Annotated in this window: 47 protein-coding genes and 1 pseudogene (1 of these 48 running past the window's edge); 31 read left to right on the top strand and 17 right to left on the bottom strand. The window is 38.9% G+C overall.

Annotated features, from left to right (window positions below):
- Nucleotides 1–378 (top strand): transposase (locus F3D3_RS17220; RefSeq protein ID WP_069875698.1); only part of this gene is annotated, 378 nt, incomplete at its 5' end.
- An 11-nt stretch (nucleotides 379–389) separates the two neighbouring features.
- On the opposite strand, the gene F3D3_RS17225 is transcribed toward F3D3_RS17220, so the two are convergent.
- Complete coding sequence (locus F3D3_RS17225) at nucleotides 390–1,142, bottom strand: IS4 family transposase (RefSeq protein ID WP_069875699.1); 753 nt, start codon at nucleotides 1,140–1,142, stop codon at nucleotides 390–392.
- Nucleotides 1,143–1,316: 174 nt separating this feature from the next.
- On the opposite strand from F3D3_RS17225, the gene F3D3_RS25250 reads away from it, so the two are divergent.
- The 3 genes from F3D3_RS25250 (at nucleotide 1,317) to F3D3_RS17235 (ending at nucleotide 2,696) form a co-directional block, all read left to right on the top strand.
- Nucleotides 1,317–1,625, top strand: a complete 309-nt coding sequence (locus F3D3_RS25250) for a transposase (RefSeq protein ID WP_374700087.1) — start codon at nucleotides 1,317–1,319, stop codon at nucleotides 1,623–1,625.
- A gap of 41 nt (nucleotides 1,626–1,666) precedes the next feature.
- Complete coding sequence (locus F3D3_RS25255) at nucleotides 1,667–2,152, top strand: IS630 family transposase (RefSeq protein ID WP_069870038.1); 486 nt, start codon at nucleotides 1,667–1,669, stop codon at nucleotides 2,150–2,152.
- 211 nt (nucleotides 2,153–2,363) lie between these two features.
- Nucleotides 2,364–2,696: a DUF1292 domain-containing protein gene (locus F3D3_RS17235; protein ID WP_069875700.1), complete on the top strand. Its 333-nt coding sequence runs from the start codon at nucleotides 2,364–2,366 to the stop codon at nucleotides 2,694–2,696.
- A 292-nt stretch (nucleotides 2,697–2,988) separates the two neighbouring features.
- Here F3D3_RS17235 and F3D3_RS17240 read toward each other — a convergent pair whose 3' ends face one another.
- The 7 genes and pseudogenes from F3D3_RS17240 to F3D3_RS17265 all read right to left on the bottom strand — a co-directional run bounded on the left by F3D3_RS17240 (nucleotide 2,989) and on the right by F3D3_RS17265 (nucleotide 9,149).
- Nucleotides 2,989–3,666, bottom strand: coding sequence for a hypothetical protein (locus F3D3_RS17240; RefSeq protein ID WP_175438415.1), 678 nt, complete (start codon nucleotides 3,664–3,666; stop codon nucleotides 2,989–2,991).
- Nucleotides 3,667–3,694: 28 nt separating this feature from the next.
- Nucleotides 3,695–4,306, bottom strand: a complete 612-nt coding sequence (locus F3D3_RS17245; protein ID WP_069875702.1) for a hypothetical protein — start codon at nucleotides 4,304–4,306, stop codon at nucleotides 3,695–3,697.
- Nucleotides 4,307–4,744: 438 nt separating this feature from the next.
- A pseudogene (locus F3D3_RS24935) lies at nucleotides 4,745–4,825 on the bottom strand (hypothetical protein); the annotation flags it as partial.
- A gap of 215 nt (nucleotides 4,826–5,040) precedes the next feature.
- Nucleotides 5,041–5,934: an HD-GYP domain-containing protein gene (locus F3D3_RS17250; RefSeq protein ID WP_069875703.1), complete on the bottom strand. Its 894-nt coding sequence runs from the start codon at nucleotides 5,932–5,934 to the stop codon at nucleotides 5,041–5,043.
- A 106-nt stretch (nucleotides 5,935–6,040) separates the two neighbouring features.
- Nucleotides 6,041–6,709, bottom strand: coding sequence for a YkgJ family cysteine cluster protein (locus tag F3D3_RS17255; protein ID WP_069875704.1), 669 nt, complete (start codon nucleotides 6,707–6,709; stop codon nucleotides 6,041–6,043).
- Nucleotides 6,710–6,820: 111 nt separating this feature from the next.
- Entirely contained in the window at nucleotides 6,821–7,948 is a 1,128-nt protein-coding gene (gene nspC / locus F3D3_RS17260; RefSeq protein ID WP_069875705.1) for a carboxynorspermidine decarboxylase, read from the bottom strand.
- A gap of 1 nt (nucleotide 7,949) precedes the next feature.
- Nucleotides 7,950–9,149: a saccharopine dehydrogenase family protein gene (locus tag F3D3_RS17265; RefSeq protein WP_069875706.1), complete on the bottom strand. Its 1,200-nt coding sequence runs from the start codon at nucleotides 9,147–9,149 to the stop codon at nucleotides 7,950–7,952.
- Between the two features lie 715 nt (nucleotides 9,150–9,864).
- Here F3D3_RS17265 and dcm point away from each other — a divergent pair.
- Together dcm and F3D3_RS17275 are read left to right on the top strand one after the other, a co-directional pair.
- On the top strand, nucleotides 9,865–10,995 hold the full coding sequence (gene dcm, locus F3D3_RS17270) for a DNA (cytosine-5-)-methyltransferase (RefSeq protein ID WP_069875707.1): 1,131 nt from the start codon (nucleotides 9,865–9,867) through the stop codon (nucleotides 10,993–10,995).
- Nucleotides 10,967–12,136, top strand: coding sequence for a type II restriction endonuclease (locus F3D3_RS17275; RefSeq protein WP_207645397.1), 1,170 nt, complete (start codon nucleotides 10,967–10,969; stop codon nucleotides 12,134–12,136). The genes dcm and F3D3_RS17275 overlap by 29 nt, the downstream gene beginning before the upstream one ends.
- Nucleotides 12,137–12,429: 293 nt before the next feature.
- Here F3D3_RS17275 and F3D3_RS17280 read toward each other — a convergent pair whose 3' ends face one another.
- Nucleotides 12,430–13,119, bottom strand: coding sequence for a Crp/Fnr family transcriptional regulator (locus tag F3D3_RS17280; RefSeq protein WP_139132138.1), 690 nt, complete (start codon nucleotides 13,117–13,119; stop codon nucleotides 12,430–12,432).
- A 154-nt stretch (nucleotides 13,120–13,273) separates the two neighbouring features.
- Between F3D3_RS17280 and F3D3_RS17285 the strand changes: the two genes are divergently transcribed.
- From F3D3_RS17285 to F3D3_RS17310, 6 genes are all read left to right on the top strand, one after another.
- Complete coding sequence (locus F3D3_RS17285) at nucleotides 13,274–14,872, top strand: ABC transporter substrate-binding protein (protein WP_069875710.1); 1,599 nt, start codon at nucleotides 13,274–13,276, stop codon at nucleotides 14,870–14,872.
- Nucleotides 14,873–14,963: 91 nt separating this feature from the next.
- Nucleotides 14,964–15,893 (top strand): nickel ABC transporter permease, encoded by a 930-nt coding sequence (nikB, locus tag F3D3_RS17290; RefSeq protein ID WP_069875711.1) that lies wholly within the window; start codon nucleotides 14,964–14,966, stop codon nucleotides 15,891–15,893.
- Between the two features lie 11 nt (nucleotides 15,894–15,904).
- Complete coding sequence (gene nikC, locus F3D3_RS17295) at nucleotides 15,905–16,777, top strand: nickel transporter permease (protein ID WP_069875712.1); 873 nt, start codon at nucleotides 15,905–15,907, stop codon at nucleotides 16,775–16,777.
- A 13-nt stretch (nucleotides 16,778–16,790) separates the two neighbouring features.
- On the top strand, nucleotides 16,791–17,771 hold the full coding sequence (locus tag F3D3_RS17300; protein WP_069875713.1) for an ABC transporter ATP-binding protein: 981 nt from the start codon (nucleotides 16,791–16,793) through the stop codon (nucleotides 17,769–17,771).
- Nucleotides 17,768–18,733, top strand: a complete 966-nt coding sequence (locus F3D3_RS17305; protein WP_069875714.1) for an ABC transporter ATP-binding protein — start codon at nucleotides 17,768–17,770, stop codon at nucleotides 18,731–18,733. The genes F3D3_RS17300 and F3D3_RS17305 overlap by 4 nt, the downstream gene beginning before the upstream one ends.
- 79 nt (nucleotides 18,734–18,812) lie before the next feature.
- Complete coding sequence (locus F3D3_RS17310; protein ID WP_069875715.1) at nucleotides 18,813–19,850, top strand: M42 family metallopeptidase; 1,038 nt, start codon at nucleotides 18,813–18,815, stop codon at nucleotides 19,848–19,850.
- 86 nt (nucleotides 19,851–19,936) lie between these two features.
- On the opposite strand, the gene F3D3_RS17315 is transcribed toward F3D3_RS17310, so the two are convergent.
- Nucleotides 19,937–22,603: a UPF0182 family protein gene (locus F3D3_RS17315; RefSeq protein ID WP_069875716.1), complete on the bottom strand. Its 2,667-nt coding sequence runs from the start codon at nucleotides 22,601–22,603 to the stop codon at nucleotides 19,937–19,939.
- 187 nt (nucleotides 22,604–22,790) lie between these two features.
- On the opposite strand from F3D3_RS17315, the gene F3D3_RS17320 reads away from it, so the two are divergent.
- The 13 genes from F3D3_RS17320 (at nucleotide 22,791) to F3D3_RS17380 (ending at nucleotide 40,175) form a co-directional block, all read left to right on the top strand.
- A complete protein-coding gene (locus tag F3D3_RS17320) occupies nucleotides 22,791–26,387 on the top strand; it encodes a response regulator (protein WP_255364404.1) in 3,597 nt (1,198 codons plus the stop codon).
- Nucleotides 26,384–27,253 carry a protein-glutamate O-methyltransferase CheR gene (locus F3D3_RS17325; protein ID WP_207645398.1) on the top strand — a complete coding sequence of 290 codons (870 nt, stop codon included), beginning with the start codon at nucleotides 26,384–26,386 and terminating at the stop codon, nucleotides 27,251–27,253. Before F3D3_RS17320 ends, F3D3_RS17325 begins: the two co-directional genes overlap by 4 nt.
- Nucleotides 27,247–28,221 (top strand): diguanylate cyclase, encoded by a 975-nt coding sequence (locus tag F3D3_RS17330; protein WP_069875718.1) that lies wholly within the window; start codon nucleotides 27,247–27,249, stop codon nucleotides 28,219–28,221. The genes F3D3_RS17325 and F3D3_RS17330 overlap by 7 nt, the downstream gene beginning before the upstream one ends.
- 118 nt (nucleotides 28,222–28,339) lie before the next feature.
- A complete protein-coding gene (locus F3D3_RS17335) occupies nucleotides 28,340–30,379 on the top strand; it encodes a sigma-54-dependent Fis family transcriptional regulator (protein WP_069875719.1) in 2,040 nt (679 codons plus the stop codon).
- Nucleotides 30,380–30,598: 219 nt separating this feature from the next.
- Nucleotides 30,599–31,333 carry a gamma-glutamyl-gamma-aminobutyrate hydrolase family protein gene (locus tag F3D3_RS17340; RefSeq protein ID WP_069875720.1) on the top strand — a complete coding sequence of 245 codons (735 nt, stop codon included), beginning with the start codon at nucleotides 30,599–30,601 and terminating at the stop codon, nucleotides 31,331–31,333.
- A gap of 39 nt (nucleotides 31,334–31,372) precedes the next feature.
- Nucleotides 31,373–33,094 (top strand): ABC transporter substrate-binding protein, encoded by a 1,722-nt coding sequence (locus F3D3_RS17345; RefSeq protein WP_069875721.1) that lies wholly within the window; start codon nucleotides 31,373–31,375, stop codon nucleotides 33,092–33,094.
- Between the two features lie 38 nt (nucleotides 33,095–33,132).
- A complete protein-coding gene (locus F3D3_RS17350) occupies nucleotides 33,133–34,095 on the top strand; it encodes an ABC transporter permease (protein ID WP_069875722.1) in 963 nt (320 codons plus the stop codon).
- 34 nt (nucleotides 34,096–34,129) lie between these two features.
- Nucleotides 34,130–35,002 (top strand): oligopeptide ABC transporter permease, encoded by an 873-nt coding sequence (opp4C, locus tag F3D3_RS17355; RefSeq protein ID WP_069875723.1) that lies wholly within the window; start codon nucleotides 34,130–34,132, stop codon nucleotides 35,000–35,002.
- A gap of 10 nt (nucleotides 35,003–35,012) precedes the next feature.
- A complete protein-coding gene (locus tag F3D3_RS17360; protein ID WP_069875724.1) occupies nucleotides 35,013–36,008 on the top strand; it encodes an ABC transporter ATP-binding protein in 996 nt (331 codons plus the stop codon).
- Nucleotides 35,993–36,994 (top strand): ABC transporter ATP-binding protein, encoded by a 1,002-nt coding sequence (locus F3D3_RS17365; RefSeq protein WP_069875725.1) that lies wholly within the window; start codon nucleotides 35,993–35,995, stop codon nucleotides 36,992–36,994. The genes F3D3_RS17360 and F3D3_RS17365 overlap by 16 nt, the downstream gene beginning before the upstream one ends.
- Nucleotides 36,991–38,706 (top strand): ABC transporter substrate-binding protein, encoded by a 1,716-nt coding sequence (locus F3D3_RS17370; protein WP_069875726.1) that lies wholly within the window; start codon nucleotides 36,991–36,993, stop codon nucleotides 38,704–38,706. Before F3D3_RS17365 ends, F3D3_RS17370 begins: the two co-directional genes overlap by 4 nt.
- A gap of 58 nt (nucleotides 38,707–38,764) precedes the next feature.
- Nucleotides 38,765–39,925: an amidohydrolase gene (locus F3D3_RS17375; protein WP_069875727.1), complete on the top strand. Its 1,161-nt coding sequence runs from the start codon at nucleotides 38,765–38,767 to the stop codon at nucleotides 39,923–39,925.
- A 1-nt stretch (nucleotide 39,926) separates the two neighbouring features.
- A complete protein-coding gene (locus F3D3_RS17380; protein ID WP_069875728.1) occupies nucleotides 39,927–40,175 on the top strand; it encodes a TIGR03905 family TSCPD domain-containing protein in 249 nt (82 codons plus the stop codon).
- A gap of 78 nt (nucleotides 40,176–40,253) precedes the next feature.
- Here the strand turns inward: F3D3_RS17380 and F3D3_RS17385 are convergent, their stop codons facing one another.
- The 6 genes from F3D3_RS17385 to F3D3_RS17405 all read right to left on the bottom strand — a co-directional run bounded on the left by F3D3_RS17385 (nucleotide 40,254) and on the right by F3D3_RS17405 (nucleotide 47,872).
- Nucleotides 40,254–41,921 carry an aminotransferase class V-fold PLP-dependent enzyme gene (locus F3D3_RS17385; RefSeq protein WP_069875729.1) on the bottom strand — a complete coding sequence of 556 codons (1,668 nt, stop codon included), beginning with the start codon at nucleotides 41,919–41,921 and terminating at the stop codon, nucleotides 40,254–40,256.
- Between the two features lie 98 nt (nucleotides 41,922–42,019).
- Nucleotides 42,020–42,523, bottom strand: coding sequence for an L-2-amino-thiazoline-4-carboxylic acid hydrolase (locus F3D3_RS17390; RefSeq protein ID WP_069875730.1), 504 nt, complete (start codon nucleotides 42,521–42,523; stop codon nucleotides 42,020–42,022).
- Between the two features lie 21 nt (nucleotides 42,524–42,544).
- Nucleotides 42,545–43,873, bottom strand: coding sequence for a hypothetical protein (locus F3D3_RS17395; protein WP_242877163.1), 1,329 nt, complete (start codon nucleotides 43,871–43,873; stop codon nucleotides 42,545–42,547).
- A gap of 22 nt (nucleotides 43,874–43,895) precedes the next feature.
- Nucleotides 43,896–44,036, bottom strand: a complete 141-nt coding sequence (locus F3D3_RS24270) for a hypothetical protein (protein ID WP_175438417.1) — start codon at nucleotides 44,034–44,036, stop codon at nucleotides 43,896–43,898.
- Between the two features lie 200 nt (nucleotides 44,037–44,236).
- Nucleotides 44,237–46,000 carry a sigma 54-interacting transcriptional regulator gene (locus F3D3_RS17400; protein WP_069875731.1) on the bottom strand — a complete coding sequence of 588 codons (1,764 nt, stop codon included), beginning with the start codon at nucleotides 45,998–46,000 and terminating at the stop codon, nucleotides 44,237–44,239.
- A 27-nt stretch (nucleotides 46,001–46,027) separates the two neighbouring features.
- The gene (locus tag F3D3_RS17405; RefSeq protein WP_069875732.1) at nucleotides 46,028–47,872 is read right to left on the bottom strand and encodes a helix-turn-helix domain-containing protein; all 1,845 of its coding nucleotides are present in this window, start codon (nucleotides 47,870–47,872) and stop codon (nucleotides 46,028–46,030) included.
- A gap of 136 nt (nucleotides 47,873–48,008) precedes the next feature.
- Between F3D3_RS17405 and F3D3_RS17410 the strand changes: the two genes are divergently transcribed.
- The 5 genes from F3D3_RS17410 to serS all read left to right on the top strand — a co-directional run bounded on the left by F3D3_RS17410 (nucleotide 48,009) and on the right by serS (nucleotide 54,871).
- Nucleotides 48,009–49,199, top strand: a complete 1,191-nt coding sequence (locus tag F3D3_RS17410) for a hypothetical protein (protein WP_069875733.1) — start codon at nucleotides 48,009–48,011, stop codon at nucleotides 49,197–49,199.
- Nucleotides 49,200–49,510: 311 nt separating this feature from the next.
- A complete protein-coding gene (locus F3D3_RS17415) occupies nucleotides 49,511–50,743 on the top strand; it encodes a Zn-dependent hydrolase (protein ID WP_069875734.1) in 1,233 nt (410 codons plus the stop codon).
- A gap of 4 nt (nucleotides 50,744–50,747) precedes the next feature.
- Nucleotides 50,748–51,911, top strand: coding sequence for a M20 family metallopeptidase (locus tag F3D3_RS17420; protein ID WP_069875735.1), 1,164 nt, complete (start codon nucleotides 50,748–50,750; stop codon nucleotides 51,909–51,911).
- A 10-nt stretch (nucleotides 51,912–51,921) separates the two neighbouring features.
- Nucleotides 51,922–53,091, top strand: a complete 1,170-nt coding sequence (locus tag F3D3_RS17425) for an amidohydrolase (RefSeq protein WP_242877164.1) — start codon at nucleotides 51,922–51,924, stop codon at nucleotides 53,089–53,091.
- Nucleotides 53,092–53,590: 499 nt separating this feature from the next.
- Nucleotides 53,591–54,871 (top strand): serine--tRNA ligase, encoded by a 1,281-nt coding sequence (serS, locus tag F3D3_RS17430; protein ID WP_069875736.1) that lies wholly within the window; start codon nucleotides 53,591–53,593, stop codon nucleotides 54,869–54,871.
- 459 nt (nucleotides 54,872–55,330) lie between these two features.
- Here serS and F3D3_RS17435 read toward each other — a convergent pair whose 3' ends face one another.
- Nucleotides 55,331–56,383 carry a transposase family protein gene (locus F3D3_RS17435; protein ID WP_069875737.1) on the bottom strand — a complete coding sequence of 351 codons (1,053 nt, stop codon included), beginning with the start codon at nucleotides 56,381–56,383 and terminating at the stop codon, nucleotides 55,331–55,333.
- Between the two features lie 288 nt (nucleotides 56,384–56,671).
- Between F3D3_RS17435 and F3D3_RS17440 the strand changes: the two genes are divergently transcribed.
- Nucleotides 56,672–57,671, top strand: the 5' portion of a protein-coding gene (locus F3D3_RS17440) for an ISAs1 family transposase (protein WP_069872581.1). It continues 131 nt past the right edge of the window; 1,000 of the gene's 1,131 nt are visible here — the first part of the coding sequence; the start codon lies at nucleotides 56,672–56,674; its stop codon lies beyond the right edge, outside the window.

Below are 57,671 nucleotides of genomic sequence, written 5' to 3' on the forward strand. Positions count from 1 at the left end.
GATTATGAGAGTGGAGATATCTATTGTGAAGAGCACGAAACATACGATGCACAAACATTTCTTGGTTTTCTGAACAATGTACTTGAACGGTATTCTGGTAAAATTGTTATGGTTCTTGATAATGCAAGGATACACCACGCCAAGTTACTTCAGCCTTTTCTTTTAGAAAATTCCCATCGACTTGAGTTAATGTATCTACCTCCGTATAGTCCAAATCTAAACTTGATAGAAGGTCTCTGGGGTTGGCTTAAAGAAAAAGTCATCAACAATGTTTTTTATAACAAGACATATGAGATTAGAAAGAATGTCTCTGCTTTTCTAACAGAAATTGCAAAACATCCACATATTATTATAGATCGGTTATGTGTCCAATTGTAAATTATTAAAATTTAATTCAACTTATATAGATTACCCAAAAGCACTTTTTCATCACTGATAACGACACTATTTTCCTCTGTTTTAAATGTTTGTACTTTTTCAATGATTGAATTTGATTTTAACCGTGTTACAAAGTAAATCTTTTGTTCACAGTAAATATCAAATTTCTTATAATCCACATAAGCGCGGTCCATTACATTGATAGCACCTTCTTCGGATATCACCAAATTGTCCATTTGCTTTTTATCTGCTGGACGTGCATTCGTTATGATCGCTTTATCTGGCAAACTAATATCATCGCAAAATTTCAATCGCAAATGGAGCTTGATCCCACTTTTTGTTTTTCGAAAATCTGCCCATGGATACTGAGTTATACACATACTTATCGTTGATGAATCAATCATATACAAATTACCTAAAGAGGATTTAACTGCATTTGGCTTCAAATAGATATGTGCATCTTTGACGACTTGATTAAACATCTGCTTCATATGATTTGGATTGAGACTGTTCAATTTTCTAGAAATTTGTGAATGACTTGCGGACTCAAGACCTATCGCATTTTGTAAGTCAACTGAACTATTCAAGTGTTTTGATAGTGCTCTGACTGATTCAAATTCCATAATTTGAGCAAATATCATAAGCGAAATAAATCGTGAACTGGTCAATTTCTTGATATACTTATCAATTCCAAAAGATTTTAAAATTGTTAGTGACTCTTGTAATGAATTTATGATAAAATTAATTGTGGTGTTCTTGTTCATATTTTTTTATCCTTTCTTTATTCAAGATAGTTTAGAAAAATTTTGAGCAAGAACTATTTTTATACTCATTCCTAGTTTACCATATTATTCAATTCAAAAAAATACTTGACTTTCTGTTAATTTTTTTTATGCAACACTAGTGATACAAAGTATCGTAGTATAGGTCTTAGTTCAATCCCAGATGCTCCACGCAAAGGTAGACCAAGTCGGTTAACCGAAGAGCAAGAGGCTACAATAAAAGACCTCATTTTAAACAAAACCCCCGCCGATGTTGGTTTTGTAGCTAATTTCAATTGGACAGCTGGAATTGTAGCAGAATATATTTTGAGAGAATTCAAAGTTCAATACAGCATCAAAGGTATCACGTTGATATTGTCTAGACTGAATTTATCATTCACACGTCCTACGTACACGTTAGCTAAAGCTGATCCCCTAAAGCAAGAGCAATTTCGCAAGGCATTTATTGATGTTAAAAAAAATTGATAAACGGTGAAATCCAACACATACTATTCGAGGATGAATCTATGATTCGAGATTACCAAGCGATCGGAGCTACATGGTTTGAACGCGGCAAACAAAAAATCATAAAGACGTATGGAAAGCATCGTGGCGTAAAACTAGTGGGCTGTTTAGATTATGAGAGTGGAGATATCTATTGTGAAGAGCACGAAACATACGATGCACAAACATTTCTTGGTTTTCTGAACAATGTACTTGAACGGTATTCTGGTAAAATTGTTATGGTTCTTGATAATGCAAGGATACACCACGCCAAGTTACTTCAGCCTTTTCTTTTAGAAAATTCCCATCGACTTGAGTTAATGTATCTACCTCCATATAGTCCAAATCTAAACTTGATAGAAGGTCTCTGGGGTTGGCTTAAAGAAAAAGTCATCAACAACGTTTTTTATAACAAGACATATGAGATTAGAAAGAATGTCTCTGCTTTTCTAACAGAAATTGCAAAACATCCACATATTATTATAGATCGGTTATGTGTCCAATTGTAAATTATTAAAATTTAATTCAACTTATATAGGAGCATTCTTAAAAAGTATAAATCGGAAAAAACATTGAATCAAAGCGTATACTCAGTCCGCTTTGATTATGCCGTTGCATTTTCGTGGTCAAGCTATTTTCAATTTTCGCTTGCAGAAACCATATCGACATCAATGTGATTTCCGTGTATAATCAAGGAAATAACATTAAAGAGGTGACGAAATGTCTGATTTAAAAAATGATAAAAGCACTTTAGAAGATTCATGTGGCTGTGGCTGTGGTCATGCTCATGACCACGATCATGATCATGAGCATGTTCAAACCATGACCCTTGAACTTGAAAACGGCGAAAAATTAATCTGTCCGATCATTGAGATCTTTGAAGTAGAAGGCAAAGAGTACATTTCTTTATTGCATCCGGATGAAGATCTTGCATTGCTCTATGGCTTTTCAGAATATGAAGATGATTCTGTGGAACTCACTGAAATCGAAAGTGATGAAGAATATGAGAAAGTCTCTAACGCCTTTAGATTACTAGGTGGCGAAGCGGACTGAGTATACGCTTTGATAGGGCTGTTGAGAAATAAGCGTATTAATCAAAAATAGAAGCAAAAACAAAAGTACCTCAAGAGAAGTTGTTTAAAAAACTTTTCTTGAGGTTTTTTTTATATGGTTAGGGTGTCAAAAGTCAGTTTCGCATTAACCCTCTACCATATGCTGTATCGCGTACTTCTCGTAAACGACATCATATGGTAGAGGGTTGCTCAACTTTTGGATTTGACACCCTAACCTTATATATTTAATTGCACAGTTTGTTATGGATGAGTGGTTACATATTATTGTTTACTTACTCCAGTAAAAAGGGTTGATAGAGCATCATAATAACTTCTAATTCATCGGAATCCAATGATTTCTTGACTAAAGCAGATTCAAATGTGATTGATTTGATACCGCTCTCTTGAAGAAAAGAGTCATCAAGTTCAAAATGATGATGTATTTTTTTACCTGTTTCATTTGTGGTAACACTTAAATCACTGGTCAAATAATTGAATTCAGAAAAAGGAAATACGATCGTATATTCATAATCATCATCTTCTGAGATTACATAGTATTCATCAGAAGATTGCTCTCTAACCTCGCTATTAAAGGCATCAAGGGTTACAGTGCCCACATTGACAAGATCTCGTCTCATTTTCACATCAGACATTTTTTCAAGATAGTAGTCATCTAAATCATAATATTGAAGTCCAATTTTAATCCGATTAAAATGCTCAATATATGAATCAATAGTTAAAATAATTTTTTTAGCTTTGCCATCATAACGATAAGTTGAAGGTGTTAACGTATAGACCAATTCATCCTTATTAAAAAGATATACTTCATCTGTAATCGTATCAAGTTGTATGGGAATGCTGATAATTTTTTCATTTTTAAGATCATCAAAGAATAACAGTTCAATGCCTTTATTGAACTGACTTGATAATGGTTTAGAGGTACATCCTGATATTGTAAGTATAATTATCAAAAAAAATAGGCGTATTTTTAATTTATTTTTAGTTATCATATAGCCAATATTCAGTACCGTATTTATTATAACTCCCTGCATAATAATTGGTGATATTGCCTCCGTTTTGATATGGATAAATCCATTGCTTATTCATAACTTTACAAGCACTTACTAATTCTACAGACCTTTGTGGTGGTACTGTAACGGACATTGTATAAACTTTTCCCCACTCTTGGCCAACACTAGCACCCATGGAGGCTTCTGCTACGCCTTTGAATCCAAATTCAACAGAGCCACTTATCTCGTAATTTGTAAATGAAGATGTTGCCAAAGTGGCATCAAGAGAGATATCTTTTGATTTATTTGTAAAGATATCTCTATCATAACCTCTGTAAATAAATGAATTGTTATTATTGCTCCACTGGTTTACTGGATATGGATTAGAAAACAACCTCATGAATGACGAGTTTTTAAGTGTAGTATTTAAGAGCTCTAATTCCCTATCGTTGTGAATAACTGGAATGCCATCTAAATACATGATCCCACCAATGGTTTCTTCTTTGGGTTTATCAGTGAAATCTGAGTCTTCAGTTGTGGCAAAAACACTCCCCATATTTAACATAAATACGAGCAATAAAATAAATGTTATTTTTTTCATAATTTCTCCTTCGATTTAAATAAATGTAATTTTGAGTTAATTGGAAACAATGTTATTCTTTTATACCTCCTTTACAATATAATTTATCAATGGAACCATTTAATATAGAGTTAAATATTAATGGATGCCATGGCTTTATCATAACACAAATATTAAAAATTATCTATAAAATGGCCTATTTGGAACAAAATGCGTCCTAATTGGAATTTAGTTGATAAGCGGTTTATAAGCTTGCTTATAGAGCTCACAACTTTTGATCAGTTCGCTATGGGTGCCTTTTGCAATGACTCCGCCGCCAGCCATAACATAAATAATATCCATTTGATTCATTTGAACCAATCGATGTGTGATCCAGATGAGACCTCGGTCATCCAGTGAGAAAAGGTTTTTAAGTACTTTTGATTCTGTCTCGATGTCAAGCCCTGTGAAGGCTTCATCTAAAATGAGATAAGGGGATTTACGAAGTTGTGCGCGTGCAAGTCCGAGACGTTGCTTTTGGCCGCTGGATAGCGTCGTAATCCCCCGCTTCTAACTTTTGGGATAGGGTTAAAAAGGCAGGTGCGGATAAGTAATCGTTACATTTTACAAAAAAAGCAAAATACCCCCTCTGAAAATTTAGAAAGAGAGAGGGATCCGTATGGGGATAATAAAATGTAAAGAATGGTGATGTCTGATGGAATGAGGTTAGGATCATATAAGACTAAATTAAAATCAGATTGAGATTATGGGCGAGGTTATTCATTACAGAAGGCTGGTGATTGTACCAAATTTTCAAGATGGTGGATCAAATCAAGATTATAGTGAGCAGGCGCCATTATCTTGAGTTCGGATAAAGCTTCTTCGTATGTTTTTGATTTTTTATAAACGCGGTCTGTAGTCATGGCATCAAAACTATCTGCCAAAGCTAGAATACTTGCTTCTAAAGTAATGGCATCATCTTTTAAACCATGTGGATATCCCGAACCGTCAGGGCGTTCATGATGATTGAGAATGATATTTGCAACTTCCTCATCCATTTCCTTGAGGACGATTTCATAACTGTAGACAACATGTTTTTTCATAATTTCATTTTCAGCAGGCGTAAGCTTTGCATTTTTATTTAAGATAGAGTCTGGAATTTGAGTCTTGCCAATATCATGAAAAGTAGCAGCCAATAAAAGATGTCTTGTGGCAGTGGCACTTAGCTTGAGCTGTTTCGCTAGATGAGCACATATGCGTTTGACATTTTTAGAATGCTGATAAGTATAATGATCTTTATTTTGTAATGTTTCAAGTTGCTCATGGAGTTTTGTATGCATTTTTTTGGAGAGTTCATATTCGCCAGATCGTGATGCAAAAAAAAGAAGTACAGTATCTTCAACAGCTGTTAATGAGAAACTTTCTTCAAGGTTTTGTACTTCAAAATAATCACCTGGACCCAAAATTTCTGAGTTGTTTTCTAGATACCCAGTAATAATGTAATAGAATTCATACGTATCGGGTATAATGGAAGGCTTTATGAATAAAAAGCCGCTTTTTTTGATATCAAACTGTACAATTTCAACGCCATCGTTGGTACCGAGTAGAGTGATTAATCCGCGGCTAGAATTGTCTGCTTTGATTTTTTTACCAAATTTTTTAAGTTCCATAAACACCTCTTATTCTGTGAGCGTATCGATTATTAGAATAGTATTTTAAATTATTGTAACATATCTGAAGTGACCATAAAAGCCAATATTGTGGAACCCAAATGTATCAAAGGATGCCTAAGTGATCTTTTGCTTCAGGTAATCGATCGTTATAAGCTGCATAAAAAGTCTGCTGCTCATCGAGGTCCATGCGGTAGAATGTATTGAGAAGATAAGTGTTAAGTACTTTTAGTTCCTGATCATCATGTATAAATTTCACGCGAAAGGTAAGTGCTTTAATGAGTTTATACCATGAGAGAATAAAAGCTTTATTTTCATTATAGTGATCAATACCGATCCAATCCATCACTTTAACATCAGTCAAATGAGATTTCATACAGGCATCTTTCTGCAAAAAGTATTTAAAATTATCATCTTCATATACTCTCCCTAGTGGAAATAAACGACAAATATTAGGCCGATTTGCGTGAATTGTACATCGATCTTCTTGATTCAAAAAGCTACAGCGTTCAGATACTTTATGCATTTTCAAATGAGGTAAAACAAGCTTGCCATGTGGATGAAGTTCAAATTTATCTTCTAAAAGTACGTCAAAGGTGATCTTCAGATGACTTGAAATGTTGTAAGCGTCAAATGGATTTAGGGTAACCAAATCACCAACGTTGTGACAGCAAGCACTACAGCCATGACAACCGCCTGTATTTGCTTTTACCAGGTCATTTATGTCATATCTTTTGCCATCGGAAATGTCTTCTAATATTATATTTGTTTTCATATATTCACCTTTCAATAAGACGATCAGATCACTTAAAATAAATGCACAAAAGCCTTTGAGTTTTTATTTTTACTCAAGGGCTTTTATAATTAATGAATATGGGAAAGCATTCTATCCCAATCTCATCTTAAAATCTTGATAGCCAAATTGACGTACGATTTGACAGTCGCCATTTTTATCTTGGATTGCAATTGAGGGTAATGCCATACCATTAAAGGTGTTGGTCTTCACCATGGAATATATCGCCATGTCACCAAAGACCAAGCGATCACCGCTTTTTAGAGGTTGATCAAAAGTGTAATCTCCAATCACATCCCCAGTGAGACAAGTGTTGCCACCAAGGCGATACATATATGGCTTTTCACCGAGTTCACCCGATCCAAAAAGGGGTGGCCTGTAAGGCATTTCTAAAACATCGGGCATGTGACAAGCGGCTGAAGTGTCCAAAATAGCAATAGACATGCCGTTTTGTTGAATATCCAGTACGGTTGTAACCATGTAACCTGCATTGAGTGCTACGGCTTCACCGGGTTCTAAATAGACCTGTAAGCCGTACTTGTCTTGCATGTGATTAATACATTTTTCAAGCAAGGGTATATCATAGTCTTCTCTGGCGATGTGATGTCCACCACCGAAGTTAATCCATTCCAGTTGCGGTAACCAAGTGCCAAACTTTGCTTCGATCACGTTTAAAGTCGATTCCAAATCGTCAGAGTCTTGTTGGCAAAGGGTGTGGAAATGAAGGCCTGAAATGCCTTCTAGGAGCTCAGGTTTAAAGTGCTCTAAAGTCACGCCAAAACGAGAACCCACTGCACAAGGATCATAGATGGCATGACCGACTTGAGTGGAGTGTTCTGGATTAATCCTCAAGCCCACTCTTTTGCCTGCTTTTAGCACTTTATCTTTAAACTGCTCTGATTGAGAGAAAGAATTAAAGACAATGTGATCGCAGAGCTCTATAATTTCATCCATTTCTTCTTCGCGATAAGCAGGGGAGAAGACGTGATTCTCCTTCCCCATCTCTTCAAATCCAAGACGCGCCTCATATAAACCGCTTGCCGTGGCACCGTCCAAATATTCACCAATCAATGGATATAGTTTATACATGGAAAAAGCTTTTTGAGCTAAGACGATTTTACACCCAGTGCGCTCTGACACACCATTCAAAATTTTTAAATTCTTTTCAATTAAAGCTTCATCTACAATAAAGCAAGGTGTAGGTAATTCTGAAAATTTCATATTAATCTACCATTACAGGATTAAAGCTCTCTTGCCATGGAAGGCCCCATTTGCCAAGTTCCTCCATAAATGGATCTGGATCAAACTCCTCAACAGTGTAAACGCCTTTTTTATCCCATTTGCCAGTCATGAGCATCATAGCGCCGATCATTGCAGGGACGCCAGTTGTATATGAAATCGCTTGTGAGCCTAATTCTGCATAACAAGCTTCATGATCACAGACATTGTAAACATAGTAAGTTTTGTCTTTGCCCTCTTTTTTACCACGGAAGATACAACCAATATTGGTTTTACCTTTAGTACGAGGACCAAGCGATGCAGGATCTGGTAATACTGCTGCTAAGAATTGTAACGGAATGATTTTTTTACCTTCGAACTCTATAGGCTCTATAGAAGTCATGCCAACATTTTCAAGGCATTTTAAGTGCGTAAGGTAGCTTTGACCGAAAGTCATGAAGAAACGGATGCGTTTAACACCTGGAATATTGATTGCGAGTGACTCAATTTCCTCATGGTGTAAAAGATACATATCTTTTTGACCCACTTCTGGAAAGTCGTAAACACGTTTGATTGCCATAGGTTCAGTTTCAACCCATGCACCATTTTCCCAGTAGCTGCCGTTAGCAGTGACTTCGCGGATATTGATTTCAGGATTGAAATTGGTCGCAAAAGGATAGCCATGATCGCCACCGTTACAGTCTAGGATATCGATATATTCGATTTCATCAAAATGATGTTTAAGCGCATGTGCAGAGAAAACGCTTGTAACACCTGGATCAAAACCACTGCCTAAAAGTGCTGTGATACCAGCTGCTTCAAAACGCTCACGGTAATCCCATTGCCATTTGTATTCGAATTTTGCAGTGTCGTGCGGTTCGTAGTTGGCAGTATCTAAATAGTTGGTTTTAGTTGCCAAACAAGCGTCCATAATCGTTAAATCTTGGTATGGCAACGCTAAATTCATTACAAGATCAGGTTTTTCAGCTTGGATTAACGCGATCAATTCATCTACATTATCTGCATCCACTTTTGCAGTTGTAATTTTTGTTTTGCTACCTTCTAGTTTTGCTTTTAAAGCATCACATTTTGATTTCGTACGGCTTGCGATGCAAATTTCCTCGAATACGGCGCTGTTTTGAACACATTTTTGGATGGCAACCTGAGCCACACCACCACAACCAATAACAAGTGCTTTTCCCATTTTTACTCTCCTTAATTAAACAAATTTTTTATTGGGCTTATGCCCACTGGTATAATCATATTTGAGCCATCTTCGATGGCTCAAACCGATTTTTGCCGACACCTTTCAGCGGTTGAACATCCCTGCGCTTTGCTGGACAAGGACTAACGATTAAAAAAAAACAAGTGTATTCGCATATAAGCGCACAACACTTGTTTACAATATAATTTACATATTAAAAATAGATATATCCATAGCAACAAAGCACGTGGACATACGTTTCATCATTAATATTCAAAATATATTTAGTATCATCAGAGTCTATACAGCAATTAATTACTTTTACCACTCTTATTGACTGTTTCACAAGTTGATGTGCAATATGCACTGGTTATAAAGTAACCAACTTATAAAATTTGAGCTTTTAACTCAATCAATAAAGCAACTAAAGTTGCTAATCGGCATTTGACCCGGCTGTCCGTATGGCCTTCACCTCACTAAAGAAGTGGTCATAATTATCAGCGTTGAAAGATACAAGATTATGAATATTAGTTTTTCACATAACGCACGTTTATTTTACCAAGGAATGCATGGAAAAGCAAGAACAATATTGTTGAAGTTGAAAATTTCATAAATAGACGTACACTTAACATATTTTAATTAAAACGAATATATGTTCTTGTTTTGTTCGATCACGCGGGTTATAATAGATACAAGAAAACCCCCGGAGGCAATAATGACAAAGAAGAATTTGCATGTGAGTCTTGATCCCGAAATTTATGAGACACTACATGAAACTGCAAATATGAATAGTACCTCAATGAACGCCATTGTCAAAGAATCCATCATAAGTTATTTGCACCAAACTCGATCTAAACAGTTACTTAATCGAAGTAATTTTACTTTTATTGATCTATTTGCAGGCATTGGAGGCATGAGATTGGGCTTTGAAAGTGCTGGGGGCAAATGTGTTTTTTCAAGTGAGTGGGATAAATATTCACAAGAGACGTATTTGGCTAATTTTGGAGAAAGGCCAGCAGGCGATATCACACAGATCGATGAGCGTGAAATTCCTGATCACGATGTGCTTGTTGCAGGATTCCCATGTCAGCCTTTTTCGCTGGCAGGTGTGTCTAAAAAGAACAGTTTAGGCAGAGCACATGGCTTTAAAGATAAGACTCAAGGCACTCTTTTTTTTGATATTGCAAGAATATTGGATGCTAAGCGGCCTAAGGTATTTCTTCTTGAAAACGTTAAAAATTTGCGTTCTCATGATAAGGGCAAGACGTATAAAGTCATCATAGATACTTTGAAAGAATTAAATTATCATGTATTTGATGAAGTGATTGACGGGAGCGGGTATGTGCCTCAACATAGAGAACGTATATTTATTGTAGGTTTTGATGCGAATATTTATAAGACGGCGCCTAATTTTCATTTTCCAGAGTCAAACGTCAAATATAGGGTTAGAGATATACTGGAATCAACTGTCGACGACAAGTTTACGCTATCGGATAAATTATGGCTTTATTTGCAAGCGCATGCAGCGAAGCATAAAAAACTCGGAAATGGTTTTGGTTTTGGCATTGCGGACTTAAATGGTGCAACTCGAACACTTAGTGCTCGCTATCACAAAGATGGTTCTGAAATTCTCATCCCCCAAGAAAAGAAAAATCCGAGACGGTTGACGCCAAGAGAGTGCGCACGACTTCAAGGCTATCCTGAAAATTATAAAATTGTGGTGTCTAATACTCAAGCGTACAAGCAATTTGGAAATTCAGTGGTAGTGCCGCTTATCAGTGCAATTTCCAGAGAAATGATTAAGGCCATGGCGGTGGATGAAAGGAAAGTTGAAAATGTCGTATGATATTCATGTGAGCATATCCGAAGCGGAATTAGTGTATTGTAAATTCTTGTCTGCAAATGATGTCGGATTAACGGGTGGACATCAGTCTGGGCCATACGTTGCGAAGTCTGCTGTGTCGATTCTATTTGACAAGCCTTGTTCAAAGGGCACTAATATTACGAAAACAGTTGAAATCAAGTGGCATGATGATAGCAAAACCATTAGCAATTTCAAATATTATGGCACAGGGACTCGGAACGAGTACAGGATCACCTCTTTTGGAAGGGGATTTCCTCATTTTAGAACTTCTAATATTGGTTCTTTGTTCATTCTTTGTAAAATGGACCTTGAGACTTACCGGGGCTATGTTATAGAGGAAGAGACAGAAATAGATGCATTTTTAGATTATTATGGATTGTCACCAGCAGAGACAAATGCTTTACTCACTGTAAACGATTCGATTTCTGTGGAAACTCAAGTGCAGCAATTTTTAGATCAAATAACAGGGGATTTTCCATCTTCTGCAGAGATTGCGCTCAAAGCACGAAGCGTCTTTGAGACTATGCCCCAAAGAGGAAATCTAGCGGACTCTGATATGATGCTTATAAATTGGTTAAAGCATGAATACTTATTGTTTAAAGAAATTGAAAAGAAATTTAACCAAGATATTCTTGAAGTTAAATTTCAGTCGATTGATGCCTTTATCAATCGTGCAAACAGTGTCTTAAATAGAAGAAAGAGTAGAGCTGGGAAGTCTCTTGAAAATCATTTGGCTGAGATTTTTAGAAGAAATGCGCTTAGATTTGTGGACCAAGGGATTACTGAACAAAATAAAAGGCCTGATTTTTTATTTCCAGATGAAGGTACTTATTGGGATGCAGTCTCAACTTTTGATTATGAAAACTTAGCCATGCTCGCATCAAAGACAACTTGCAAAGATCGGTGGAGACAAATCTTAACGGAAGCAGATAAAATTGAGGTGAAGCATCTGTTTACTTTGCAGCAAGGCATTTCTGCTAATCAATTGAATGAAATGAAAAATCAAAAGGTGCAATTGGTGGTCCCTAAGCAATACATTTCTACGTACCCTATGGCATACAGGGATTGGATTTGGGATTTGAGTAAGTTTATTAGCTTTATAAAAGAAAAGCAAAATGATTAAACCCGCAAATATGAGACATGTATCTTATGTATAAGGGCTCAAAAAAGTAAGGACATCTAAAAGTAAGGACATCTAAAGTAAGGACGCCTATAGTTCTCAGGAACTTTAGGCGTCCTTACTTTTTTATTTCATCTCCAAAAGCTTAAGCGTCGGTTAAGAAAACACACAATTGACATCCGAATTACAAAAAGTTCAAAAAAATATTACGGAATGTTCAAAAAAATCAAATTTGGTATCCTAGACTACAACTTATTGATTTCAGAATAGCTATAATCTTTAACAAAGGCGACTATTCAAGTGCGTGTTCCTTGAATAAATTGTTGTCTTAGAAGGGTTTCGCTAAAGATAACAATCTTGTTTTTTTCGATTCCGAGAATCCCTTGATCCATAAATTCATGCAAGACACGCGTCACGGTAACGCGTGAGCAGCCAGCAAGTGAAGCCATTTCATGATGTTTTAAGTGATAAAATTCACAAAAATTGTTGCGCTTGACACCTTCTTGAGAACAAAGGCGTAGAAGTAAAGCGGCAATTTTGCCACGAGAATCTCGAAAAACCGTATCGGAAAGTTGAGATCTTATAATTTGATATTTCCTTATGATACTGAGGATTAAATGGTTATAGAGCTCATGTTGAGCGGCAATTGTCGCCTTGAAAAGCTGTGTCGGAATCATAACAACTTGAGTATCGGTTAGACAAATCACATCGATATCAGGGCTATGTTCCACATAAGAATCAATTTCCCCAAATAAATCGCCAGAAGAAAGCATATAAAGAAGTCTTGAATTGCCATTTTCACTGTAAGTCATCACCTTAACACGACCACCTGTGATCAACATGATTTCATCTCCAAAGGCAATGTTGACAATGGCACCACGCTTATAATATTGGATTTCGCTGACAGAGCCGAAGACTTCCAAAAAAGTTTTTCGGGTTATATCATATTCTTCTCGATTGAATTTTTGATTATAAATTGACCTCACCCCCAAATTCAAAAGATTCACATTTCTAACGAGCTCAGTATTGATTCATTATACTTGTTTGATGCATAGAATTCAAATCTAAAATGAGTATGAACAAAATCAAATTTTGATTTTGAACATATAGATAAAACAAACTTAAATGGAGGGGATTTAAATGAGAAAAAAAATATCGATTTTCCTTGTGGGGGTATTGCTGCTTGTAACGGCGTTAACAGGATGTAGCAGTGCTAAGCCAGAAGCTGCGAGTGGCGCTGAATCCACAAATGGCTCTGAAGCTGCAAGTGGTGCTGAAACCACGCCTGCAGCACCTGCAAAAGACACTCTAATTGTTGCAACGGGCTATGATGCAAAATCGTTGGATCCACATGCAACAAATGACGTCGCTTCATCGAATATCATGGAGCAAATTTATGATACTTTAGTGGTTCTCAATTCAAGTAACGAAGTCGTGGGTTCATTGGCTGAAAAGTTTGAAGTCATTGATGAACTCACTTATAAGTTCTATTTGAAAAAAGGCGTAAAGTTTCATAATGGCGAAGAATTAAAAGCAGCTGACGTTGCTTATACTTTCAAGAGAGCAACTTCGCCTATTGGTGGCTCCATTGCACATATCGTTGGCGATATTGACCCAGAAGGTCTTGAAATCGTGGATGATTATACCATCATCGTTAGAATTAAAACACCGAACTCAGCATTTTTGCCATCATTAACCCATAAAGGGGGCGGTGTCATACTCAATGAAAAGGCAGTTGAAGCGGCAGGCGACGCTTATGCGATGAATCCTGTTGGAACAGGCCCTTTTAAATTTGAAAGCTGGGCAAAAGGGGATCAAATCGTATTGACACGTTTTGATGAGTACTATGGCGAAAAACCATCTTTTAGCAAGATGGTCATAAGAGCTATTCCAGAAGCCACCAATAGAACCATTGAACTCGAAAGTGGTGGCGTCGATATCGCTTATGATATCGCTACAAATGACATCACAAGAATAGAAGAAAATAAAGATTTGAAAATCATTCGTAAAATGGCAAATTCAACGACTTACTTTGCTTTTAATACTTTAAAAGCGCCTTTTGATGACATCAAAGTCAGACAAGCCATAGAATATGCAATCGATACAGAGACCATCGTTCAAGCTGTATGGAGAGGTGTTGGTGCACCAGCGGTAGGTCCAGTGCCACCCAATATCAAATATTTCAACAATGCGCTTGGGAAACCGACCTATGATGTAGAAAAAGCAAAAGCACTTTTGGTAGAAGCTGGTTATCCAGATGGATTTACAGCTAAAATTTGGACAAATGATAAAAAAGCACGTATAGATATGTGTACCATTATTCAAAATCAATTGGCGGAAATAGGCATAAAAACAGAAATTCAAGTGCTCGAATGGGGTGCTTACCTTGAAGGCATCAAAAATGGCGATCATGAAATGTTCATGGTGGGTTGGTCAACTCAGACACCAGATCCAGATATGTCATTATACGGTCCATTTCATTCAAGCCAAAAAGGGAAAAACAATTTTTCTTACTATGATAATCCAAAAGTAGATGCACTTCTCGAAGAAGGCAGAAAACTTGCAGACTCTAAAGAGCGTCAAGCGATTTATGAAGAGTTGCAAACCATTATTCGTGAGGAAGCGCCATGGATTGTTATGGAAAATAGCGAAACCGTTGTGGGTGTACGTTCTAACATCGAAGGGTTTGACCCAAGTCCATTCGGCTATCATGTTTTATACAATGTAACGATAAAATAACAACCATACACCTTAAGTTATAAAGATGTGAGTGTTTATCCAATGCTCACATCTTTTATGAACATAAGGGTTAGGAAAAGGGGGAAGTTTGATGCTCAAGTACTTTGCTAGAAGAATTCTAATGTTAATCCCAGTAATTCTTGGAGTTGCATTTATAGTTTTCTTTCTTCTTTACATCACGCCTGGTGACCCTGCGCGTATCATTTTAGGAGATCAAGCGACGGAAGAATCCGTATTGCAACTCCGTGAAGAAATGGGACTCAATGATCCTTTTTTTGTGAGGTTCGGGAAATATGCATACAATTTAGTGGTGAATCAGGACGTGGGGAAATCCTACGTGACTAAAAGACCCGTTTGGGATGAAATTATGACCGTTTTTCCTGCGACCTTAAAGCTTGCGGGTTCATCGATTTTATTAGCACTTTTAATTGGTATTCCTATTGGCATTATATCCGCTATTAAGCAATATTCCATTTTTGACAATGTGACCATGCTCTTTGCCCTCATTGGGATTTCCATGCCTGTATTCTGGCTGGGGTTATTGCTAATCTTACTGTTTTCGGTTAAGCTGGGATGGTTGCCCTCTTCGGGCTATACCACTTTAAATGCCATGATATTACCAGCAGTAGCACTAGGTGCACAATCCATAGCGATTATCACACGGATGACGAGGTCGAGTATGCTCGAAGTCATTCGTATGGATTATATCCGCATGGCCAGATCCAAAGGACAAGATGAAAATAAGGTGGTTTTCAAGCATGCTCTAGGCAATGCTTTAATTCCCATAATCACGATTGCGGGCCTTCAATTCGGTCGATTACTTGGAGGCGCAGTTTTGACAGAATCTATTTTTTCAATTCCTGGAATTGGCAGATTGATGGTAGAATCCATTAAAATGAGAGATTTTCCAGTGGTCCAAGGAGGCGTTCTCTTTGTGGCCATATCCTTTAGTTTGGTCAATCTACTGGTGGATTTACTGTATGCCTATGTAGACCCTAGAATTAAGTCACAATACAAGTAAGGAGGCCTCATATGAATACCGTAAAACAAAAAAAGAATAAGAAAAAGAGTATTTGGTTGGATGTATGGCGCCGACTCAGAAAAAACAAAATGGCAGTAGGCGGCTTGGTGATTATAATCCTGCTCTTCCTAACGGCAATTTTTGCGGATTGGATTGCACCATATAGTTACGAGAGTCAAGATTTACTCAATATGTTTCAGACCCCGTCATTTGAACATTGGTTTGGAACCGATGAATTTGGTCGGGATATCTTTAGTAGAATCGTGTATGGATCAAGGATATCTCTAGAAGTTGGGTTTATTGCAGTGGGCATATCGCTTATCATTGGGGGCTCAATTGGGGCTATAGCAGGCTATTACGGCGGTCGATTAGAAAATTTATTGATGAGATGCATGGATGTGCTTTTGGCGATACCAGAAATTCTTTTAGCCATAGCAATCGTTGCAGCATTAGGGCCTAGTATTGCCAATCTCATGATTGCAGTGGGGATTTCCTCTATTCCTGGTTATGCGCGCCTTGTGAGAGCTTCCGTGATGTCTATAAGGGAGCAAGAGTTTATAGAAGCTGCAAGAGCTGCGGGTTCTTCAGATTTCAGAATTATCGTGAAGCATATTCTGCCGAACTGTATGGCGCCTATTATTGTTCAAGCGACGATTGGCGTTGCAATTGCGATTTTAACAGCAGCAGGATTGAGTTTTATTGGACTTGGCATACAACCGCCTACGCCAGAATGGGGCTCAATGCTCTCAGGTGGAAGAAGCTATATCCGGGACTATCCACATATGACGTTATTCCCAGGAATCGCCATGATGGTGACGATTTTAGCCCTTAACTTGTTAGGTGATGGACTTCGTGATGCGCTCGATCCCAAATTGAAGAATTAAAGGAGGCTTAATAGTGGCAGAAAAACATTTATTGGAAATTAAAAATCTGACGATTCATTATCAAACAGATTATGGAACTGTCCACGCGGTTGAAGGCTTTAATCTTGAAGTTGGGAACGGAGAGACCCTTGGACTCGTCGGAGAGACAGGCGCAGGCAAAACCACCACAGCTTTTGGAATCATGCAGCTTTTACCAGAACCTGCTGGAAAAGTTGTGGCAGGCGAAATATATTTTAGAGGTGAAAACTTACTTGGAAAGTCTAAAACAGAAATGAAAAAGATTTTAGGCAAACAGATTGCCATGATTTTTCAAGATCCGATGACTTCGTTAAATCCAGTCATGACTGTGGGCGCACAAATAGAAGAGATGATAAAGCTTCATGAACCCGGAACGAAAGAAGAGATCAAAGAAAAAGCGAAAAAAATGCTTGAAGTAGTGGGCATTCCAGCAGTGAGGCAGGATGAGTACCCGCATCAATTCAGTGGCGGGATGAAACAGCGGGTGGTGATCGCCATTGCATTATCTTGTAATCCCATGCTCCTAATAGCAGATGAGCCAACCACTGCACTGGATGTGACCATACAGGCGCAAGTCCTGGATCTGATGAAGAAGCTCAAAGATGATTTTAAGACCTCTATGATTATGATTACACATGATTTGGGTGTGGTTGCAGAAATTTGTGATAAAGTAGCGATTATGTATGGCGGCAAAGTAGTGGAGTATGCCACAAAGGAATCGCTTTATACGAAGCCTTATCATCCTTATACAGTGGGTCTTTTTAATTCTATTCCCGATTTGGATAGTGAACAGGATCGGCTCAATGTCATTGATGGTTTACCACCTGACCCGACAGATATGCCCAGTGGCTGTTCGTTCCATCCGAGATGTCCACATAAGATGCCGATTTGCAGTCAAAAATCACCTTCTAAAGTTGTCGTTGGTTCTGAACATCATGTTTATTGTTACTTGTATGAACAGGAAGGTGCCTTATGAATGAGAAAATAATTGAGGTAAAAGAACTTAAAAAACATTTTAAAACCAAAAGTGGCATGCTCCATGCCGTTGATGGCGTGAACTTTTTTATCAATAGAGGCGAAACGCTGGGACTTGTTGGTGAATCTGGATGTGGCAAATCCACAACAGGACGTGTTTTGCTCAGACTTATACAAGCGAATTCTGGCGAAGTGCTCTTTCATAATGAGAATATTTTAGAGTATAGTAAACCCGATATGAAAAAGATGCGGAAAAATATGCAAATCGTTTTTCAAGATCCTTATTCATGCTTGAATCCGCGATTGACCGTATCAGAAATAATCGCAGAGCCTTTGATTATCAATAAAGTCTACAAAACAAAGGATGAACTGGAAACTCGTATTGATGAACTGATTGGCCGTGTGGGGCTCTCGGAGCGCTTAAAGACTTCATATCCCCATGAGCTAGATGGTGGGAGAAGACAGCGCGTGGGTATTGCAAGGGCGTTGGCGCTCAATCCCGAATTTTTAGTTTTAGATGAGCCCGTTTCTGCACTGGATGTGTGTATTCAAGCTCAAATTTTGAACTTGCTGAAAGATTTGCAAAAAGAACTGGGGTTGACCTATTTGTTTATCGCCCATAATTTAAGTGTCGTCAAGCATATCAGCGATCGTATCGCAGTGATGTACCTCGGCCAAATCATTGAATTGACGGATTACAAAAGCATTTTTAAAGATCCGCTACACCCCTATACACAAGCTTTGTTATCGGCAATCCCAATCCCAAAACTGGGGGTACAAAAAGAGCGCTTAATACTGCGCGGGGATGTTCCAAGTCCCATCAATCCAGCTGAGGGATGTCGATTTGCCGGTCGCTGTGATTACAGTAAACAAAATTGTTTTGAGGAGACCCCAAAATTGATCGAAAGTGAACCGGGCAGATGGGTAGCGTGCCATTATGTCAGGCAGTTGGAGCAAAATTAGAGATCCATTAGAGAGCCATTAAAGAACGCGTTTTATAAAATGGATAAAATGCATCAAATCAATAGAGGAGTAGACTTATATGGAGACACAAACAACATATATTTTGGAATTTATGGAGGCTATATTAGCCATACCGAGCCCAGGAGGCTTTACAGAAACTTGCACCACTTATATTGAAAAAGAATTTGTCGACATGGGTTATGCCGTTGAGCGGACGAACAAAAATGCTTTGATGGTGACTGTGAAAGGCATTGATGATGCAGCACATAAGATGATCGTCGGTCATGTAGATACACTTGGTGCCATCGTCAAAGAAATCAAACCCAATGGGAGATTGTTATTAGCTCAAATTGGCGGTTTCTCTTGGAATGCGGTTGAGGGCGAAAATGTCCTAATCCACCGGACCACAGGTGATCCGATCACAGGGAGTCTAATGCCGATCCCTGCTTCTATTCACATTGATTCAGATCGCGTGAGAACTATGGAACGCACAGATGAAACTGTGGAAGTTCGCGTAGATGCGATGACCGATAATGCCGATAGCACACGTGCTTTAGGGATTGGTGTGGGTGATTTTATATCGTTTGAAACACGATTTGTGCGCTGTGAAAATGGGTTTATCAAATCGCGATATTTAGATGATAAATCAGCAGTTGCCATTATTTTGGGCCTTTGCAGATTGATTAAAGAAAAAAATATAACGCCGAAATATACGATTCATTTTTGCATCAGTAACTACGAAGAAATCGGTCATGGCGTGAGTTATATTCCACCGAAAACAGATGCACTAATCGCCATTGACATCGGTCCAGTTGGTCCTAGACAAACCAGCAAAGAGTCTGCGGTTTCAATAGCGGCTAAGGACAGTAGAACGCCATATGATTATAAATTAAGACAGGAATTGGCAGACGTTTGTGTTAAGCATAACATAGAGCACAATGTCGATGTCTACAACCGATATGGTTCAGATGCAAGTCTGGCTGTCCTACAAGGGTTTGATGTGAATTTTGCTTGTGTCGGTCCTGGTGTTGACAGCACACACCACTATGAAAGAACTCATATTACAGCGATTGAAAATACGGCAAAGCTTTTATTTCATTATGCGATACAGGACTAATCCCCTTTAAAAAACCGCTCTCCTCTAGAACCATTGCATTCTAGAAGGGAGCGGTTTTTTGATTTAATAGAGAACTTTAACGATCGTTACTTGATCTGAGTTTTGAGTTCCTCGAGCAATTGCTCAAGTGCTTCAATGCCTTCTTTTGTGAGTTCAAGTTTAGTATCGATTTGATTAATCAAGGCTTCGAGGGTTTGGAGCGTCAAATCAGATTGTTGCGGATCGCCAAAGAGTCGATCAAGGCCTTCTTTTAGAGTGGTTTCCATGACAATTTGGTCTTCATAGGCAACGATCACGCGTTTCATTTCGGGTAAACTGTTGGCGTTATCCGATTGTATATAGATCGGTTCCACATATAAGAGAGAAGATTCAATGGGCACGACGATTAAGTTCCCTCTGAGCACGCTGGAGCCCTGCTGCCCCCAAAGTGTAAATTGAGGTGAAATGATTGAATCTTGGTCGATTCTAGACTCAATCATAATCGGTCCTTGGATCGTTTTATCCTTAGGGAACCTGTAGAGGAAGACTTCGCCGTAATGCGGGGCATCGTTCCTAGCAACCAACAGAGAGGTCATGTTTGGTTTGCCTTTTGGCGTGTACGGCATGATCAGCGCAAATTCAGCTTTGTCATCGATCTTGAACATCACGTAATTGGACGTCATGGGCTGTACCGCATCCATATATTTTTCAGTTGCAAGATCCCAGACGTCTTCACCATTATAGAAGACCACAGGATTATCCACGTGATATTTTCGGTAAACGGATGCTTGTAGATCAAATAGATCTTGTGGGTATCTCGTGTGTGATTCAAGGCCTACAGGAAATTCGGCTCTGCTTAAAAAAAGTTTTGGAAAGATTTTTTTATAAGTCTGGATCAAGGGATCTTGATCGTCAAATACATAAAAAGCGACCGTGCCATCGTAGGCATCCACAACTGCTTTTACAGAATTTCGAATGTAGTTGACCTCTTGATCTTGAAAATCAAAGCGCTGGGAGTAAGGATAGTAAGGCGTATCGGTGTAAGCGTCTACGATCCAATAGAGTTTACCGTCGGTGTCGTTTAAAACGATATAGGGATTAGAATCCAATTTAATAAAAGGCGCAATGGCGTTGACACGTTCGATGATATTGCGTCGAATAATGATTTTGCTATCACGGGTGATGTTGTTGGAAACTAAAAGTTTGAGGCTTTGTTCTTTATAAGCAAACAAGAGCCGGTTTAAACCGTGAAGCGAGATGCCATCTGTGCCAGAATACATAGTCTCCACATTATCGGAACCACTTGGATAGTCGAATTCCTTCTCCCCTGATCCTACGATGATATATTTCTCTGTTTGTTCGCCAAAGTAGATTTCGGGTTGTGTGATTTGAAGATTTGTCTCTGTGATAGGTGGTATATTTTTAAACAGAAGTTCGGGTTGGCCTTCATCTGTAACTCTGTTCACGGGGGACATGACGATCCCATAGCCGTGTGTATACTTGAGGTATTGGTTGAGCCAAGTCATGGCTTTATTATCAAGTTTGTATTGATTGAGCTCCCTAGGCGTTATAAATACTTGCGTGTATTCACCATCTATGGTATAGCGATCCACATCGATGTCGTAAAAATCGTAGTAGAGTCTGATGCTTTGGATTTGGTTAAAAGTTTGTTTTAGAGGTCTGGCATCATTGATTCGAATATTCTTTATGGTTTCGTCATTTCTCATAATAGAAGCTTGTGTCAGATTTTCGGCATATGGATATTCTACGAGATCAACTGTATCTAGATTATAAGCTTTCTGAGTGAACTTGATATTATAATTTAAATACTCGGTCTCTTTGGAAATTTCATCGGGTTCAACAATGAGTTGTTGAACGACGCCTCCTGCTATGGCAAACACAAACCAAGCGACGATTAAAGTGATCGGTCCAACCGCAAACAAGCGGAGTTTGTTTTTATGAAAGGCTATAAGCGTCAGTACTGCTGAAAATACAGCAAGCAACGCATAAGCCCTATAAGACCAAATCGTAACGGCAATATCCGTATAGCTGGCGCCAAAAGCCACGCCGCGCGTTGAGTAGAGCAGTTCAAAAGTATTGGTTAAATAGAAGCCCCCAAGGAGTAAGAAACAACAGGCGAGCAAGTAACTGATTTTTTTGAAGAGACTTCTCAAAAAAGGGCCCTTTAAGCTATTGGAGATCGAGTCCAGTGTGATGTCCATAACATTAGCATATCTTTGGTTGATCAACATAAATTCAAGGAAAGCAGTGCCTAGAATGATCATGCCTAAAAAGAAGATCAGTAGGCCCATGAGCGTTCTCAAAAAAGGGAGTACGAAAATGTAAAAACTAATATCCAAATGATAGATGGGATCCGCTTGACTAAAAGAAACGGCGTTGATCATCTTGAGGAAATCAAGCCACAAGCTGTTTGAAATCACGAGAGCGAAAAGTGCACCGATACCAAAACCCACTAGAGCATTGTATTTCTTAACGGGGCTCTCTTTAACCGTAACATCGTGAAGTCTAGGATAAGCCAGATAGGACTTGTAAATCATACGAAAATAAAGGGTTAAAAATAAGCTAAAAAACAACCAAAGCGGTATAAAAAGCGCAAATTTTGTGAAAAGACGCGTTAAAAACACACTCTCAAAGTGGAGTGATTTAAACCACAGAAAATCGGTAATCAAACCGATGCCTTTGCCAAAAATAAACGCCAGTAAAGCCACGAGGCCGATTAAAAGCCTTATCAGATTTTTTTTCGGATTAAACATAAGTGCCTCCATTTTAATTCTATAAAAACATTTTTTATCTTCTACATAAGTCTATACCCGAATTCGTCATTTAAATGACTATTAATTCATATTTTTAGTTGTAAAGTGAACGGAATAAGGGTATGAAGTAGATTATATAAATAATTTTAAGAATCTATGACAGTGCGGGAGAATTCATATGAGGCTTATGAGCAGATATAAAATTAGGACACGACTCTATATGGTGATGGCATTTACGATAATTTCGATTTTATGCATTTCGATTTACGCGCTAAACACGACCAGAAAAGTGGGCGATTTAGTCAATCAAATAAAAGAGCATCCTCTGGTGGTATCTAATTTAGCAGGGGATTCTAAACGCCTTCTTACAGAGATTCTTATAATTTATCAGGAGGCCCTTATAGAAATGGCGCCTTCAAAGCAACGTGAATATGAAGAAAAGATTGCGGATTACGAGAACGAATTGAATACAAAAATGTTGACGATACAAAGTTTGATTCTCGGCATAGAGGGTCAGGTTCTCGCCAAGGAAACGTCAAATAACATAGAAAGATGGCACAATAGCAGGGCAGATGTAATGCATCATATCTACGATTTTAATCAACATGAAACGGCTAAAATTGATTTTATTAACAGTTTGCAAAGTGGGCAGCAGGATCTTCAAAAACAACTGAATGACATTCAAGTTTATGCAAAGAACAAAGCTGAAGGGATGAATAAGCAGGCCGCTGAAATTGAGAAAAAAGCATGGAATGATATCATTGTAATAGGGACCCTTTTGGTCGTTTTACTTTTGGGGTTCATGATACAGATCATCAAAAATATTTTGGGCTCTTTGAATAGGCTCAAATCAACAATGGCGAATAGTGTGGAAGCCAATAAATTTTTAAAAGTAGAATGGGTTGGAGATGACGAAATAGCAGACGTATCCAAACATTACAACACTTTGATAGGTCAGTTGGAGACGCAGTTTAATATGAGGATTGGCTTGAGTGAATTATCAAATGCAATTTCTGGAGAGTTGAGTTTAGAGATGCTTTCTCGGGAATCTATATCTGCGCTCGCCACTTTTACGGCATCTGGTAATGGTGTTTTGTATTTGCATGATGATGCACAAGAAGCGCTTCATTTGACCGCTGCCTATGCTTTTAATGAAAAACAAAAGTTGATGAAAAAAGTTGAACTTGGGGAGGGCTTAATTGGACAGGTGGCTCTTGATAAGAAGGCTATTTTGATAGAAAATAGGACTCTAAGTGAAGGTTTAATCAACACAGGCATGATCAGCATAGAGCCACTCAATGTTATTGGGATGCCTCTTATTTTTGAAAATCAACTCTATGGTGTTTTTGAATTGGCTTCATTTGAAGCTTATGATAACTCAAAGAGAGAGTATCTCAAGTTTGCGGCTGAAATGATTGCTATTAGAATCTATTCGACCACTCAAAGGGAAAAAATACACCTTTTGCTGGATGATGCAAGAGATATAAATGCACTACTAGAAGTTCAAAAGCAGGAAGTTATCCAAAAATCAGAGGAATTGACACGAAATTATGAAGTACTTGAAGCGCAGTCTAGGACACTGAAAGCATCAGAAGAAAAACTTCAGATACAACAAGAAGAGCTTCGAGTCACAAATGAAGAACTTGAAATCCATGCAAGGCAATTAGAAGAGCAGAAAAAGCGCTTAAATGAAAAAAATAAAGCTTTGGCCATGGCACAAGAAGAGCTTGTGAAAAAAGCAGATGCTTTAGAAGTGACTAATAAATACAAGTCTGAATTTTTAGCGAATATGTCTCATGAGTTGAGAACGCCTCTGAACAGCATCTTGGTTTTGTCACAACTTTTAAGAGACAAACCAGAAAATACCCCTTTATCAGAAAAAGAAACAGAGTTCGCCAGTACGATTTATTCAGCAGGTGAAGATTTATTGACATTGATCAATGATGTGTTGGATTTGTCTAAAATTGAGGCTGGAAAATTAAATATTCAAAAAGAAAAAGTATATTTAGAGGGCATTATAGCGAATAACAAAAAATTATTTGACCCCATGGCGGAGTTAAAAGCGTTAGATTTGAGATTCACTATTGACTCTGAATTGCCTGAATATATTGAATCTGATGGATTGAGATTGAATCAGATTATTAGAAACTTAGTTTCAAACGCCATTAAATTTACGTCAGAAGGTCATGTTGGCGTTCAAATTAGAAATTTGAAACCAGAAGAAGCAGACAAACTCATGATTTTAGAGTCAGATTATATTGTCTTTGAGGTTAGCGACACAGGCATTGGCATTCCTGAAGATAAAATGGAGGCCGTGTTTGAAGCGTTTAGGCAATCAGATGGCACTACGAGTAGAGAATACGGAGGTACTGGACTTGGGCTCACCATTTCTTTAGAAATAGCACATCTTTTAGGGGGCTATGTCCTTCATGAGAGCGAGGAGCACATCGGCAGTCAATTTTTACTGGTTATGCCGAAGATGCCTATTGAAAAGAAGTCAACGCTTGAGGGATTGGAAAAGGAGCGTGCATCAAGTGAAACTGAAATAATAGGAGAACAAATTGAAAAACCTGAAAATAAAACTGAAAAGCGGAAAGAAAATAAAACTGAAAACGAAAAGCGGTTGTTGATTATTGAAGATGATCCCACCTTTACACAAATCATTTCGGATTTAGCTGAAGAAAAAGGGTATACAGTAAGTAGCGTGCAGAGTGGCAAGAGGGGTCTTAAACGCGCTCAGGCATGGCAACCCGTTGCAATTGTTGCAGATATAGAACTGCCAGATATGGATGGCATGGCACTGGCAAAGATGCTTTCAGAAGACAAGGTGACTGAGCATATTCCGATCCATATTATATCTGGTGCTGAAGTCATCAGTGGCTTGAACTCTTTTGGCGAAATGCCTAGAAGTATCGTTGGTTTTTTAAAGAAACCCGTAGATATAAAGTCTATTTATAAAACTTTATCCAAACTTGAAAGTGTTGATATGAAAGGGATGAATCAAATATTAGTCGTCGGCAATTGTGGCGATGAGGATTTCGAAAAATTCGCACAGCTTGGGCAGTTCAGGATAAAAAAAGTTTTGACAGGGAAAGAAGCTCTCGTTGAACTGGAATCACAGACGTTTGGTTGTCTTATTTTAGATATCAAGCTATCTGATATCAGTGGCGTTGACTTTATGAGCACTTTAAGAGATTCCAGTTCGATTCAAATCCCCGTGATTATCTACACGGATGAGGCAATAGATTTAGATGAAATTGATGGTATCAATCGATATGCAGAAACGCTTATTTTAAAAAGCCAAAGATCCAGAGAGCGTTTGGTGGATGAAGTCTCTTTGTTCTTGTTTGATATTAACAAAAATGAGAGGTCTAGAATGTCACCACAAGTTTTCGTAGGCGATGATAAAAAGGCGTTGCTGGGCGTACGCATTTTACTAGCAGATGATGATAATCGAAATGTGTTTGCATTAAGTCAGCTGTTAGAACGAAGTGGCGTACAAGTGATGGTGGCAAAAGATGGCGTGGAAGCGGTTGAAAAATTTGAAGAAAACGAAATTGATTTGATTCTCATGGACATCATGATGCCTAAAATGGATGGTTTTGATGCGATGAGGTGCATTAGAGAGTCCTCAAAAGGACAAAATATCCCTATTATTGCATTGACAGCTAAAGCCATGATTGAAGATCGGGATAAGTGTATTGATGCAGGTGCAAACGATTATTTAATAAAACCTGTGGATACACAAAAGCTATTGTCAATGATTAAAGTGTGGCTCTCATGATGACTGAAGTTCAGCTTAAAAATGATGAAGATATTGAAACAGCTGTTTTTATTGAGGCCATCAAATTAAAATACGGCTATAATTTTAGTGAATACTCAAGGGACCATATCAAAAGACGTATTCAAAACAGATTGGTTAAAAGCGATTGCAATAATATTATGGAGCTGGCACACAGAGTCATTAAAGATGAATCCTTGTTCGAAGAAATTTTATCGGACTTTTCAATTACCGTGACAGAAATGTTTAGAGACCCAGCGTTTTTTAAGTATCTTAGAAATGAAATTGTGCCTGTTTTGGAAAGCTATCCTCAAATCAAAATATGGCATGCAGGATGTTCTTCGGGTGAAGAGGCTTATTCCATGGCCATTATTCTTAAAGAAGCGGGCCTCTATGACCGATGTCAGATTTATGCCACTGATTTTAACCGCTGTGTATTGTCAAAAGCGAAGGCTGGTATATACGATTTGGAATCAATCAAAACGTATACTCATAATTACAATTTATCGGGTGGGATTTATTCCTTTTCGGATTACTATATTGCAAAATATAAACATGCGATTTTGGACTCAGATTTGAAACGGCATATTGTGTTTGCAGAACACAATTTAGTGACAGATGGCTCTTTTGGAGAAATGAATTTGATCATGTGTAGAAATGTTCTAATCTATTTTGAGAAATCGTTACAAAATAAAGTGAATCATTTGTTTGTGAATAGCTTGTTAAAGGGTGGCTATCTTTTTTTAGGCTCTAAGGAAACTTTGGCACATAGTGCTGTGGAAAACCATTTTGAAACGGTTAGTGAAGCGTTTAAGGTGTATCGTCATCATGGTCAAATCATTATGGGAAATGGAGAAAAATCATGTTAGATCAAGTGAAAATATTGATAGTGGATGATTTAAAAGAAAATCATTTGGTAATGGAAAGCGTTCTCACCGATCCAGAACTCAATATTATAAAAGCCATGTCCGGTGAGGAAGCGCTTTCATTATGTAGCGAGCATGAGTTTGCCGTTATATTTATGGATGTGCAGATGCCAAATATGGATGGATTTGAAGTGGCTGAAATATTAAGAAGTATCGAAAAAACGAAACATATCCCTATCATATTTGTAACTGCCAGCAGCAAAGAACAGAAATCAATTTTTAAAGGTTATGAAGTGGGTGCGGTGGATTATTTATCGAAACCTATTGATCCAATCGTTTTAAGGAGTAAATCCAAAATTTTCAAAGAACTCTATTTACAGCGAAAAATCATTGAAAAGCAAGTGGTCGAACTTGAGGAACAGTTAAATGAACTCCTGAAAGTTCAACAAGAAAAGGATAGCTTGGAAAGCCTGAGTATGGAAGATGGCCTAGCGCATATATACAATCGCAGAGGCCTTGATAAATTTATAAACATGCATTGGCATAATTGCCTTAGATATGGACTCCCCTTTTCAATTATGATGCTGGATATAGATGAATTCAAGAGCTACAATGATAATTACGGACACCTTATGGGAGACGAAGTGATCAAAGAAGTGGCAAGGGCGATCCAAAAATCGATTTTTAGGCCAGAAGACATTGTGGGCAGGTATGGTGGTGATGAGTTCTTGATACTGATGCCCAATGTAGGTACCAAGGGTGCAGAAATCGTCGCCAAACGCATTTTAGAAAATGTGATGGCCCTTAATATTGAACATGCTTTTGATAGTGGTCGAAGGTGTGTTACTTTAAGTGTCGGCATAGCAAGTTTGACCCCAACAAGAGAGATGACAAGTCAAGCTCTAATTGATTTAGCAGATCAGAAAATGTACAAGGCAAAGAGAAGAGGCCGAAATCAATATTGTATTTGATTGATTTTACATATAAATTAGAGCGAAGGAAGCCCCATGTGCGCAATTGCTGCAGAAATTTTTATAAGAATCGTGTATAATGATTAAAACGTAGTTTTTGCGAATGGAGGCACGTAGGATGAAAAGTATCGCTGTCATAATTGATCTCAAAACTGGACTTGAAACTTTTCTCAGAAATAACTTGAAAATAGTTTTTGAAAATCAAGTCGACATCCATTTTTATTATCTGAATCTGCTAACAGACGATGTTTATATAGAAGAAGATGTTGTGCTGGTGATGACTGAGGAGAGAGCGGTCAAGGCTCAGAAATACTTGAAAGATAATAAAGCCATCATTGTTTTAAGGCGAACGGTTAAAGAGGATGCGCTCTATCCTATTTTCAAAATTCCACCTAAAACCAAAGTACTTGTGGTAAATGATACTGTAGAAACGACTTTAGAAACGGTGACACTCTTATATCAGATTGGGATTGATCATTTAAATTTAATTCCTTATGAGAGTGGCATGGTTTACGAGGATATTAACATTGCGATCACGCCAGATGTAGTTCGGAAGGTGCCTGCAAACATACAGAACATCATAGATATTGGAAATCGTTATATTGATATGACTTCTTTTATTCAAATTATAGATAAACTTAAGATAACAGACAAAGAAATTACAAAGAAACTGATTGATTATACGGAGTCTATAATCACCTTTGAAAGCGGTATCAAAAGTCAGATTAGAGAGCTGTATATTAAAAATGAGCAACTGGATACGGTCGTCAATTTATCAAATGAGGGCATCATGCTCACGAGTAATGATGACGTCATTCTCGTTTTTAATGAAACATTGCTTAAAATATTTAATATTCAACAGGATATTGTCGGCGTCCATTTAGATGCGCTATTCAATGTAGACACTTTAGAAATTCTCAATCGAGAAACCTTAAATGAAGAACTCATTGAATACAAAGATAAATTTGTCATTATCAATAAGACGCGGACCAAGTATCTTGGAGAAAATTATGGTTATTATTATAATTTTCAGGAAGTGACTTATATCAAGACGCTTGAACAAAACTTGAGAAAAAAAATGAGAAACAAAGGTTTTATTACGCGTTATAATTTTGAGGAAATTATAACGGATTCAAGCGTTATGAAATCCTGTATTGAACTGGCGAAAAAAATAGCCAATTCAGACTTGACTGTATTTATTTCGGGGGAAAGTGGCACTGGAAAGGAGCTGTTGGCACAATCCATTCACAATGAATCCTCCAGAGGATATCACCCTTTTATTGCTGCAAACTGTGCAGCCTTTGCAGAGAATTTACTAGAAAGTGAGTTGTTCGGCTATGAAGGCGGGGCGTTTACAGGTGCATTAAAGGAAGGTAAGGCGGGGATGTTTGAGCTCGCCAATAATGGTTCGATTTTTCTCGACGAAATAGGGGATATGCCTTTGTCGTTACAGACGAGATTACTCAGAGTCTTACAGGAACGCCAAGTCATGAGAATTGGTTCTCAACGTGTGATTGAAATCAATACCAGAGTCATCGTTGCCACGAATAAAAATCTGTATGATATGGTGAAAAAGGGAACCTTTAGAGAAGATCTTTACTACAGAATAAATGTCTTGCCGCTGAACATCCCACCTTTGCGTCAGCGCAAAGCTGATATTCTCCCCTTGCTGGAACACTTTATAGATAAGGGCAAGCACATTGCACTTAGCGATGAAGTCAAACAATTCTTATTGCGCTACTCGTGGCCAGGCAATATTCGTGAAGTTCAAAACGTGGCCGCGTATATTGGGATCATCCATGAAAGAGATGTCTATTTAAATGATTTACCTTATTACCTTTTGGATAAAGGGGATGAATTTAAAATTGAAGTACAAGAAATTAAGGAAACGATAGGCTTAAAAAGATGCTATGATCTCATGGATCTCATACTCAACAAAAATGTTCATGGGAGAAATATTGGCAGGCAAGGTCTTGAAGCTTTGCTCAAAGAGATTTACAGCGATATCAGTGAAGGTGAAATCAGAAGAATCTTAAATGTCTTAAATCAATTTGAATTTGTGATGTCCTATAAGGGGAGAAAGGGATCTGTTGTTACTGAAAAAGGGAAGATTTTTATGGAATGGGTTGTTAAAAAGGAATTGAGACAACCTAATTAACCTATTGTTTGGATCGACTTTAATAAAATTGAGAAAGCGCTCTTTACAAAGAGTGCTTCATTTTTTTTTGAATGGCTAAAGTAAAGGCGTTCAAAGTTAAAAATCAGAATTTTGAGAAAGATTACTAAAAAGTCAAATTTGGTACGATAATTGCATTTGTTACAGGTAGGAGTATGAAGCGTTAAAATGACAACATATATGTGGGAGGAAAATGCTTTTATGAAACCAGTGATTGGTGTATTGGCAAATATTTTATTACAGAAAGATGGCAAGTTTCCAGGACAAGAGCGTGCGTTTGTGAATCAAGAGTATGTGACTGCAATTGAACTGGCAGGGGGGATTCCGTTGATTATTCCTTTTTTGAAAGAGAAAGCGCTCATCAAGAAATTGATTATGCAGACGGACGGGATACTCATAACAGGTGGTGTCGATGTGAGCCCGCAGTATTTCAGTGAAGAACCTTTGGCGAAATTGGGGTATATTGAGCCAGAACTGGATCAATTTCATTTAGATGCAATCGAATATGCAGAACAGTATAATAAGGCTATTTTTGGAATTTGTAGAGGTCTGCAAATTATAAACGTTGCTTTTGGGGGGACCTTATATCAAGATTTATCTTATATCGATTCAGGGACCTTAAAGCATTGGCAGGATTCTAGGCGAGGTGCAAGAGCACACCAAATTAAGATGACAGAAGGATCTAGCCTAACGGCGATCTATGGAGAGGCGTTAATGGTCAATAGCTTCCATCATCAATGTATAAAAACGCTGGCATCGGGGTTTAAGGTAACCGCTAAAGCCAGTGATGAAATCATAGAAGCGATTGAATCTGAACACGGCAATTATAAACTGGCAGTTCAGTGGCATCCAGAATCTATGACAAAGGATGAAGATCATCAGTTTAAGATCTTTGAGTACTTTATTCAAAAGGCGATAGTCAACATTAAAGTCTAAAGGCTTTAATCAAATAAAATGAAATGGGGGGTAACAATTATGAAAAGAATATGGACAATGGGAATGCTATTTTTAATCATGGCAGTTGTGATGATGGGGTGTACGGGTACAACGGATCCTAAAGAGGCACAAGTAGTGACACCAGAAGCACCAGCTGCAGAAGCACCAGCTGCGGTTGAGAGTACACCTGAATCTGCTATAAAGGAAGGTGGCGTCGTCAGATATGCTGCATTTGGAACGGCACCGGGGCTTTTTAACCCTGTGCTACAAAGCAACAGCTTCGATGTGTACGAAATGGAAGTCATGTTTGAAGGGTTGCTTAGAAAAAGTATGACCAACGAGCTTGAAGCTTGTCTTGCTGAAAGTTTTTCGGTATCTGAAGACAAAAGAACGTTGACATTTAAATTGAGAGAGAATGTGAAATGGCACGATGGTGAACCCTTCACAGCTGAGGATGTGAAATTCACATTTGAATTCATATGCCATCCAGATTATGCAGGTCCCTATAGTGCTGTTGCAAAGGCGATTTCTGGATATGACGAATACTTTGAAGGCAAAGCAGATCACGTGAGTGGTATTGAGGTCATTGATCCAAATACAGTGAGTATAACGACAAAAGAAGTAGATGCAACGATGACGGAAAAAATCTGTACCAGTATCCTCATTACGCCAAAACACATTTGGGAAAGTGTTCCCGTTAAACAGGCGTTAGAGCAAACAGAACTTCTAAGAAATCCTGTGGGGACAGGCCCTTTTAAAATTTCGAAATTTGTTCCAGATCAATATGTTGAAATGGTGGCAAACGATCTTTATTGGAACGGTAGACCACATGTGGACAAATATATCGTTCAAGTGGCCAATCCTGAAACAGCACAAACTCAAATTATAAATAATGAAGTAGAGATGCTTGCTGTTAAACAAATGAATCCAGATGATTTGGATTACTATAAGAGTGCAGGCGTCTTTGTTGACACGATCTCTTTTGATGCGGCGATGAACTTAGGGGTTAATAATAGCAATGAGCTCTTAAAGGACAAAAGGGTTAGACAAGCATTTGCGTATGCGATAGATAGAGAAGCTATTGTCAGAGATATTTTATATGGCTACGGCACGGTGGCAAATGTACCCTATAAACCTGATTTTTGGGCGAATCCAGAAGACGGTTTAAATGCGTACACTTATAATCCTCAGAAGGCGATTGAATTGCTTGAAGAAGCAGGCTGGCAGTATAAGGCAGATGAAAAGCAAATGTATAAAGACGGCAAACCCGTTAAATTATCTCTTAAATATTATTCCGGAAATAAACAAGTTGAGAGCATAGCCCCTTTTATACAACAAGCACTCAAAGAGGTTGGTGTTCAAATAGATTTGCAAATTTCAGAATACAGCACAATGCTTGCAGATATGAAAAGTGGCGATTTCGAACTCTATATTGCGGCGCATAAAAACGGTGTTGCTGGTGATATGAAATCGCAATACAACAGCGCGTTTACACCGCCAAATGGCACTAATTACAGCAGATTTTCAAACAGCAGAGTGGATGAACTCTCAGAGCAGGGTCTCAGACTTTTGAGTACTGATGAGAGAAAACCAATCTACGTTGAAATTGCTAAAATTTTAAATGAAGAGTTGCCGATAGTTTATCTTTATCACTGGCATCAAGGTATGGCGATGAATAGTAAACTTAAAAATGTTCAATTAACGCCAAACAGTATGCTTGGTATCAATTATCAAACAGAAAAGTGGTATTTTGAAGAGTAACAGGATGACAATAATAATTAGCATTGTGAGGTTTTTAAATGTATAAATATATTATTAGAAGGCTTTTGTTGATGATACCAGTGCTCATAGGGGTTTCCATTATCATTTTTTCTTTGATACACATGGCACCTGGTGATCCGTATTCTGCTATGATTGATCCGAATACGCCAACAGAAGAAATTGAAAATATGCTCCGGAATATTGGTTATTACGACTCTTTACCTGTAAAATATACCAAGTGGATTTCCAGAGCCTTGACGGGAGACTTGGGCTTTTCTATTAGATATCAAGAACCTGTTGTGAATATCATCGGCAGAAGGATTGGCAATACACTTCTATTATCTGTGTTGTCCCTCACCCTAAGTGTTGTGATTGCAGTGCCTTTAGGTGTTATTTCAGCCACGAAGCAATATTCGAAGTTTGACTATATTGCCACGATATTTGCCTTTATTGGGATGTCTCTGCCAGCCTTTTTCTTCGCATTATTGATGATTAAGTTTTTAGCATTTGATCTGAAGCTTTTCCCGATATCAGGCATGCAAACCATTGGTTCTGGATACACAGGTATTCGGCTGGTTTTAGATGTGATGCACCATATGATGCTGCCCGTGATTGTATTGTCTTTACTTCAAATGGCTTCTTTTATGAGATATTCCAGATCATCCGTTTTAGAGGTTTTCAAGCAAGATTATATTCGAACAGCTAGAGCTAAAGGACTGAGCGAAAGACTGGTGATTTACAGACATGCACTTAGAAATGCTTTAATTCCTGTAATCACCTTACTCAGTTCATCATTAGGCTTCATCTTGTCAGGTGCGATCTTGACAGAAACGGTATTTTCATGGCCTGGAATGGGCACTCTGATTTATCAGTCCATTCTCAATCGGGATTATCCTTTGGTTATTGCAAGTACAATGCTGCTGTCGATTTGTGTGCTGTTTGCCAATCTCTTGGCAGATATTCTATATGCAGTGGCAGATCCTAGAATTAAATACAACTAGGCATAATACGGATATTAGTAGAGGAGTTAAAATCATGAGTTTAGAGAATAGCGTAAAGAGTCAATCGCCTTGGCAAATTGGATTTAAACGGTTAAAGAAAAATCGATTGGCAATGATCGGCTTTACACTGCTGTGTATTGTCGTAATCATCTCTGTCTTTGCACCACTTATCACACGCTATGACCGAGATGCCATCGATACTTTAAACAGTTATCAAAAGCCTTCAGCAGAGCATTGGCTGGGGACAGATGAATTGGGAAGAGATACTTTTACAAGGCTTTTATATGGGGGTAGGATTTCACTGAGTGTAGGACTTGTTTCCACAAGTATAGCGGTATTAATCGGTGTGACTTTAGGGACTACAGGCGGTTATCATGGCGGTTATATAGACAATATCATCATGAGAATTGTAGATGTCTTTATGTGTTTTCCGTTCTTTTTAATTGCCATTGTCGTTGCGGCGATTTTAGGCCCAAGTATATGGAACGTCATGATCATATCGGGCATACTGGGCTGGACAGGGATTGCCAGAATTGTGCGTGCAGAAGTCTTGTCCATAAAGGAAAGAGAGTTTATTGAAGCCGCTCGTGCCCTAGGGTTAAATTCAAAGGATATCATCATCAAGCATATCATCCCGAACATTATGGCACCGATCATCGTCTATGCCACACTTGGGATTGCACGTGGTATTTTATCAGAAGCAGGTCTGAGTTTCTTGGGGTTGGGTGTAAAACCGCCGACGCCGAGTTGGGGCAACATGCTTGCAGCTGCTCAGAGTATGAGATCTTTAAGGCTACACTGGTGGTTATGGATTCCACCTGGATGCTTGGTGTTTTTTATGATTCTCTCCATTAACTTTTTAGGAGATGGTCTAAGAGATGCACTTGATCCAAAATTAAAGCAATAGGTGGTGTACAATGCAAAATACAACTTTAGTAGTAGAAAATTTAGTAACGGGATTTAAAACCTCGGAAGGCTCTTTCAATGCTGTGGACGGGGTGGATTTTAAAATAGAAGGCGGCAAGGTCCTTGGGATTGTAGGAGAATCAGGTTGTGGTAAGAGCATAACCTCTCTTTCAATCATGGGATTGGTGCCAAAACCAAATGGCTTTATCAGTTCGGGCAAAATCCTTTTTGAAGGACAAGATCTTTTAAAGCTTTCTGAACCAGAAATGCAAATGATTCGAGGCAATCGGATTGCAATGATCTTTCAAGAGCCCATGACGGCACTTAATCCTGTCTTCAAAATTGGTTTTCAGATTGCTGAAATACTAGAAACACATCAACATCTTAAAAGGTCGGAGTGTAAACCGATTTGTATAGAACTTTTAAAAAGGGTGGGTCTTCCGAGACCTGAAAAAGTCGTAGATGAGTATCCGCATCAGCTCAGCGGTGGGATGCGTCAGAGGGTGATGATTGCCATGGCACTCAGTTGCAATCCGAAGCTACTCATTGCAGATGAACCGACGACGGCGCTCGATGTTACGGTTCAGGCGCAAGTTTTAGAGCTTATGAAGGATTTGAAATCAGAATTTCAGACGTCTATTCTGTTCATTACACATGATTTAGGTGTTATTGCTGAAATGGCAGACAATGTACTGGTGATGTATGCAGGGAAAGTCATGGAGGAAACGGATTGTGAAACTTTGTTTGATGAGCCGCTTCATCCTTATACCCTCGCGCTACTATGTTCAAGACCTGAACGCATCAAGCGTGGAGAAAGTCCGATCTGTATCCCAGGAATGGTGCCAAGTCCGTTTGACATGCCAAAAGGGTGTGCGTTTGCGCCCAGATGTGCTCTATCCAAGGACATCTGTAAAGAGAAAAAACCAGAGCTTAAAGCAATTAGTCCTAATCACAAAGTGCGATGTTGGCAATACTATTCGGAGGAGGAACAATGTCAGAATATTTAATAAGAGCGAAAGGCATCAAAAAGCATTTTCCAATTCACGATGGTATATTCTCTCGAACTGTCGGACATGTTAAAGCGGTTGATGGTGTCAGTATCGATATCAAAAAAGGTGAAATTTTTGGATTGGTAGGCGAATCTGGATGTGGCAAGTCCACCACGGGGAGAACGCTGATCAATTTAATCGAGCCAACAGCGGGATCGGTAACGTTTGAGGGCAAAGTCATTTATGATGTTGAAAATAAAATTGCAGTGAGCACAAAGGATATGCAAGCTTTAAGGCGCGACATTCAGATGATTTTTCAGGACCCATATGCAAGTTTGGACCCTAGGATGACTGTGGGTGAAATCGTTTCAGAAGGCATTGTCAAACACAAGATGGCCAAAAAGAAAGAAGCGATAAAGAAGTCAATGGAACTCCTTGAACTCTGTGGTCTCAGAGGATCAAATGTCAATAAATATCCACATGAGTTTAGTGGGGGTCAAAGACAGCGGATTGGCATAGCGAGAGCACTTGCTTTAAATCCTAAGTTTATAGTGGCGGATGAGCCGATTGCAGCGCTGGACGTTTCGATACAATCACAAGTATTACTCCTTATGCAGGAACTCAAAAAGAAATTGGGATTGACTTATCTCTTTATATCCCATGATCTTGGGATCGTTAAATACTTTTGCGATCGAATTGGTGTCATGTATCTGGGGAATATCGTCGAACAGGGCACAAGCGAGCAGTTGTTTTCAAATCCGCTACACCCTTACACCAAGAGCCTACTATCGGCGGTGCCAAAGACGCATCCGAGAGAAGTGCGTGAGCGCATTATACTCAAGGGGGATGTGCCAAGCCCATCAAGTCATTTTGAGGGGTGCAAATTTTATTCAAGATGTGCTTATGCAAAAGAAATCTGTAATCGGGAAATTCCAGAATTAAAAGAAATCGAGAAAGATCACTTGGTGAGTTGTCACCTTGTTGGATCAGGAGGGGAATTATGAAAAAATTTACATCTGTTTTTTTAGTAATGGTAATGCTATTGACGACGCTTTTAAGTGGTTGCGGATCCGATAGTAAAGCGAATGAAGCTCCAAAAGTCGTCGCTGGGGAAAGTGTGGCTGAAAGTACAACTCAAAATACGCCAGCTGCGGCACCAACTTCTATACCACAAGGGGGAACGGTTAAAATTGCTTATTGGAACGCGCCTTCTGGTGTTTTTGCACCAGGATTGACATCGGATTCATATGATTTTTATGTGTATTCACTGATGTTTGAAGGGCTAATGCGACTCAATCCGAGCTTGGAATTAGAACCTGTTTTAGCAGAGTCTTATACCATTTCAGAGGACAATCAAACATTGACTTTTAAATTAAGAGAAGATGTTAAATGGCATGATGGCGTTGATTTCACAGCGGAGGATGTCAAATTTACGCTTGAATTTTTAGGGCATCCAGATTATCCAGGAACTTCTGGTTCTCATATTGCTTGGATTGTTGGTGCAGATGCTTATAAAAAGGGCGAGGTCGATCACATATCGGGCATTAATGTCATTGATCCATACACGATTAGTTTGACAATGACAGAGGTATTTGGTGCATCACTTCAAAAATTTGGAACGACTAACATGTTGGCTAAACACATTTGGGAGAATGTAGAGGTGAAAAAAGCGCTTGAAGCAACAGAGCTTTTAAGAAATCCTGTAGGTACAGGGCCTTTTAAAATGAAAACTTTTGTACCAGATCAATATGTGGAATTGGCGGCAAATGAGACGTATTGGAACCATAAACCCAATTTGGATAGTATTATTATTCAGGTGACAAATCAAGAAACGGCTCAAGCGCAAATGCTCAATGGTGAGATCGATATGATGATGATTTCACAAATGAATCCAGATGATTTGTCGCTTTATGAAGAAAGTGGCGTAGTCGTTCAGATGGTACCAATGAACAGCAACCAGTTTATGGGCATCAACAATTCGATAGATATCTTTAAAGACAAAAAAGTGCGACAAGCACTTGCGTATGCGATTGATCGACAAAGTATGGTAGACGGCATCTTAAATGGTTATGGCATGGTGGCTGCAGGCCCTTATAGAGAAGATTTCTGGGCATATCCAGAGAATATAAATCTATATGAGCTCGATCAGCAAAAAGCCATTTCACTTCTTGAAGAATCCGGATTCAAATACGACAAAGCGTCAAATGTAATGAGCTATAATGACAAACCTGTTAAATGGGTTTTAAAATATCCAACTGGGAATAAAGCAAGAGAACAAGCGGCTGTGATCATTCAGCAAAATTTAAAAGACATTGGTATCACTATTGACCTTCAAATTATGGAGTTCAGCACGCTTTATGAAATGGTTAAACAAGGTGATTATGAGCTCTATCTAATGGCAGAAGGTGCAAGTACTGGCGATCCAGATGTTATTAGATTCTATCACTCAAAAGAAATACCTCCAAATGGGCTCAATATACGTCAATATTCAAATGCTGAGGTAGATCAGCTCCTTGAAGAAGGTCAAAAGCTCATGGAAGTAGAAGATCGTAAACCTGTTTATCAAAAGGCAGCTCAGATCATCAATGAAGATTTACCGATGGTTTATCTCTTCTTCTGGTATGAAGGCAGAGCGATTAATGGCAAATTAATGGGCGTCAATTGTTTCCCAGGCAACAATTATTATGGTATTGAAGACTGGTATCTGGAACAATAATAGTGGTTTTTAATACTCGAACTATGGTTAGAGTGTCAAAAGGTGAGGCGTAGACCGAATGATAATTATAAAAAATGGTAAAGTTCTAACGATGGCAGGGCAATCCTATGATTGCGCCTGCGTGGCCATAGATCAAGGCAAAATAATAGCCCTTAAAGAGTGGATTGAACCCAGTGCTGAGGATGAGGTCATTGATGCTATGGGGATGATCGTCATGCCAGGACTAATCGATGCACACTGTCATCTGGGCATGTTTGAAGATGGTATTGGGTTTGAAGGGGCGGATGGTAACGAAGCCACTCAAGCCATAACGCCACAACTACGTGCGATAGATGGGATAAATCCACTTGATAAGTCTTTCAGAGAAGCTTATGAGGCAGGTGTTACAACCGTTATGACAGGACCAGGAAGTGTGAATGTCATCGGGGGACAGTTTGCAGTGATTAAGACTTATGGTAAGCGGATTGATCACATGATTTTAAAGAGTCCAGCCGCATTAAAAATCTCATTTGGAGAAAATCCTAAAAAGGGACATGGTGAAAAGGGGAGAATGCCTGTTACACGTATGGGCATTGCCGCGTTGCTGAGGGAAACCTTGACAAAGGCTGTGGATTACCGAGCAAAGCAACAAGCAGCGATGCAGGATGGCAAGCACTTTGATACGGATTTGGGCATGGAAGCGATCATGCCAGTTTTAAAGGGTGAAATTCCGCTTAAGGCACATGTGCATAGAGCAGATGATATGTTCACCGCACTTAGAATTGCCAAAGAGTTTGATTTGAAAATCACCTTAGATCATGTTACCGAGGGACATCTGGTTGTGGATGAATTGGCTGGTGAAAATGTGCCCTTAATTGTGGGTCCAAGTTTTGGCGGTCGTGGTAAATTTGAAATTAAAGAAAAAACATTTGAAACACCGGGAGTGCTTTCAAATGCAGGTTTTAAAGTCGCCATCGTCACGGATCATCCTGTAATTCCGCTCTATAATCTCATCAATTGTGCTGCATTTGCAATCAGAAGTGGCATGGATGAAGACGCAGCCTTAAAGGCGATTACGATTACACCTGCTGAAATTATGGGCGTATCTGATAGAGTCGGAAGCTTGGAGGTCGGTAAAGATGCCGATATTGTAATCTTTGACGGTCCTGTATTTGATATTATGACAAAGACTCAATATGTTTTGATCGATGGCAAGATCATCTATAGACGGAGGCCGTAAAATGACAGTAAGTTACATCCCAAACGGGGTTTGTTCCAAAAAAATAGAATTTGAACTCGAAGGTAATATTGTCAAAAATATTGAATTTATAAGCGGATGTCAAGGGAATCTAAAGGCCATATGTCTTTTAGTAGATGGATATTCAGCACAAGATATTATCTTCAAATTCAAAGGCATACAGTGCAAGTCTAGGGGTACTTCGTGTCCAGATCAACTGGCAAAAGCGCTTGAACTAGAACTCAATAGCTAACAACGTTTCTTTTTAATAAATCCCCCATAAACCCCTCAGATGTGGCTTAACATCTGAGGGGTTTGTATGTTAATGAGCCTACATATTCAAAACATAAAACCATCTATTACTTTCCATATTAGCATCATCATAAGATTTAAACGCGGGTTTAAAAGTCTTTTCCAGTTGACGGGCAAGTGCGCCTGCTTGATCTAAATAATCCGAGTAGATAGCGCCACTCACATCAGAAGCAGTTTCCGGCCATGCTTGGTCTTTGTTTTCCAAAGCAGCCAAAATTCCAAAATGAGAGATAGTATTCTCCATGTCAAAAGCTATAGGTGTCCATGCACCTGATTTGTAATCCAATTGATAGTCCTGTAAAAAGAGATAACCAAAATCAGCGATAAAATTGATCGCATCTATGATGAATTTAACTTGCTCTGAAGACATGGCGTAATGAAAGTTGACACGAACCCATCCTGGTTTAAGTGAATGTGTACCCATACGGATAAAATTTCTATAGTTTTCTGAAGTGTCTTTATCGATGCCAAGAAGAGCGTGACCGTAGGGACCTGCACAGGCGCAACCCGCTCGAGATTGGATGCCGAACAAGTCGTTGAGCAGACGTGCCACAAACCGATGATGCAAGTAGCCACCGTTGTATTTGATATTAAAAGATAAAATACTGATACGCTTATTGGGATCCAGTGGTCCTAGTATTTCGATATTTGAATTCTCAGAAAGATGCCCCATGACAATGGCAATATACTGTCGCTCTATGGTTTCGATTTTTTCTATGCCGATCTCATCTTTAAGCTCTAATGCGAGGCAAGTCTTTAAAATTTGGAGTATGCCAGGCGTGCCCGCTTTTTCGCGTGCTTCTGGATCAGCGGTGAAATCATAGCCAAATGAACTGACATAATCCACGGTACCACCACCAGCTATGGTAGGGGACGTGCTGCAATCGTATATTTTTTTATGAATGACAAGTAAGCCACTCGAACCAGGGCCTCCTAAGAACTTGTGCGGAGAGAGATAAATGGCATCAAAATAAGAAGTCGCATCATGGTTCATGTCAATAGCCACATAAGGGCCACTTGCGGCGAAATCAAAACAAGCAAGTGCCGCGTTAGCGTGAAGGATATCAGCGATTTCATATAGGGGCGATCGGACGCCGCTGACATTTGAAGCGGCAGAAAATGACCCGATTTTCAATCGGTTTTCGTATTGAGGGCGTGCAAGTTTATCCTTAAGATCATCAAGATCTATGCCACCTTGAGCATTAAGCGCTATGTGAACCACTTCAGCGATGCTTTCTCGCCAAATGAGGTCATTGGAGTGATGTTCGTAGGGGCCGATAAAGACCACGGGAACTTGTTTTAAATGGTCTTCAAGAGGACCCTTTAAAAAATGATTTAACGTTGGTGGCACATATAGGCCTAGAATTTCACATAGCTTTTGAATGGCACCTGTTGAGCCTGTACCCACGGGCATAACATAATGATCATCCGTTGCATTGAGAAGCGCTTTAATGCGCTTTTCAGCTTGATGAATATAAGTCGTCATAGCTTTTCCAGTATAGCTGTCCTCTGTATGCGAGTTTGCATAGGACTCTTGTAAGGCTAAGAGATATTTTTCGATAAATTGAACAGTTCTCCCAGAAGCGGTATAATCGGCATAAGTGATGAGCCGTTTGCCATAGGGGGTTTGAATCTCCTTATGATTTCCGATGATTTCGTTTCGCAACGCATGGACAGTCAATTTCATTTGTGGACCTCCTTATTAAAATTTTGGCGCCAAATGGAATGCCCATCTGACGCCAGAATGAATGATATAGGTTAATGATTATGGGGTTAAGTTACGGTTTATTTTATTCTGTAAAAATTGACTTCACATTTGTCATACCCTTGAGCGATTGTCTTGCCAAGCTCAAAATCAAATTGATCGAACTTGCTTTCGATCCCTCTGTCTCCGCACATTGCGATGTCACAAAGTTTATCTAAAAATTCACCCTCGATCCCGACAGATTGCCATGCCGTCACAAGTGGACAGTGGCCATATTCTAACTTGAGTACTTCTTCCGTGATCTCTTTAACTTCAATTTCAAAGATGTTGCGGATGTCTTCAGTGAAGAATGTGTTTCCAAAATCCACGAGACTATCCTTATCGGTCATGCGATCTTTGATGCCATCGCCATGAATTTTTCCTGTGTTAAAGACAGCGTTTCTACCGATGGTTTCCCAATCTAGGCCTTTTTCTTTAGCTTCTTTTAAGATTAATCCCATCCATAACCCTCTATGGATGATGGCACCCCTGATTTTATTGATCTCTGCGTTAGATGTGTTTTTAGGTTGATTTAATGTGCTCATATTGTATTGCCTCCTCTTTTTTTAGAAAAATAAGTTGATAAATAGACCCGCTATGATGACGGAACCCGATGTGGCACTGACGAATCCTGAAACTAAAGTTTTAGGTAAAAAGTGTTCGAGCAATAGTTTATATTCTTCATCAGTATCTGAAAGCAGTTTTGCAGACTCATTACTGAGCACATAACTGGCTGGAAAACCACCTGCAATGGTGCCGAGTCCAATTGCAAATGACATGGCTTTGCTCAGACCTAACTTCTTGCCAAGTGGAATCGTAAAGACTGCAATACCAACCGCAGCAAGTGTTATTAAGATCGCAAAATTCACAATAATAGATTTTAAAACTTCAATCGTAACACTGTTAAGACCTGAAAATACAAACATCATGATGATCGTGATGAAAAGGCCAAAACTTCTTGAGAGTTCCAGTGGCTTTCTCTCGATGAAGCCGATTTCTGCTGCGAGAACGCCGATGAGTAGGGCAAAAACGTATTTTGAAACTGCACCGTTTGTAAGTTTTTCGAGGTACGAGGAAATAACCACTAAAACCAGTGTTTTTAAGAGTATGATATAGTCCGTTTGAAATTCTTTAGGCGTGTCAGGGAAGATTCTGAATTTTGATTTTTTCTCAGTTGCCTTTTCAGGATTCAAGTTGTACTGACTTAAGTCCAGTTCGCCCGCTCTAAATTTTTTAAGGACACTGCGACCTTCTATCTTTAAACAAGTGTTGATCAGTGGGAACCCGACGAAACCTTGTAAAACATACATCGCCATGGCGATTACCACGAGGTATTCATCCCCTTTTACAGCGCCTTGCATGATGATTGCAGAGACTAAACCGCCTGTTAGTGGTGGCGTAGCAGTAGCTGCGATTTGTGTGCCGACGAATAATTTGCCCACAGTCATGATGGTGATACAAATGCCTGCCATCCCTGCAAGTGTCAAGACAACTGTTTTCCACTGCGCGATGAGCTCATCTTTATCGAGCATCGTGCCAAGATGTGTGACCATGATCATGACGAAAAGTCCAGGTAATGCAGGACCAACACCTGCGATTGTTAAGATGTCCTTTGGAAATATGGTCCAGAATCCAACGATAAAGAGTGCTGCGGTGACAAATATTGAAGGAATCAAGGCCTTCGTTTTAATGGAGATGATTTCTCCGATTGCCAGAGCAACAAGCATCAGTAAAAAGGCTTCGCCAGAATTAATGGTATATTCTCCTTGCATGCTTTTGTAAATGGTAAAATAGCTGATTAATACGGTTATCCCCAAGATAATGCTACCGTACAAAAATACATTTTTTTTGGCTTTAACGACGGGTAGAGCTTTGGTTTTTAATTCGTTTTCCATGGTGTACCCCCTTTTCATAATATTAATGGTCCCCGGTGTTAATTGTGATCACACCTTGTATAACTGCAAAATAGATGCCAAAAGTGACTAGAAGTGCAATAAAAGTCTGAATATACTGAAAATTCAACGATTGTTTCAAATGTTGCTTTTTTAAATCAATCATATTAAAAAATATGAATTATCAAAATGATAATTACTTTTTCTAAAACGCTTATCATTTTGATAATATTAGACGCATAAAATCAAATCATTGCGTAAAGGTAAAGGTTACAGGATTTATCATTTTGATAACAAAAGCGTCTTTTAATCTAAAAAAACCTCTGTTCCAGTATTTGTGGATAGAGGTTTTTTAGATTAAAGGCGCTATAAATTGTATTTTTTGATTTTTCTATAGAGTGTGGCAATACCTATGCCTAGGACTTTCGCGACTTTATTTTTATCTTCTACGCCGTGCCCATAAACTTCTAGAGCCTCAAAGATCAGATTTTTTTCCATTTCATCAAGTGGCATGAGCTTTAATCGAGAAGGGTCTTCTATTGGATTGACTCGAATGCGCTGTGGGATACTGCTAGGGGTGATATAGGCACTTGTCTCCATGTTGACCGCATATTCGATGACGTTTTCAAGCTCTCTGACATTGCCTTTCCATGGATTGTGCATTAAAATATCTGCTGCATTTTGATGAAAACCTTTAATATTTTTATGCAGTTTTGTATTGTAATGATTTAAAAAATAGTTGAGCAAAATTTTTACATCGCCTTTACGTTCTCTTAGAGGCGGAATGTTAATGGGGATTACGCTGAGTCTGTAAAACAAATCTTCTCTAAAAGAACCTTCGCTGACCATTTGTTCTAGAAATTTGTTAGTGGCAGCGATGACTCTGATATCGAGCTCAATACTTTTGTGACCACCCAGTTTTTCCAAACTTTTCTCTTGGAGCACTCGAAGCAGTTTGGTCTGTAAATGGATGGGGACATCGCCGATCTCGTCAAGAAATATAGTGCCGCCTTGGGCGAGCTGGAACTTACCTAATTTGCCCCCCTTGGTTGCGCCTGTAAAGGAGCCTGCTTCGTATCCGAACAATTCACTTTCGAGCAGGCTCTCGGGAATAGCGGCGCAGTTAAAGGCGATAAAGGGCTTGTCACGTCTGTTGCTGCTATAATGAATCGCCCGTGCGAACAATTCCTTGCCAGTGCCGCTTTCCCCCAAAATGAGCACTGTGGAGTTACTGTTGGCAACCAATTGAGCTCTGTCTTTCACAAGTTTGATCTCGGGACTCTCGCCGATGATGTCTTCGAATAAGGTGGATTGAGTGTTGAGCGAAATCGTATTAACCACATTGAAAATATCTTCCATTTTTTTAAATATAAATATAGAGCCTGCACTTTTAGTGCCAAGAGGAACTGGTTTTCCAGAGACTAAGGTATGATATTCGTGATGCTTATTTGTAATGGAAAGCTCGATGTTATTAAACGGCTTTTTTTGGGTCACAAGTTTTTCAATATATGTTTTAGGCAATATTTCGAATATTTTTTTCTGATCCAATTGTTCGGAGTTTAAGGAGAGCATATTGAGGATCACGGCATTTTTATAGATAATAGTACCGTATTCATCCACTGCGATGATGCCTTCGTCGACAGAGTCAATAATGGCGACCATTTGGTTGATCGCGATTTGCAGTTTACCAGAAGCCTCTTGTTCTAAAGCTTTGCTTACGATTAAATCCGCCATATGGGTTAAAAATTCAATCAAGTTAACTTGATTTTCAAGGAGTGTTGTTCTATAGTTTTGAGAAATGGCTATGAGGCCGATGGCCCCCAGTGTCAAATCCTTGTATTTAATGGGAACACAGATCATAGCTTGCAGATTGCATTTGTCCTTTTCAATGCAGACAATACAGTTTTCATTATCCTCTTTACCGGTAATGACGACGGGCTCTCCAGATTTCAGAACCGATCCAATGACATAGGTATCTTTAATATAAAGCACTTCAAGGTCAAAATGTTTTTTGGTATCCCCAATTTTGTTGAATTCATTATCTGAAATGATAACGTCCATATTTAAAACGCTTCCAATCGCCTCAGATATGTTTTGAACAACATGCCTAATTTCCATGAGTTTAATCATATTCAGCTCCTTTAATGTATTCTTGATTTATGAAAGCAATTCTTGAATTTCAAAGGCAATTTGAAGGCGAAGTCGATCTTGATAGTCGTTCAAATCCAGCTTCAAAATTTCTTCAATACGGCTCAGTCGGTAGGTAAGTGTGTTGCCGTGAATGTGTAGGTGCTCTTTCGTATAGGACCAATTGCAATTGGATTTTAAATAGGTGACCAGTGTCGTTAAAAAATCTTCACGAGAGGCGTTGTTGTATTGGAGTAAAGGGTTTAACAGATTTTGTGTATAGTTTAGCAAATCCTCTTGAGTGTTGGCAAGTAAGAAGCGCTTAATATGGATATCTTTAAAATAAAGCCATTGAATAGAGGCTTGATCTCCTTTGATTAAACGAACGGTATGACGACTGTTTTCGTAGGCTTCTTTAAATTGATTGATTTCTGAAAAATCATCGCTGATGCCAATTTTTATGAGCAAATCCTTAAAAACAGTTGAATAGTTGCCATGATATTCTGATTGTATAAAGGTCAGTAAGGATTCCACTTGAAGGGGACCAGATGTTAAATGGACTTCCAAAATGCAGACGATTTGATGATGTCTTATCAAGGCCACTGATCCTGGACAATTGTTTTTTAAAAAGGTCGTAAAGTGATGATAATAATGTTTAAGGCAATCACGCATACGCCTTTCATAATTTTGCGTATTGGAGTAAGAACGCCCTTCAAAAGCAAAATCCAGCAAGAGTATACGATGTGGTGCCGAGAGATTAAAGTGATAACTTTCAGAACATTTTAAGACATAAGCGAGATTATCATTACTGATGAGGCTGTCTAAAAAATCCCCTTTTAAGGATTGTTCAAGATCGGTCAATTCATTTTGTTTTAGAAATTCAAGCGCCAAAATCGTAGCGCTTCGCTCTGCAGTAATAATTTCGTTTTCTAAAAGTGGTGTCGTTTTACTGAGCAGGCAGAGCCAACCCATGGGTTCTAGGTTTACAATTATAGGAAAAATAAAGTAATGTCTTGCTGTGGTGGACTCATAGAAGTTGTTTTTAGAATTTCTTTGTAACTTTTGGACGATCAGTGGCTTTATGACACGAAGCGTTTCTAAGGTGTTATGACCGAGCGTATGATGGGTGATGTTGTGAAATATATCGAAGATCAAGATCTCTTTTTGAGTGAGCAGTTTCACTTCGTTAATGATATCTGCCACAGTACTGCCCTTTAAAACCATGTCGGTGAATTTACTATGGACTTGTGTGCTGTGTTTATATTTATCGCGTTGACTCTGTATAATCTTATTGTATTCTTCAAGTTTTCGATTGTTTTCAAGTTCTCTTTCTAAGCTGCGCGCATTGATTATGGCGATGGTCGCTTGTACAGAAATGGCTTTGAGCAGTTCGACATCACTTGCCACAAGGGGGACTTTATTGCTGAAATTATCGATGACTAAAACGCCTAAAGTTTCATTTCGATGTAGGAGGGGACAACAGATGGAACCATTGATGTTAGAAGCGATGACGGCACCTTTGACGGCGAGTTCGGTATTGCCCTTGGACATGGTACTCATCGCATTTTTAACGACATTATTATCGGGGAAAAAAACAGGTTCGTTGCGTAAAAAACACATGCCGGTCATGGATTCGCCAGGTTTCATTTTGACATTTTTAACGGTATCGCCCATGCCCACATAAGCATACATTTCTAATAAATCAGAGGCTTTATTATATAAGAAGATACAGCCAGCGTCCCCACCATCGATTAGATCAATGGAGAGTTCAAGCAGTGCCTTGAGAATTTGATCGGTGTCCTGTGAACTGTTTAGAATTTTACTGGCATCGAGTAATGCTTCTAATTTTTTTTCACGTATTTCAGAATGCTGCATGAGACCTCCTTTAAGAGTTTTTATTATTATATACCTTTAGCACAAAAAAAAATAGAATTATTTGGTGTATATCCCATGGTAATTATGTTACGAAATTGTTAGACTATTCAATAAATAAGTTTGGGAGGACTAAGAAATGGTATTAAATGTAGTTTTAGCGTTCAGTATTGTTTTGGCGATTTTGACGATTGGCGAAATTGTGTCAACGAAGACCAAAGCATTCGTGCCATCCGTTTTTGTTTCAGCAACTCTTTTCTTAATTGGGTATTGGACCATTTTACCGGCTGACATTGTTACACAGAGTTCATTTTCAACACCGATTGTCTATTTATCAATGTATTTATTACTGACTCATATGGGCACGCTGATGAGCGTGAGAGAATTATTAGGACAATGGAGAACCGTTGTAATTGCTCTAGCAGGGATTGTAGGTATTTGTGCCATGACGCTTACAATAGGGCAAGTCTTATTTGGATGGCAAGCCGTTGTAGCAGGCACACCGCCACTTACAGGTGGTGTCGTGGCATCTATTTTACTTTCAACTGCCGCAACTGAATTAGGGTTGCCGGCGATTGCAGTGCTTGCAACCGCAATGTACATCATGCAAGGTTTCTTCGGTTATCCTGTAACCGCTTTACTTTTGAAAAAGGAAGCAAAACGATTGGCCGATCAAGTGAGAAGTGGTGAAGTTTCTTTTAAACCACATGAAAAATTGGCACAAGAAGCATTGGCAGAATCGAGCAAGAAATTTAGAATTTTTCCACCGGTCCCTGAGCAGTATTTAACACCTTATGTGATCTTGGTGAAATTGGGATTTGTGGCATGGCTTGCCGTGTTAGCATCTCCATTCCTTCATTTAAATCAATTTGTGGTATGTTTACTCTTTGGTGTAATTGGTAGAGAAATTGGTTTCCTTGAAGAAAAAGCGCTTGTTAAGGCCAATGCATTTGGATTTTTAATGACTGTTTTAATGGCATTTATCTTTGCTGGATTATCTCAAGCAACGCCGGAAATGCTTAAACAGATTGCAGCACCATTATTTGGTATTATCGTTTTAGGGGTTATTGGCATGGGCATTTTATCAATCCTTGTGGGGAAACTCCTCGGATATACTAAAGAAATGGCATTTTCTGTGGCAATGACAGCACTTTATGGCTTTCCGGCCGATTATGTTCTAACGATTGAAGCCATCAAATCGATGACTGAAACAGAGGAAGAGCATGATTATGCTACGGATCAAATGCTTCCTAAAATGCTTGTAGGTGGTTTTACCACTGTTACCATTGCATCGGTTATCATCGCAGGGATTTTCGTAAAATTATTGTAACCCTTGGGGAGATGTCCCTGACTTTAAGAAGTGGGGGGCATATCCCTAATCCAGTGGGAGTTTTAACTCCCACTGGATGCAATCCGATAGGATTGTGCAAGGGTTACGAAGGTAGCGAAGCGGACTGAGTATGATTTCAATAGTAAGAAATTAGGTTCAAAAGTGAAGTTACGAAGGTAGCGAAGCGGACTGAGTATAGAGTATATGCTTTGATAATAGTTGCACTGGGCAACCCATTGAAGTCGGCACGAGTTTCCTGATAGGCTTGTGTCGATTTCAATCTGTTTTGTTTAAAAGTAAAGGAGTCCACTATGTATACAAATCTGAATCGCATCAGAGCAGATATTGAAATGCTTTCAACATTCAATGATTCTGATGGCGAGGGTTTAACGCGATTTTCACTTACAAAAGCGGATCGCGGGGCAAGAAATTATTTAAAGAACGCACTGGAAAAGCTTGATCTCAAAGTTTATGAAGATGCTGCGGGAAGTTTGATAGGCAGATTAGAAGGTTCAGAACCCTTGGCGCCGACGATACTGATCGGTTCTCATTTTGACTCTGTGCGCAACGGCGGTCACTTTGATGGTCCAGCAGGTGTGGTCATGGCGCTTGAGATTATGAGAGTTTTAAAGGCAAAAGATATCAAGTTGCGACATTCAGTGGAATTTGTGGCGATGATTGAAGAAGAAGGGGGTCGGTTTGGTGCTGGCGTCTTTGGAAGCCGTGCGATGACGGGTCAAGTCACTTATGAAGATCTCGTTAAGCATAAAGATGAAGCGGGCATTTCTATGGCAGAAGCCTTTGAAGCTTTTGGATTTGATCCCAAGAAGATTGGTGAGGCAGCTAGAAAACCCGAATCTATCAAAGCCTTTATTGAACTGCATATTGAACAAGGACCTGTGCTCGAACACGAAAAAATAGATGTGGGCATCGTTGAGTCCATCGTTGGGATCAGAGAATTTCGAGTCATCATTAAGGGCCGTCCTGACCATGCGGGCACGACGCCAATGACCCTAAGAAAAGATGCACTTTGTGCAGCAGCAGAGGTCATATCTGCGCTTCCCAAGTATGCCAGTCGTGCAGAGGAAGGTACGGTTGCCACGGTGGGCGTCTTGGAGGTTAAACCTGGTGCCGCTAATATTATTCCTGGGAAAGTTGAATTTACGGTGGACATTCGGTCCAGACATGCGTCAGCGATCCAAATTGTACAAGATGAGATTGAAAAAAAGTTGAATGATTTAGCAAATCTTAATGGCATTCAATTTGAAATAGAAATGTTACTTTCTGTTAAACCTGTTGCCATTGACGCAGAAGTGATAAAATGTTTTAAAGGACAAGCGGATCAAAATCAATTTTCATATAAAATGATGAACAGCGGTGCAGGTCATGATGCGATGATCATGGCATCAATAGCACCATCGGGACTTATTTTTGTGCCCAGTAAAGACGGTAGGAGTCATTGCAAAGAGGAATGGACGGATTATGACGCCCTTCAAAAAGGGATTGAGCTAATTTGTCATTCTATTATAGAACTTGGGAGGTAAAAACATGTCGATTAGAGAACTTGTGCACTCACATAAGGATTATGCGATACAAATACGTCGCGAATTTCACATGAATCCAGAACCGAGCATGAAAGAATACAGAACTTCAGATCGCATCATGGAAGAACTTAATGCCATGGGAATTGAATGTAGAAAAGCGGCTGGAACAGGTGTCATTGGGATTATTAAGGGAAATGGTGCAGGTAAAACCATTGCACTGAGAGCAGATATCGATGCACTCGATCTTCAGGAAACCAATGAAGTGGCTTATAAATCACTCAATGATGGGTTCATGCATGGCTGTGGTCATGATGGACATGCGGCGGGACTCTTGACAGCGGCAAAAGTGCTAAAAGAAGTGTCAGATTCATTTAAAGGGCAAGTCAAACTTATTTTTCAACCTGCTGAAGAAACTGCAAAAGGCGCTAAAAAGCTGATTGAAGAAGGTGAACTTAAAGACATCGACGGTATTTTCGGAATCCACCTTTGGAATGATGCACCTGTCGGTAAGATTTCAATAGAAGCAGGACCACGTATGGCTTCTGCGGGTATTTTCAAAATTTATGTAACGGGTAAGGGGGGGCATGGTTCGATGCCGCATCAAGGCGTAGATGCTGTTATGGTGGGATCAGCCATTGTAACCAGTCTTCAGTCGCTTGTCAGCAGAGAAATTAGCCCACTGGATCCTGCGGTACTTTCAATCGGAATATTCAATGCGGGGACAAGGTTTAATGTGCTTGCAGGCGAAGCGTACTTAGAGGGTACAACACGTTGCTTTAGTATGGAAGTTAACGATGCTTTTGAAGGCATGATGAGAAGAGTGATCGACAACACAGCAGCGGCTTATAGGGCAACGGCGATTTTGGATTATGAGCAATTGGTAGTGCCAACGATCAATACGCCAGAGATGTCTGCTATTGGTGAAAGAGCGGTTGAAACTTTAATGGGGAAAGAGGCACTTGTCACTTATGAAAAAACCACTGGTGGAGAAGATTTTTCTTATTATTTAAAAGAAGTACCAGGAGCTTTTGCATTCGTTGGCACTAAAAATGTAGATAAGATTCCAAATTTTCCACATCATCATCCTAAATTTGACATCGATGAAGATGCACTTGAGGTAGCAGCTGGTCTATATGCACAGTATGCAATCACCTATTTAAATGACTAGAGGCGGGTTTATGATGGCTGTAAATAAGGTCTTAGAAGATCAAATTGAATATGTTATCAACATGCGTAGAGAGTTCCATAAAAATCCTGAAGTGAGTTGGCAAGAGTATCACACGTCAAAACGGATCAAAGAAGAACTTGATAAAGTAGGCATTCCGTGGCGGTCGTGTGCTGAGACAGGCATAGTGGCCACAATCGTTGGCGGGTTACCTGGGGGTGTTGTTGCCCTTAGGGCAGACATGGATGCGCTTCCTGTGAATGAACAAAATGAAGTGATCTATAAATCCGTAAAACAGGGCGTTATGCATGCGTGTGGACATGATGGTCATTCTGCTATGTTGCTTGGGGCTGCAAAGGCTCTAGAGGCACTTAAAGCTGAAATACCTGGAACTGTTAAACTCTTGTTTCAACCCGCTGAAGAAATGGTTGAAGGCGCTAAGCGCATGATCGCTGAAAACGCGCTAGAACAGGTGGAAGTCATTTTAGGCATACACCTTTGGAATGATTTAGAGACTGGAAAAATGAATATTCAATCGGGTCCAAGAATGGCATCCGGTGATTATGTAATCATTGATTTTAAAGGCAAAGGCGGCCATGGTTCTATGCCAGATCAGACGGTTGATCCGATTGTAGTGGCTTCTGCTTTTGTCATGAATTCACAGACTATTCTAAGCAGAGAAAAAAGTCCAATGGAGTCTGCTGTCTTCACAGTGGGCGAACTCAAGTCGGGCACACGGTTCAATATAATCTCAGAAAGTGCACATCTTGAGGGCACTTTGAGATGTTATGGTGAAGAGGCGAGAGATCGATTTGCGGATGCGATTAAACGTCACGCTTATGAAACCGCCAAGGCTTTTAGAGCTGAAGCCACCGTGACGATTCATAAAGGCACGCCTGCGACGATTAATGAGCCTAAAATTACACAACTTGCAGTTAAAGTGGCTGAGCGCATTGTTGGCTCTGAAAATATGATCTCTCAGGAGAAGACGACAGGTAGTGAAGACATGGCTTATTACTTACAAAAAATACCAGGCGTCATGGCTTTTGTGGGTTCTGGCCACAAAGATAAAACACTCAGCTTTCCACATCATCATCCGAAATTTGACATTAACGAAGAGAGCTTAAAGTATGGAACAGCACTTTATGTTCAATTTGCACTGAATTATCTTAACAAAATCTAAAACTTTTACTTGATATTATTTTATTCTGCGATAGAATAAAATTAGAATATGAATCAGTGATGATCAAAGCTAAGGTTTAAATTTTGCTGTAGAGAGCTAGCGTGTGGTGAAAGCTAGTGCATGATTAAACCCCTCCACTTTAGTAACTGTCGGCGATGAGCCGAGGGGTGAGCCCTGTATAGCTTAAACGAGATGGTAGCTGAAATTACAGTTACAATTTGGGTGGCAACGCGGAACTTCCGTCCCATGTTTTGGGATGGGAGTTTTTTTAATTCCATGAATCTTCGTACAGTAAAAGGCAAAATGTTCAACCGCTGAAAGATGTCAGCGAAAATCGTTTTGAGTCATCAAGGATGGCTCAAATATGATAATATAAATCATAAGATTTGAGCCGAAAGGCTTGAAGCGGAATGTTCAACCGCTGAAAGATGTCAGCGAAAATCGTTTTGAGTCATCAAGGATGGCTCAAATATGATAATAAAAAAAGGTGGTGTAGGTTATGTTAGATATCAAATTAGTAAGAAGTAACCCTGAGCTTGTTAAGACCAATATCAAAAAGAAATTTCAGGATCATAAATTGGTTTTAGTGGATGAAGTTATCGAACTAGATGAGGCTTACAGAGCAGCAAAAACAAGAGGTGATGAACTCAGAGGGATTAGAAATGCCGTCAGTAAAGAAATTGGTGGCTACATGGCTAAAGGCATGAAAGCAGAAGCTGAGCAGACAAAGGAAAAAGTGGCCGCAATCGGTGCTGAACTTGAAGACCTCAAAGTGAAAGAACAAGAATTGTCAGAGCAAATCAGAGAAAGAATGCTGGTGATTCCCAATATTATTGATGACTCTGTGCCAATCGGTAAAGATGACAGCGAAAATGTTGAGGTTCAAAAATACGGCGAGCCTTTCGTGCCAGATTATGAAGTGCCTTATCACGTTGATATCATGGAGAGGCTTAAAGGACTTGATCTCGAAAGTGCTCGTAAGACCAGTGGCAATGGATTCTACTATCTAAGAGGCGATATTGCACGTCTTCATTCTGGGATATTGTCTTATGCGCGTGATTTTATGATTGATCGTGGTTTTGAGTATTGTATTCCACCTTTTATGATTCGTTCTGAAGTCGTAACAGGCGTTATGAGTTTTACTGAAATGGAAAATATGATGTATAAAATTGAGGGTGAAGACCTTTATCTCATCGGTACAAGTGAGCATTCTATGATTGGTAAATTTATTGATAATCTCATGGATGAAGAAGAATTGCCACAGGCGCTGACCAGTTATTCACCTTGTTTTAGAAAAGAAGTGGGTGCGCATGGTATAGAAGAAAGAGGCGTTTACCGCATTCATCAATTTGAAAAACAAGAGATGATCGTCGTATGTAAACCTGAAGAGAGCACAGAGTGGTTTGTCAAACTCTACAACAATACGATCGATTTCTTCAGAACACTTGATATTCCAGTGCGGGCTCTTGAATGTTGTTCTGGCGATTTAGCAGACTTAAAAGTGAAGAGTATCGATGTTGAAGCTTGGTCACCACGTCAGCAAAAATACTTTGAAGTGGGCAGCTGTTCAAACCTTGGAGATGCTCAAGCCAGAAGACTAGGCATCAGAGTAAGAAGCAAAGAAGAAGGCAATTACTTTGCGCATACACTCAACAATACAGTGGTTGCACCGCCGAGAATGCTTATTGCTTTCTTAGAGAATAATTTACAAGAAGATGGCTCCATTAAGATACCAAAGCCGCTTCAAATGTACATGGGTGGTAAAACGGAGATTAAGTAAATCGATAAAAAAAGCGCGTGTCTTTAGGGCAGTGGTCATAGGGATACTTTCTGAACCTACCTAATGAATGGTGGCATTTAGCGGACAGTTACGGCTGTCCGCTTTTGTTTTGTGTTAGGCATGGTACTAATCTAGCTGGTGTAAGTCCAGTCGCGGATATTTACCGCCAAGCGTAGTGAACCACAAGTCAGTATCAGTAATGGTATGGATGAAGGAAATGGTGTAGTGAAATTCTTGAGCCTACGAACAGAAACTTGATAAGGCGATTAGGTGGGTGAGGTTGCATAACAAACTTAAGCCCAAATGGTAAACGTAAACCGAAGTTGTAAATCAAGAGGTTGTGGAATGAAAGATTAGGGTTTAGGGAGGGAGTCAGATGAAGTCACATGAGGGCGTAATAGCTAAAGGACTGAAACGATTTATAGTACAAATCGGTATTCATAAAATGTAACTGTTCAGTCACTCAGACACTTTAGTCTTCACTTTCATCATTCGAATGTCTCGCTCTGCTAAATTATTGTCGAAGGGAACAGCGAAGTTTTTAACAAATAAGCAGACTGATGCCTTGTAATTGTGAAGACGTTCAATCAGAGCACGTGTTTTCCCTTTGCCTTGACGTCCTCGCTTGCCAATCGGTTTCTCTATGATTGGATTACAAGTTATAGACTTATTTTCTAAACGCTTAATCTCTTCAAATTCTCTATCAAGGGTCTTGATACTACCAGCTTTGAATCTAATAATGTATTCCCCTCTGTTGGATTTACAGATCTCCATCACAGGACCGTTAGCATATAAGCTATCTGCTAGTATGCAAATAGGAAGTCGAGAAAAATCTTTTTTTAAACGTTTTGATAAACGTTTAAAAGCATTTCTTTCACAGTCCTGTTTTGTAACAAATTCATCTTCATTTTCTATAAATTCGGTACCTATGCTAAATACAAATTCACCAAGAATTAATTTTGCTTCTAAAACATTGTGATAATAACTAAAGGTCTCCTTATCGGTTTCTTTATCCACGTGTTTTCTGGTTAAACAGTGCTCGCAATGCCTTTTGTTAAATGAATGGGGACCTGTTGCATCAACGGCTACCAACCAATATTTCTGTTTATTGCTTTCGAATCTATACTGCTCAAAGCTTCTTTTCTTCAATAGATCTTTTATCGTACCAGTTCTTACTTTTAACAGTTCATCAGGATCGAGTTCTTTTAAAAAGTCAGTAATCGTATCATGATGCGGCATTTCAACTAATTCAGGATTCTTAACGAGTCTTCGAAAATTTTCAATGCTTTCATTGTTATTGAAACTTTCAGTTACGCCTGTGACTGTTTTAATCGTCATCAAATTACCTAATAATGATGTCATCAGAAGTTCTAATGGACTGTAGACCGTATAACTTCCATGTCTTGGATCGATAACATCATTTGGGGTTTTTTCTAAATCTTTAAAAAAGTGTTTCTTAACCTTCAACAAATCCATAATTGGAGTACGTTCATTATTCAGTTCTCTTTTCATCGCTCAAGTAATTGCTTCTGTATGCATTAGACACCTCACTAAGATTATTTATACCTATGTATAATTATATAATTTGTGAGAATGTTTTGCATCCTGTTTAACCCGAAAAAATTTACTCTTTAGAGCTGGAGGGAATGGCACGGCTATCGCATGAAAAAAATGTAGAGTATTTTAGGAAAAGTGAATGCGAAAATGCAGAAGGAATAAATGGTAATAATTACAAAAAGGAATTAGAGAAGTAATGTCGAATTCAATACTAGAGGAAAAAAACTCTGGAGGAGAATTCATATGGACAAAACAATGTTTAAAAGTGCATTTGAAAATGTAAGCGATTTTAGACAAGAGTGGAAAGTAAAACATAAGCTGATAGAAATAATCTTTACAACAGTGATTGCAACGATTGCAAATGCGAATACCTGGATAGAAGTAGAATCCTTTGTAGAGGCAAAAAAAGAATGGTTTAAAAAATATGTGGATTTAGAGAATGGCGTACCTTCTCATGATACGTATAAACGCGTATTTGAAAATTTGGATAGTGATTCTTTTAATAGAGCCTTTATAAGCTGGACAAGCAAGCTATCGAATGAATCCGCTGGCAGAATAATCGCTGTAGATGGAAAAACATCAAGGGGATCACATACAGAAGATAGAAAGGCAATCCATCTGGTAAATGCGTGGGTAGAAGAAAATGATCTTTTGCTAGGACAATTGAAAACAGAAGAAAAGAGTAATGAAATTACAGCAATCCCCGAACTGTTGGATTTGCTATTTATAAAGGATAGCATAATCACAATAGACGCTATGGGTACACAAAAAAAGATAGTCGAAAAAATAATAGGAAAAGAAGCAGATTATGTACTCTCATTAAAAGGGAATCAAGGTAATTTTAATGAAGAAGTAAAAAGTTATTTTGAAGATGCAATTGAATCCAATTTTAGAGATTACCCAGTAAGTAGAAAAACAACTCTAGAAAAAGGTCATGGAAGAATTGAAAAAAGAGAGTATTATCAGACAAACGATATAGAATGGTATGTAGAAAAAGACAAATGGAAAAACTTATCAAGCATAGGTATGGTAAGGCGCACAGTGACCACAAAAGGAAAAGAAAGCGTAGAAGTGAGCTATTTCATATCCAGTTTAAAAACACCAGAAGAAGGACCATGTGAAGTGTTTGCAAAGGCCGTGAGATCACATTGGGGTGTAGAAAGTTGTCATTGGATACTTGATGTTGTTTTTAGAGAAGATCATAGCCGAGTAAGAATGAATAACGGTGCTGCAAATCAATCCA

Origin of the sequence: Fusibacter sp. 3D3 (assembly GCF_001748365.1) — a bacterium.
Taxonomy (GTDB): domain Bacteria; phylum Bacillota; class Clostridia; order Peptostreptococcales; family Acidaminobacteraceae; genus Fusibacter_A.

Coding starts and splice junctions, on each gene's coding strand:
- F3D3_RS17225 (WP_069875699.1), bottom strand. CDS start 1,142: ATGAACAAGAACACCACAATTAATTTTATCATAAATTCATTACAAGAG.
- F3D3_RS25255 (WP_069870038.1), top strand. CDS start 1,667: ATGATTCGAGATTACCAAGCGATCGGAGCTACATGGTTTGAACGCGGC.
- F3D3_RS17235 (WP_069875700.1), top strand. CDS start 2,364: ATGTCTGATTTAAAAAATGATAAAAGCACTTTAGAAGATTCATGTGGC.
- F3D3_RS17245 (WP_069875702.1), bottom strand. CDS start 4,306: ATGAAAAAAATAACATTTATTTTATTGCTCGTATTTATGTTAAATATG.
- F3D3_RS17250 (WP_069875703.1), bottom strand. CDS start 5,934: ATGGAACTTAAAAAATTTGGTAAAAAAATCAAAGCAGACAATTCTAGC.
- F3D3_RS17255 (WP_069875704.1), bottom strand. CDS start 6,709: ATGAAAACAAATATAATATTAGAAGACATTTCCGATGGCAAAAGATAT.
- nspC (WP_069875705.1), bottom strand. CDS start 7,948: ATGAAATTTTCAGAATTACCTACACCTTGCTTTATTGTAGATGAAGCT.
- F3D3_RS17265 (WP_069875706.1), bottom strand. CDS start 9,149: ATGGGAAAAGCACTTGTTATTGGTTGTGGTGGTGTGGCTCAGGTTGCC.
- dcm (WP_069875707.1), top strand. CDS start 9,865: ATGACAAAGAAGAATTTGCATGTGAGTCTTGATCCCGAAATTTATGAG.
- F3D3_RS17275 (WP_207645397.1), top strand. CDS start 10,967: ATGAAAGGAAAGTTGAAAATGTCGTATGATATTCATGTGAGCATATCC.
- F3D3_RS17285 (WP_069875710.1), top strand. CDS start 13,274: ATGAGAAAAAAAATATCGATTTTCCTTGTGGGGGTATTGCTGCTTGTA.
- nikB (WP_069875711.1), top strand. CDS start 14,964: ATGCTCAAGTACTTTGCTAGAAGAATTCTAATGTTAATCCCAGTAATT.
- nikC (WP_069875712.1), top strand. CDS start 15,905: ATGAATACCGTAAAACAAAAAAAGAATAAGAAAAAGAGTATTTGGTTG.
- F3D3_RS17305 (WP_069875714.1), top strand. CDS start 17,768: ATGAATGAGAAAATAATTGAGGTAAAAGAACTTAAAAAACATTTTAAA.
- F3D3_RS17310 (WP_069875715.1), top strand. CDS start 18,813: ATGGAGACACAAACAACATATATTTTGGAATTTATGGAGGCTATATTA.
- F3D3_RS17315 (WP_069875716.1), bottom strand. CDS start 22,603: ATGTTTAATCCGAAAAAAAATCTGATAAGGCTTTTAATCGGCCTCGTG.
- F3D3_RS17320 (WP_255364404.1), top strand. CDS start 22,791: ATGAGCAGATATAAAATTAGGACACGACTCTATATGGTGATGGCATTT.
- F3D3_RS17325 (WP_207645398.1), top strand. CDS start 26,384: ATGATGACTGAAGTTCAGCTTAAAAATGATGAAGATATTGAAACAGCT.
- F3D3_RS17330 (WP_069875718.1), top strand. CDS start 27,247: ATGTTAGATCAAGTGAAAATATTGATAGTGGATGATTTAAAAGAAAAT.
- F3D3_RS17335 (WP_069875719.1), top strand. CDS start 28,340: ATGAAAAGTATCGCTGTCATAATTGATCTCAAAACTGGACTTGAAACT.
- F3D3_RS17340 (WP_069875720.1), top strand. CDS start 30,599: ATGAAACCAGTGATTGGTGTATTGGCAAATATTTTATTACAGAAAGAT.
- F3D3_RS17345 (WP_069875721.1), top strand. CDS start 31,373: ATGAAAAGAATATGGACAATGGGAATGCTATTTTTAATCATGGCAGTT.
- F3D3_RS17350 (WP_069875722.1), top strand. CDS start 33,133: ATGTATAAATATATTATTAGAAGGCTTTTGTTGATGATACCAGTGCTC.
- opp4C (WP_069875723.1), top strand. CDS start 34,130: ATGAGTTTAGAGAATAGCGTAAAGAGTCAATCGCCTTGGCAAATTGGA.
- F3D3_RS17360 (WP_069875724.1), top strand. CDS start 35,013: ATGCAAAATACAACTTTAGTAGTAGAAAATTTAGTAACGGGATTTAAA.
- F3D3_RS17365 (WP_069875725.1), top strand. CDS start 35,993: ATGTCAGAATATTTAATAAGAGCGAAAGGCATCAAAAAGCATTTTCCA.
- F3D3_RS17370 (WP_069875726.1), top strand. CDS start 36,991: ATGAAAAAATTTACATCTGTTTTTTTAGTAATGGTAATGCTATTGACG.
- F3D3_RS17375 (WP_069875727.1), top strand. CDS start 38,765: ATGATAATTATAAAAAATGGTAAAGTTCTAACGATGGCAGGGCAATCC.
- F3D3_RS17380 (WP_069875728.1), top strand. CDS start 39,927: ATGACAGTAAGTTACATCCCAAACGGGGTTTGTTCCAAAAAAATAGAA.
- F3D3_RS17385 (WP_069875729.1), bottom strand. CDS start 41,921: ATGAAATTGACTGTCCATGCGTTGCGAAACGAAATCATCGGAAATCAT.
- F3D3_RS17390 (WP_069875730.1), bottom strand. CDS start 42,523: ATGAGCACATTAAATCAACCTAAAAACACATCTAACGCAGAGATCAAT.
- F3D3_RS17395 (WP_242877163.1), bottom strand. CDS start 43,873: ATGGAAAACGAATTAAAAACCAAAGCTCTACCCGTCGTTAAAGCCAAA.
- F3D3_RS24270 (WP_175438417.1), bottom strand. CDS start 44,036: ATGATTGATTTAAAAAAGCAACATTTGAAACAATCGTTGAATTTTCAG.
- F3D3_RS17400 (WP_069875731.1), bottom strand. CDS start 46,000: ATGATTAAACTCATGGAAATTAGGCATGTTGTTCAAAACATATCTGAG.
- F3D3_RS17405 (WP_069875732.1), bottom strand. CDS start 47,872: ATGCAGCATTCTGAAATACGTGAAAAAAAATTAGAAGCATTACTCGAT.
- F3D3_RS17410 (WP_069875733.1), top strand. CDS start 48,009: ATGGTATTAAATGTAGTTTTAGCGTTCAGTATTGTTTTGGCGATTTTG.
- F3D3_RS17415 (WP_069875734.1), top strand. CDS start 49,511: ATGTATACAAATCTGAATCGCATCAGAGCAGATATTGAAATGCTTTCA.
- F3D3_RS17420 (WP_069875735.1), top strand. CDS start 50,748: ATGTCGATTAGAGAACTTGTGCACTCACATAAGGATTATGCGATACAA.
- F3D3_RS17425 (WP_242877164.1), top strand. CDS start 51,922: ATGATGGCTGTAAATAAGGTCTTAGAAGATCAAATTGAATATGTTATC.
- serS (WP_069875736.1), top strand. CDS start 53,591: ATGTTAGATATCAAATTAGTAAGAAGTAACCCTGAGCTTGTTAAGACC.
- F3D3_RS17435 (WP_069875737.1), bottom strand. CDS start 56,383: ATGAAAAGAGAACTGAATAATGAACGTACTCCAATTATGGATTTGTTG.